Origin of the sequence: Vibrio sp. 1-2 (7-a) (genome assembly GCF_013048515.1) — a bacterium.
In the GTDB taxonomy this organism is placed as follows: Bacteria; Pseudomonadota; Gammaproteobacteria; order Enterobacterales; family Vibrionaceae; genus Vibrio; species Vibrio diabolicus.
The window spans coordinates 1-57,671 of the sequence record NZ_VHSQ01000006.1; the positions used below are offsets into that span (position 1 = coordinate 1).

Here is a 57,671-nt window from a genome sequence, read left to right on the forward strand (position 1 = left end):
TCTGAACAAGGCGTAGCCATTCTTGCTGAGATCTATGCTGAGACATTTTCGAGTACCTTTAACGATAAAAGTTAAAGGTTACGACGTTTATTAAAAGGATTGAATGAGTCGATTTAAAGACGCTTACTGTGGATTGAGTAACTTACTACATACCTAACGCATATTTCAGTACTTGAGCCTTGATCGGTCCTGAGTTTTCAGCAAACTTCAATGCAGCATTACGTACAAACTTCAATGGCCCAAGATCGTTGCTAAAACCTTTATAGAAAAAGTCCATGCCAGTCTGCATGAGTAAGTTGTCAGGTCGACGTGCACGTTCGTATTTCGCGAGTAAGGCATCTTCTAGCTGTTCTTGGTGTTCTGTTACCGAAAGGAGAACGTCTACATCTTTGAAGCCTAAGTTTACCCCTTGCCCTGCAAGCGGGTTAATCGTATGGGCAGAGTCACCCACTAACACGCAATTTTTGCTTGAGTAGCTTTGCGCATGACGACGAGTGAGTGGGAATGAGCCAAACTGTAAAACTTCAATATCGCCCAATTCAGCAGGGAAATGACGTAAGATTTCTTCCCTTAGTTGAGGTTTACCCATCGCACACAGTTGTTTAATGCGTTTTGGCGAGTCATACCAAACCAACGAACCTTGGCCTACTTCTTGACCGTCTTCATTAGTCAAAGAGCACAAAGGTAAAAATGAACGCGGGCCTGAAGGAGTAAATTGTTGCCAAGTGATATCTTGCTGTGGCAATTCTGTTTTCACGTTAATCAACATGCAGTGTTGTCGGTAATCCCACGCAGTCACACCAATTCCAGCCAATTGACGAACTTTAGAGTTTGCACCATCAGCACCAATTACCCAGTTAACTTCAAACTGCGCCCCACTTTCTAGTGTCACAAGGTTTACATCTGCAAACTCAATATCTTTTAATCGCTCGGGACACATCACGGTTAGATTGTCATACTGAGAGAAGACTTGCCAAAGACCTAATTGGATTAGGCGGTTTTCAACGATATAACCTAGCTGCTCCAATGACAGTTCATCAGAGTGAAAACGAGTACGGCACTCCGGGTGCTCCCAAGTTTCTAAACGCCGATAAGGGCAAACTCGCATACTTTTAATTTCTGACCATGCGCCGAGTGAATCAAGTAACTCCACCGACTGGTGCGAAATCGCAGATACGCGAATATCCATCGCCTGAGCGGCATCAAAAGCTTTGGGTTTTGCACCTTCAACCAAGACAACGCTTCTGCCCTGCTTGGCAAATCCAACAGCGACGGCTGCCCCAACCATACCGCCACCGATCACGGCGATGTCATACTTGTTCATTTTTTACTCTTCATCGTGCTGATTAATTGGCGTTTTTTATTGTACTTTCCATGGCTATTTTTACAAAATTGTTTAACAAAAAACCTTGTTCTGCATAGGGCGAAAAACTAGATTTCATCAGGCTTTGCAGAGAATTAGCCAGATCACTAGTCAGGTGCTTTTTAAAGCAGTACAATACGCCGCTTACCGCCGTGATGGCGGCTATAATTTGAGCAATAGCTCTCCAATTTAAGTACAACTGAACGAGCGAAAGTGAGATGAGTAAGAAACTGCTAATTAAAACCTGGGGCTGCCAGATGAACGAATACGATTCATCAAAAATGGCCGACCTGCTTAATGCTGCAAACGGCTACGAGCTGACGGAAGAGCCAGAGGAAGCAGACGTACTTCTACTTAACACCTGTTCGATCCGTGAAAAAGCGCAAGAGAAAGTTTTCCACCAGCTTGGTCGCTGGAAAACACTAAAAGATAAAAAACCTGGCGTAGTTATCGGTGTAGGTGGTTGTGTAGCAACGCAAGAAGGTGACCATATTCGTGAACGTGCACCATACGTCGACGTTATTTTTGGCCCACAAACTCTGCACCGCCTACCTGAGATGATCAAACAATCTCAGTCGGATGACGCACCAGTTATGGACATTTCGTTCCCAGAGATCGAAAAGTTCGACCGCCTACCAGAGCCTCGTGCGGAAGGCGCGACAGCATTCGTTTCTATTATGGAAGGCTGCTCGAAGTACTGTACTTACTGTGTCGTACCGTACACTCGTGGTGAAGAAGTAAGCCGTCCAATGGATGATGTGCTGTTCGAAATCGCACAGCTTGCTGAACAAGGCGTACGTGAAGTAAACCTACTGGGTCAAAACGTAAACGCGTACCGCGGTCCAACACACGACGGTGAAATCTGTTCATTTGCAGAACTGCTTCGTTTGGTTGCGTCTATCGATGGTATCGACCGTATTCGTTTCACAACGAGCCACCCGCTAGAATTCACTGACGACATCATTGCGGTTTACGAAGATACGCCTGAGCTTGTGAGCTTCCTGCACTTACCTGTGCAAAGTGGTAGTGACCGTATCCTAACTATGATGAAACGCCCTCACACCGCTATCGAGTACAAGTCGATCATCCGTAAACTGCGTAAAGCTCGTCCTGATATTCAAATCAGTTCAGACTTTATTGTTGGTTTCCCTGGTGAGACAGACAAAGACTTCCAAGACACAATGAAGCTGATCAAAGACGTAGACTTTGACATGAGCTTCAGCTTCATCTTCTCTCCACGTCCAGGTACGCCAGCAGCGGATTATCCTTGTGATGTATCAGAACAAGTGAAGAAAGAGCGCCTTTACGAACTACAGCAAACTATCAATGCTCAAGCGATGCGTTACTCTCGCTTAATGCTTGGCACAGAACAACGTGTTCTAGTTGAAGGTCCTTCGAAGAAAAACCTAATGGAACTGCGCGCTCGTACAGAAAACAACCGTGTAGTAAACTTTGAAGGTAGTGCAGACCTAATTGGTCAGTTCGTTGATGTGAAGATCGTAGACGTATTTGCGAACTCACTGCGTGGTGAGCTAGTACGTACTGAAAAAGACATGGATCTTCGTAGTGTGATTTCCCCAACGCAGATGATGGCGAAAACACGTCGCGAAGATGAGCTGGGTGTAGCTACTTTTACGCCGTAAGCTCGTATAAATAGCCATGGAGAGCCTGGTCGTTATCAGGCTCTCACTAAGTGGCAAAAAATGAGAGGCAACATTGAGTAATAAAATCGTAACTCTAGAAATTAACCTAGAACCTTCCGACAACCGCCGACTTGCTAGCCTGTGCGGTCCATTCGATGACAACATCAAGCATTTAGAACGTCGTCTAGGCGTTGAAATTAACCACCGTAGTGACCATTTTACAATTGTCGGTAAACCTCATACCGCATCAGCTGCGCTGGATATCCTGAAAACTCTGTATGTTGATACCGCGCCTGTACGAGGTGAGATCCCAGACATTGAGCCTGAACAGATCCATTTAGCGATTAAAGAGTCTGGTGTTCTTGAGCAGAATACTGAGTCTAATATCGAGCATGGTAAAGAAGTCTTCGTCAAAACCAAGAAAGGTGTGATCAAACCACGTACGCCAAACCAAGCGCAGTACTTGGTTAATATGGTCACACATGATATTTCTTTTGGTATTGGCCCAGCTGGTACAGGTAAAACTTATCTTGCTGTTGCAGCAGCAGTTGACGCACTAGAGCGCCAAGAGATCCGTCGTATTCTATTGACGCGCCCTGCGGTTGAAGCCGGTGAGAAACTGGGCTTCCTACCTGGTGATTTAAGCCAGAAAGTCGACCCATACCTACGTCCGCTATACGATGCCCTATTTGAAATGTTGGGCTTTGAGCGCGTAGAGAAGCTGATTGAACGTAACGTGATTGAGGTAGCCCCTCTTGCTTACATGCGTGGTCGTACTCTAAACGACGCTTTCATCATTCTTGATGAGAGTCAGAACACCACGGTTGAGCAGATGAAGATGTTCCTAACGCGTATTGGTTTTAACTCTCGCGCAGTTATCACTGGTGACGTCACGCAAATCGACTTACCTCGTGGTGCAAAATCAGGTCTTCGTCATGCTATTGAAGTACTAAGCGAAGTCGACGACATCAGCTTCAACTTCTTCTTAGCAGACGACGTTGTACGTCACCCAGTGGTTGCTCGTATCGTTAACGCGTATGAGAAGTGGGAAGCACAAGACCAGAAAGAGCGTAAAGAGTTCGAGAAGCGTCGTCGTGAAGAACGCGATGCGAAGTTACTAGAAGCAGCAAAAGCCGAACTGAATGCACAAGTTGCTTCCACTAAGGAATAATCATGGCGATTGAACTTGATCTGCAACTGGCAGTCGAAAATGAAGAAGGTCTGCCTTCGCAGCAAGATTTCCAATTGTGGCTAGATAAGACAATTCCTCTCTTCCAGCCACAAGCCGAAGTCACCATTCGTATTGTTGATGAACAAGAAAGTCATACGCTCAACCATGAGTATCGTGGCAAAGATAAACCGACCAATGTGTTGTCTTTTCCATTTGAAGCCCCTCCAGGTATGGAAATAGATTTACTTGGCGACTTAATTATTTGCCGCCAAGTCGTTGAAAAAGAGGCAATTGAACAGAACAAGCCTCTGTTAGCACATTGGGCGCATATGGTTGTACATGGCAGCTTGCATCTGCTAGGTTATGATCATATTGAGGATGATGAAGCCGAAGAGATGGAGTCCCTCGAAACCGAAATCATGCAAGGTATGGGCTATGAAGACCCTTACATTGCTGAAAAAGAGTAGCCATTGGCTATTCAGCAGGGAAAGGCGAACCACCAAAATGATTCTCGTGTTCGCCTCTCTATGTGTGCTATCACACTTCTGATAGCGTTACTTAATTGAGAAACAATGAACGAAGATAATTCTCCCTCTTCTAACGAAGATAAGAAAGAAAAGGCAGAAGGTCCGAGTAGAAAGTCCTTCTTTGAACGTCTAGGTCAATTATTTCAGGGCGAACCAAAAGATCGCCAAGAGCTTGTGGATGTTATCCGTGACTCTGAAGTCAATGACCTGATTGACCATGACACCCGCGATATGCTTGAAGGTGTTATGGAAATCTCCGAAATGCGCGTGCGTGACATTATGATCCCGCGTTCGCAAATGGTTACGGTTGAGCGTACTCACGACCTTGATACCTTGGTTGCCTTGATTACCGATGCTCAACACTCTCGCTACCCTGTGATTAGCGAAGATAAAGACCATGTGGAAGGCATTCTTCTTGCGAAGGACTTACTTAAATACTTAGGCTCAGGCAGTAATCCATTTGATATCGAAGAAGTTATTCGACCAGCCGTTGTGGTACCGGAAAGTAAACGCGTTGATCGACTGCTGAAAGAGTTCCGTGAAGAACGTTATCATATGGCCATTGTTGTCGATGAATTCGGTGGTGTTTCTGGTCTTGTGACCATTGAAGATATCCTTGAAGAAATCGTCGGGGATATCGAAGATGAATTCGATGAAAGCGAAGAGACAGACATTCGTAAGCTTAGCAAGCATACGTTTGCTGTCAGAGCGCTGACAACCATCGAAGAGTTTAATGAGACATTTGGAACTAACTTCAGCGATGAGGAAGTAGATACCGTTGGTGGTATGGTCATGACTGCCTTTGGTCACTTACCTTCTCGTGGTGAACTGGTTGAAATTGAAGGCTACAACTTCAAAGTCACCGCTGCCGATAACCGTCGTGTCATTCAACTCCAAGTGACGATCCCAGACGAAGAAACCCTGGTTGAAGCCACTCAAGAGTAACGCGATACCCATTGGGAATCTCAGAAAATTACAATGATGAATGAACTCTTTCATCGCCTTAAGCGGCCCTTAGTGGCCGCTTTTGTTGGCGCCTCTACTACACTCGCTTTCGCTCCTTACCAGCTGTGGCCTATTGCCATTCTTAGCCCAGCAATTCTACTGATTCTTCTTGCTAACCAAACTCCGAAACGCGCACTATGGATTGGTTATGCTTGGGGGTTAGGTCAATTTGCAACTGGCGTTAGCTGGGTTTACGTCAGTATCTCCGGTTTTGGCGGTATGCCGCTCATTGCCAATTTATTTTTAATGGGCTTGCTTGTTGCCTACTTGGCTGTTTATTCAGGCTTATTTGCTTGGCTCAACAACAAGCTGTTTCCTCAATTTACGCTCACAAAAGCACTTCTCGCTGCACCTGCTTTATGGCTGATCAGTGATTGGTTACGTGGTTGGGTGATGACCGGCTTCCCTTGGTTATGGCTAGGCTATAGCCAGATAGATGCTCCACTCGCAAGCTTTGCACCAATTGGCGGCGTAGAACTGCTTACTCTATTTATCCTTATCAGCGCAGGGGCGTTAGCCTATGCATGGATTCATAAGCAGTGGCTGATGGTGATTATCCCTGCGGTACTACTCAGTACTGGCTTTGGGATTCGCAACTACGATTGGGTAACACCCCGACCAGAAGACACGACTAAGCTCGCACTGATTCAAGGTAACGTAGACCAAAACCTAAAGTGGCTACCAAGTCAACGCTGGCCAACCATCATGAAATATGCTGACTTAACTCGTGAAAACTGGGACGCTGATATTATCGTCTGGCCAGAAGCTGCAATTCCTGCTTTTGAAATTGAAGTGCCTTCATTTTTGAGCAATATCGACAGCGCAGCAAAAATGAATAACAGCGCAATCATTACCGGTGTCGTCAACCAAGCTGAAGATCGACAGTTCTACAACAGTATTCTGTCCCTTGGCATCACACCATACGGTGACTACAGTTTCGACTTGAGCGAACGCTACCATAAGCATCACCTATTACCGTTTGGTGAGTTTGTGCCATTTGAGGATATTCTGCGCCCATTAGCGCCATTCTTTAACTTGCCGATGTCGTCGTTTAGCAGTGGGGCTTTTGTGCAGCCCAACATCGTTGCGAATGGCATGCACATGGCACCAGCGCTTTGCTATGAGATCATCTTTAATGAACAAGTGCGTCAAAATGTGACTGACGAAACAGACTTCATTCTAACGTTATCGAACGACGCATGGTTTGGTCACTCTATCGGCCCTCTTCAGCATATGGAGATCGCCCGTATGCGCGCCTTAGAATTAGGTAAACCGCTCATCCGCTCGACTAACAACGGATTAACAGCGGTAACCGATCACAAGGGTAAAATCGTTGAGCAAGTACCGCAGTTTGAAACTGCAGTACTGCGCGCAGAGCTCACCCCAACCGATGGGAAAACGCCATATCGAATCGTTGGTACTTGGCCATTGTATATTTGGGTTGGGTTAAGTTTAGCGCTGGCTTTCGGTTTAAGAAGAAAACAGAGTTATACCAATCACAGTAAATAAGTGTTCAGAAATAGCGTAGGAAAAATGCTTGAGAACAAGGCAAAAATTTTCGATAAGTAGTTATTCTACAATCAAAATTTTTAACGCAGTTATCGAGTATTTTAACAAGCTAGAATTACCAGTTATTTACTACGATTGGTATTAAGAGCAGCTTGAAAGTAGAAAAGACAAAAAAGAGGCGACTAAGCCTCTTTTTTATTCATTGCATTATACAGTCGTTACTCGCCATTTATGGCTTTAATGACTGACGAGTAAAGCCTTTGTGACCACACTTAATACACGGAATGATTACTGTTGGGTGGTTATACGTTGTCTTGTGACCACACTCATCACAGACTAAAGTGCCTAAGCCTATCACCTCTCCTGCTTCATATAGCCCTTGATGCTCTAAGTCATCGAACAACTCAACCCACTCAACTTTAGTTCGGTCTGTAATCTCTAACAGCCCTTGCCATATCGAGTCCGCAATCGTTAAGTAAAACGGGCCGCTTTTACTGTCCTCGTAACTCTCTGAAAACTCTTTTAAGTCTGCTTTAAGGTACGCTTTGATTAAAGCCAATTCATCTTTGGTCAAGTCATTAGCAGCATCCACCACTTTGCCCGACGTCTCTATCGCTTTGTTAACTTCTTCCGGACTGTGCTTCAAGGTTTCAATCACATCCTCGAGCATTTCCTCATAACCTGTTTTACGTTTAGGCATAACTGACCTCCATCTTTCTCCTACCTGCGTCACTTAAGGGCGCATGGGTACAGATTGGCTATTGTTGTGATCCCTAGCTTTAGGTATTCTATGACGATCTATTTAAGTCTGTTCTAACCGAACTCACAAATTCCAAGATAACGGATACCATCGATGCAAGAACAATACAACCCACAAGATATTGAACAAAAAGTTCAAAAGCACTGGGATGACAACAAAACCTTTGTTGTAAGTGAAGACCCAAATAAAGAAAAATTCTACTGTCTGTCCATGTTCCCATACCCAAGTGGTCGACTGCACATGGGTCACGTGCGCAACTACACTATCGGTGATGTAGTATCTCGTTTCCAACGCCTACAAGGCAAAAACGTGATGCAACCAATCGGTTGGGACGCATTCGGTCTACCTGCAGAAAACGCAGCAGTAAAAAACAAAACTGCGCCAGCACCTTGGACTTACGAAAACATCGAATACATGAAGAACCAACTTAAGCTTCTAGGCTTTGGTTACGATTGGAACCGTGAATTCGCAACATGTACACCGGAGTACTACCGCTGGGAACAAGAGTTCTTCACTAAACTTTACGAGAAAGGTTTAGTTTACAAAAAGACTTCTTCTGTTAACTGGTGTCCTAACGACCAAACTGTTCTTGCAAACGAGCAGGTTGAAGACGGTTGTTGCTGGCGTTGTGATACGCCTGTAGAGCAAAAAGAAATCCCTCAATGGTTCATCAAAATCACTGAGTACGCTCAAGAGCTACTAGACGACTTAGACAAGCTTGAAGGTTGGCCTGAAATGGTGAAAACCATGCAGCGCAACTGGATTGGTCGTTCTGAAGGTGTTGAACTGAAGTTTGAAGTTAAGGGTCAACAAGACCTAGAAGTTTACACAACACGTCCAGATACGCTAATGGGTGTGACTTACGTGGGTATCGCAGCCGGCCACCCTCTTGCAGCTCTTGCAGCAGAGAACAATCCAGAGCTTGCAGCGTTTATCGACGAATGTAAGAACAACAAGGTTGCAGAAGCTGAGCTAGCGACAATGGAGAAGAAAGGTATGGCAACTGGCCTTACTGCGATTCATCCATTGAACGGCCGCGAAGTACCAGTATACGTAGCAAACTTCGTACTGATGGACTACGGTACAGGCGCGGTAATGGCTGTACCTGCGCACGACCAACGTGACTACGAGTTCGCAACGAAGTACGGTCTAGACATCGTGCCAGTTATCAAGCCTGCTGATGGCAGCGAGCTAGACATCTCTGAAGCGGCATACACAGAGAAAGGTGTACTGTTCGATTCAGGTGAATTCGATGGCCTAGAATTCCAAGCGGCGTTCGATGCAATTGCAGCGAAGCTAGAAGCAGAGGGCAAAGGCACTAAGACTGTAAACTTCCGTCTACGCGACTGGGGTGTATCTCGTCAACGTTACTGGGGCGCACCAATCCCAATGGTAACGACTGAAGACGGTGAAGTTCACCCAGTACCTGCTGACCAACTACCAGTGATTCTTCCAGAAGACGTGGTAATGGACGGCGTAACCAGCCCAATCAAAGCAGATAAAGAATGGGCGAAGACCACATTCAACGGCGAACCTGCTCTACGTGAGACAGATACGTTCGATACGTTCATGGAATCTTCTTGGTACTACGCGCGTTACTGTTCACCGCAAGCAGACGACATCCTAGATCCAGAAAAAGCAAACTACTGGCTACCAGTAGACCAGTACATCGGCGGTATCGAGCACGCTTGTATGCACCTACTGTACTCACGCTTCTTCCACAAGTTGCTACGTGACGCGGGCTACGTAACGTCTGACGAACCGTTCAAGCAACTACTGTGTCAAGGCATGGTACTAGCTGATGCGTTCTACTTCGAGAACGAGAAAGGCGGCAAAGAGTGGGTAGCTCCAACAGACGTAGCCGTTGAACGTGATGGTAAAGGCCGCATTACTTCTGCTAAAGACACTGAAGGTCGCAATGTAACGCACTCAGGCATGATCAAGATGTCTAAGTCTAAGAACAACGGTATCGACCCTCAAGAAATGGTAGATAAGTACGGCGCTGACACAGTACGTCTATTCATGATGTTCGCGTCTCCAGCGGACATGACACTTGAATGGCAAGAGTCTGGCGTAGAAGGTGCGAACCGCTTCCTAAAACGTGTTTGGAAACTAGTGAAAGAGCACACAGCGAAAGGCGCAGCAGAAGCAGTAGATACAGCCGCGCTTTCTGGTGATCAAAAAGCACTTCGCCGTGACGTTCACAAAACCATCGCGAAAGTGACGGACGATATCGCTCGTCGTCAAACATTCAACACCGCGATCGCAGCGATCATGGAGCTGATGAACAAACTAGCGAAAGCGCCTCAAGAATCTGCGCAAGATCGTGCAATCCTTGACGAAGCACTGAAAGCTATTGTTGTCATGCTTTACCCTATCACTCCGCATATCTCATACGAGCTATGGGCAGCACTAGGTGAAACAGACATTGATAACGCGGCATGGCCGACGTTTGACGAAAAAGCGCTAGTTGAAGACGAAAAAACTATCGTTGTTCAAGTTAACGGTAAGCTACGTGCGAAGCTAACAGTCCCAGCGGATATCTCTAAAGACGATATCGAACAGCTTGGTCTAAACGACGAAAACGTGGTTAAGTTCACTGATGGCCTGACTATTCGTAAAGTCATTTACGTTCCAGGTAAACTGCTGAACATCGTTGCAAACTAATCACAGCTTGCAATTTGTCTCTGTTTAGCGAACTTATTTGTTAACCAAGAGTCATTAAACAGGGTAGTTCGCTACCCTGTTTATTTACCTCAAACCATTCACATGAGTGGTTTAAGGTAAATAACCCCTTCAATTTAGGATGAATACAATCAATGCGCTTTTTCTCTTTGATTAAACTACCAGTGGTATTGGTATTAGCGGGGCTTCTTTCTGCCTGTGGTTTTCACCTTCGCGGCGAGTATTCCGTACCGGAAGAGCTGCACACTATGTCTTTCTCCAGCTACGATGAATACAGTGAATTAACTCGCTATGTTCGCTCTCAACTCGAACTGAACAAAGTTGAACTTGTTCAACCATCATCGACTGTACCCAACCTTCATTTGACGGAAGCGACTATCGATGAGCGTACACTGTCTCTGTATCAAAATAGCCGTGCAGCAGAAAAAGAGCTGACATACGTAGTAAAATACCGTGTGACGATTCCTGGCTATGGCTCTAAAAACTTTACGACAACAGTAAACCGCAACTACCTAGACAACCCGTTGACGGCACTTGCAAAATCTGTTGAACGTGACGTAATTGAAGACGAGATGCGCTTGCAAGCTGCAAAACAGATGATGCGCCAGTTGGGCCGTATTCGTGCCGAATATGAAGCAGGACAAATCTCTGAGCCAGCGAACACAAACTCTTAATCACTATGCGAATTTATGCCGATAAATTAACGGATCATTTAACTAAACACGTTAAACAAGTTTACCTAATCTTTGGGAATGAGCCGTTACTGATTCAAGAGAGCCGCCAAGCAATCCAAAAGGCAGCGTTTCAACAAGGTTTTGAGGAAAAACACCGTTTTGCGGTAGACGCAAGCATCGACTGGAATCAAGTTTACGATTGCTTCCAAGCGATGAGCCTGTTCTCAAACCGTCAATTGATCGAGCTTGAAATTCCAGAGAGTGGCGTGACAACCGCCGTCAGCAAAGAGCTGCAAACACTGTGTGATATGCTGCATGATGACATCATGCTCGTCATTGTTGGTAGCAAACTGACCAAAGCCCAAGAAAATGCGAAATGGTTCAAAGCATTAAGCTCAAAAGGCGACTGGGTAAGCTGTTTGTCGCCAGATCTACAACGCTTACCTATGTTCATTCAGGCACGTTGCCGCGCGTTGGGCCTAAAACCCGATCAGCAATCACTGCAAATGTTGGCTCAATGGCATGAAGGTAACCTGTTTGCATTGTCACAAAGCTTAGAGAAATTGGCCCTACTCTACCCGGATGGTGAGCTGACCATCATACGTTTAGAGGAAGCCTTAAGTCGCCATAATCACTTTACTACGTTTAACTGGATCGACGCCTTACTGGCAGGTAAAGCAAACCGTGCACAACGTATTCTTCGCCAACTTGAGGCGGAAGGGGTCGAGACCGTGATCTTGATTCGAAGTGTACAAAAAGAGTTGAGCCAACTTTTAAATATGCATCAAGACTTAACTCAAATGGGAATGAACCAGGTATTTGAGAAATATCGAGTTTGGCAAAACAAGCGTCCACTCTATAACGCAGCACTGACCCGCTTATCGGCGAGTCGTATTTGTGCATTGCTCTCCTTGTTGGCTCAAGCAGAGATAAAAGCCAAAACTCAATATGACGAGTCTGTATGGCCAACTATTCATCAGTTGAGCTTAGAAACCTGCTCTCCTGATATTAAGCTGGCAATTTAAAAATCAAAGCGTGATATAGTGCGCGACCTGTTTTGCAAGCAATAATGTAAAACACTGTAGAGATAAGAGACAAACCGAGGAAAACCGAGTGCTTCGCGAAGAACTGAAAGACTTTTTAGCTGATAAAGCCGACGACATGAAAGCGGAAGACATTATCGTCCTAAATGTGGAAGATAAATCAAGCGTGACAGATTACATGATCATCTGTACTGGCACATCCAAACGCCACGTTTCATCCATCGCTGACCACGTTGCAACAGAAGTGAAAAAAGCCGGTCTTGAGCCACTAGGAATGGAAGGTGAAAACGAAGGTGAATGGGTAGTCCTAGATATGGGCGACGCCATGCTTCACGTGATGCAAGAAGAGCACCGCGAACTCTACCAGCTAGAAAAACTCTGGGGTTAATCTTTTGAAAATTCAACTAATTGCTGTTGGCACAAAAATGCCAAAATGGGTTGAGGAAGGCTTTCAAGAATATCGTCGCCGTTTCCCACATGATATGCCATTGGAGTTGATTGAAATCTCTGCTGGCAAACGTGGAAAAAATGCCGATATCGCTCGTATCCTGCAAAAAGAAGGTGAAGCGATGCTCGCTGCGGTACCAAAAGGCAACCGTATCGTCACGTTAGATATCCCAGGTAAAAAATGGGACACTCCTCAACTTGCTGAGCAGTTAGAAGCTTGGAAATTAGATGGCCGTGATGTATCAATCTTAATCGGCGGTCCTGAAGGACTCGCTCCCGCATGCAAAGCTGCAGCAGACCAAAGCTGGTCATTGTCTGCCTTAACGCTACCCCACCCTTTAGTGCGTATCGTAATGGCTGAAAGCTTGTACCGAGCGTGGAGCATCACCGCGAACCATCCTTACCACCGCGAATAATCGTTGTTTAACTTTAGAGCCAAGCGTTAATGATTCGTAAGCGCCGCAGTCAAATCCGAGATTATCAAGCCGAAGCGCGTCTGTTTGCCAGCCGCGCTATTGTCGCTTTTATCGGCATTGTTCTCTTGATGGGAGCTCTGGTCGCCAACATGTACAACATTCAGGTGAACCAGTTTCAAGATTATCAAACCCGCTCGAACGATAACCGTATCAAAGTGGTTCCTATCGCGCCTAACCGAGGTCTGATTTATGATCGAAATGGTGTTTTACTGGCAGAGAACCGTCCCGTCTTTAACTTAGAACTGACTCCAGAAAAAATTAAAGACATTGATGCAACCATCCAAGAACTACAAACCATTCTGGAAATTACCCCAGATCAGATTGAACGTTTCCACCAAGAGCGTAAACGGACTCGTCGATTTAAGTCGGTCCCACTGCTTACCCAACTGAACGAAAAACAAGTAGCTGTATTCTCCGTCAATCAGTACCGCTTTCCGGGTGTAGAAATAAGTGCGACCTTAAAGCGCTACTACCCTTTCAGCGAAGTCTTAACCCACGTGATTGGTTACGTTTCTCGAATCAATGATCGCGACATGCAGCGCCTGATCCGAGAAGAAAAAGACGCAAACTATCAAGCCACTCGCGACATTGGTAAGCTGGGTATCGAAAAATACTACGAAGACCTCTTACACGGTACGGCCGGATATCAAGAAGTCGAAGTAAACAGCCGCGGCCGCGTGATTCGTACGTTAAAGTACGTTCCACCTGTACCCGGAAAAGACATCGTTTTAAACCTTGATATCAACTTGCAGCTGTACGTACACCAATTATTGGATGGCCGCCGAGGCAGTGCTGTAGTGATCGATCCTAGAGACAACGGCGTACTGGCTATGGTTTCAAGTCCTAGCTACGATCCTAACTCGTTCGTGCACGGAATCTCAGGTAAAGACTATCGCGCCCTTTTGAACGATAAAAACCGTCCCTTGGTCAACCGAACCACACTTGGCATTTATCCACCCGCGTCTACCATCAAACCATTTATGGCGGTAGCCGCGCTACAAGAAGGTGTCGTCACACCGAACACTACGCGAAATGATCCAGGTTATTGGCGCATACCAAACTCCAACACTCGCCCATTCCGTGACTGGTTGCGTTGGGGACACGGACGCGTCGATATCATTAAGTCGATCGAAGAGTCTGTTGATACCTTCTACTATCAAATCGCTTATGACATGGGTATTGACCGTATTTCGAATTGGATGATGATGTTCGGTTTTGGTGATTACACTGGCATCGATATCTACGAAGAAAGTAAGGCGAATATGCCGACTCGTGACTGGAAAATGTCTCGCCATAAAACCCCGTGGTACAAAGGCGATACGATCCCTGTGGGTATCGGCCAAGGTTATTGGACAGCAACACCAATGCAAATCGCCAAAGCGACCTCCGTATTAGTAAATGAGGGAGAAGTGATCGCACCTCACTTGCTCAAAGCGACGATAGAGAACGGCAACGACTTCGAAGAACAACAAACAACAGAATACGTGACTTACCCGCCAATCAAGAATGTACCGAAAAAGTACTGGGATATGGCGAAAGAAGGCATGCGTCGTGTAAACCATGGCACGCGCGGAACAGCTCGCCGCTCATTCTACAAAATGAGTTATCAAACAGCGGGTAAATCAGGTACTGCGCAAGTCTTCGGTCTGGGTGAAAACGAAGAGTACAACGCCGATGAGATCGCCGAGCACTTACGTGACCATGCGTTATTTACTGGCTTTGCACCATTTGATGATCCTAAAGTGGTCGTCACTGTAGTACTAGAAAACGCCGGCGGTGGTTCTAGCAACGGTGCCCCAGTAGTAAGGAAAATTTTTGACCGAGTCGTTCTAGGCCCAGAAGAAATTGAGCCTGAAAACAATGCGAAGAAAGAGGTAAAACAGTAATGAAGATGGATCCCTCTACAGGTAAAAATCGCGCCCTGTTTGAACGCTTCCATATCGACTTACCACTCCTACTTGGCATATTGGCCCTGATGGGGTTTGGCCTCGTGATCATGTACAGCGCTAGTGGCCAAAGTTTACTGATGATGGATCGCCAAGCTATGCGGATGGTGCTTTCACTCGTTGTGATGATCGTTCTTGCGCAGCTTTCTCCACGAACCTACGAGAGCCTGGCACCTTTGATGTTCGTCGGCGGCGTCATACTGCTCTTTGGCGTGCTGTTTTTCGGTGAAGCATCTAAAGGCGCACAGCGTTGGCTTAACCTCGGTTTTGTGCGCTTTCAACCTTCCGAGTTATTGAAGCTCGCGGTGCCATTAATGGTGGCACGCTATGTAGGTCGACAACCCCTTCCGCCAACGCTAAAAACACTCATCGTTGCACTGATTATGGTCTGCTTGCCAACCATCCTCATTGCAAAACAGCCTGACTTAGGGACCTCTATTCTAATCGCCGCTTCCGGTATTTTTGTTATCTTCCTCGCGGGCATTAGTTGGAAAATCATCGCTGGTGCCGCCATCGCACTCGGTGGTTTCATTCCGATTTTGTGGTTCTTCTTGATGCGCGAATACCAAAAAGTTCGCGTACGTACTCTGTTTAACCCAGAGTCAGATCCGCTTGGTGCGGGCTACCACATTATTCAGAGTAAAATCGCGATTGGCTCTGGTGGTATTTCAGGCAAAGGTTGGTTGCAAGGCACTCAATCACAACTGGAATTTCTTCCTGAACGACACACTGACTTTATCTTTGCAGTAATTGCTGAAGAATGGGGTATGATTGGCTTCCTTTGCCTTTTAGCCATCTATCTATTTATTATTGGACGAGGTTTATACCTCGCCAGCCAAGCGCAAACTGCATTTGGACGAATGATGGCAGGCAGTATTGTACTCAGCTTCTTCGTGTATATTTTTGTAAATATTGGCATGGTAAGTGGCATCCTACCTGTAGTAGGTGTACCGTTGCCACTCATTAGTTATGGCGGCACATCAATGGTAACCTTGATGGCTGGCTTTGGTATTCTGATGTCAATTCATACGCACCGAAAAGCATTCTCTAAGGCGACCTAGACATGCAAAAACGCGCTTTATATTCCTTGGTTTTCTCTGCTCTTATTTTGGCAGGCTGTTCATCAACTAGCCAAAAAGAACAAGAAGGCCGTTACGAACTCGAATCCGATGTTGCACCGGATACACCGCTTTCAGTCGAACACATCGAGGATGCGCACCCTAAATATGAACCGTACAGCCTAGGTGGGAACAAAGATTACCACTTGCGTGGCAAAGACTACAAAATAGTTCGCGATGCCAAAGGCTTTAAAGAAAAAGGCCGCGCATCTTGGTATGGGAAGAAGTTCCAAGGTCATTTGACTTCTAATGGCGAAATCTATGACATGTACTCAATGACAGCGGCTCATAAAACGCTACCGTTACCGAGTTACGTAAAAGTCACCAACACTGACAACGGCAAAACTACCGTAGTACGAGTTAATGACCGAGGTCCGTTTCACGATGGCCGTATTATCGATTTAAGCTATGCCGCAGCACATAAGTTAGATGTGATAAAAACAGGTACAGCTAACGTGGAAATTGAAGTAATCAGTATCAATCAGCCCACGGATAAAAAATCTTTAGAAGCGCACCCTAAGTACGTTATTCAGGTGGCATCATCAAAAAATGAAGAACTCGCACGAACTTTAGGGACAGAGCTTGGTCAAAAACTGGATACAGAAACTTTCCTAGAAAATGCGAAAGAGTCTTATCGCTTGTTGTTAGGGCCATTTACTGACTATTCCCTGACGCAAGCCACTCTAGATAAAGTAAAGTTGCTCGGCTATTCGTCTGCATTTATTAAAAAACACAACACTGCCAAATGACCTAGTGTCATGAATTTCTCCTCGATCCCCTCTTACATAGCTGGGGATTCTGATAAGATGTCCGCAGTTAACCCAAAAATTTGAATTACCATGAATAAAAATAAGTTTGTGAAATCTATTCTCGTTTCTTCGGTTGCCCTTTCTGCAACTTTCGCTCAATCTGCTCTTGCATCACCTATCGTTGTTCCAGATGCCCCTCAAATCGCGGCGAAGGGCTACGTACTGATGGATTACCATTCAGGTAAAGTACTGGCAGAGAAAGAGATGAACACAAAGTTGTCTCCAGCCAGTCTGACTAAGATGATGACAAGCTACGTAATCGGCCAAGAACTAGCGCGTGGTAATATCTCAGAAGATGATGATGTCACCATCAGTAAAAATGCATGGGCGAAAAACTTCCCTGAATCATCAAAAATGTTCATTGAAGTGGGCACAACTGTAAAAGTACGTGACCTAAACCGCGGTATCATCGTCCAGTCTGGTAACGATGCCTGTGTAGCAATGGCTGAACACATTGCAGGCTCAGAAGATGCGTTTGTTGACCTAATGAACGCTTGGGCCAACACACTAGGTATGACGAACTCACACTTTGCCAACGTTCATGGCTTAGATAACGCCGAGCTGTACTCGACACCATACGACATGGCATTGCTAGGTAAAGCCCTGATCCGTGACGTACCAAATGAGTACCGCGTGTACTCAGAGAAGAAATTCACTTACAACGGCATCACCCAATACAACCGTAACGGTCTACTTTGGGATAAGAGCATGAACGTTGACGGCATCAAAACGGGTCACACAAGCAATGCAGGTTACAGCCTAGTAAGTTCAGCGACTGAAGGCCAAATGCGTTTGGTTGCGGTCGTAATGGGCACGAAAGATGCCAATGCTCGTAAGTCAGAAAGCAAAAAGCTACTAAGCTACGGCTTCCGTTTCTTCGAAACAGTAGCACCGCACAAAGCAGGTGAAACGTTCGTTGAAGAAAAAGTGTGGATGGGCAACAAAGACACTGTAGCGTTGGGCCTTGACCAAGACACTTACGTAACACTACCACGTGGTGAAGCGAAAAACCTAAAAGCCAGCTTCGTCCTTGAAAAAGAGCTAGAAGCCCCAATTAATAAAGGTGATGTAGTTGGTAAGCTATACTATCAGATCGATGGTGAAGATATTGCCGAATACCCACTAATGGCACTAGAAACCGTAGAGCAAGGTAGTCTATTTAGCCGCATGTGGGATTACATCGTATTGTTATTCAAGAGCTTCTTCTAAGAAGAACGTTAGAGTAGCAAACTTATTCGCAAAGCCGCCTGAAAGGGCGGCTTTTTAAGTTTGAGATCCTCGTCTTGAGTTCCCCCTAATTTGACTGTACTATTTCGCACCGCAACGAATATCTACTGGAGTTATCGATATGCTAACCATCAACTCTGATGCAAAATTAAAAGACCTGCTTGAGTTCCCTTGTTCATTTACTTACAAGGTAATGGGTCATGCAAAGCCTGAACTTCCAGAGCTTGTTCTTGAAGTTATTCAGCGCCATGCTCCAGGTGACTACAGCCCGACCGTTAAACCAAGTGCTAAGGGCAACTACCACTCGGTATCAATCAACATCACTGCGACGTCTATCGAGCAAGTTGAGACGCTATACAAAGAGTTAGGTGAAATTGACATCGTGCGCATGGTTCTATAATTTTTTGATAGATTAAATTTTTTTTGAAAGCAGCTTCGGCTGCTTTCTTTTTATTTATCAATCAGATAACAAAACTTTACATCGCTTTCAGTTAAAAATCTGTTACTCAGCGGTAGAGCATCAGGGTTATCCGGTTTATAATCCAAAAACTTTATATATTAGCAACAGGAATTCCCATGCAACACCAACTTGTTGTAAAACGACTTGGCCGCCAAGACTATGAGCCTGTATGGAAGGCGATGCATGAGTTCACCGACCAACGCACAGAAGAAACCCCTGATGAAGTCTGGTTGGTAGAACATAATCCAGTATTTACGCAAGGTCAGGCAGGTAAAGCTGAGCACCTTATTAACACTGGTGACATTCCTGTTGTACAAAGTGATCGCGGAGGCCAGGTTACGTATCATGGCCCTGGTCAGTTGGTCGCCTATTTCTTGATCAACTTACGCCGCAAAAAATTAGGTGTACGAGATCTCGTTACCACTATCGAGAACCTCGTGATCAACACGCTAAAAGCATACAATATCGATTCGGCCGCGCGACCTGACGCACCAGGCGTTTACGTTGACGGTAAAAAAATATGCTCTCTCGGTTTACGCATTCGTAAAGGATGCTCGTTTCATGGCTTAGCCTTGAACGTAAATATGGATTTAACACCGTTTCTGCGTATTAACCCTTGTGGTTATGAAGGTATGGAAATGGTTCAGGTCAGCCAATTCGGCGGCCCAGACAATGTAGAAGCCGTAGAAAAACAATTAATAGAAGAACTCGTTACTTTGCTCGACTATGAGCAAGTAGAATTCAGCACAGAAGCACCTTCTCAAGGTAATAAAGCATGAGCAAACCAATCCAGATGGAAAAAGGCGTTAAATATCGTGACGCCGATAAAATGGCATTGATTCCCGTAAAGAACATGCCTACAGAGCAGAAAGAAGTGCTACGTAAGCCTGATTGGATGAAGATCAAGCTACCAGCCGACAGCCAACGAATTCAAGACATCAAGGCGGCGATGCGCAAGAATAAACTTCACTCCGTATGTGAAGAAGCATCTTGCCCTAACCTAGCGGAATGTTTTAACCACGGTACAGCTACCTTCATGATCCTAGGTGCCATTTGTACTCGTCGTTGTCCTTTCTGTGACGTTGCTCATGGCCGCCCATTACCACCGGAAGCAGAAGAGCCTCAAAAACTGGCGAAAACCATCGCCGATATGAAGCTGAAATACGTAGTAATCACTTCTGTAGACCGTGACGATCTGCGTGATGGTGGTGCACAGCACTTTGCCGACTGTAACCGCGAGATCCGTGCGTTGAACCCGCATATTAAGATTGAAACTCTGGTTCCTGACTTCCGTGGTCGTATGGACGTAGCGCTTGATCTAATGAAAGATAACCCGCCAGATGTCTTCAACCACAACCTAGAAACAGCGCCACGTCTTTACCGTAAAGCTCGCCCAGGTGCAAACTACAAGTGGTCGCTGGAGCTTCTTAAGAAGTTCAAAGAGCAGCATCCAAATGTACCGACCAAATCTGGTTTGATGATGGGTCTTGGTGAAACCAAAGAAGAAATCATCGAAGTACTGAAAGATCTACGCGCACACGGCGTAACGATGCTGACTCTAGGTCAGTACTTAGCGCCAAGCCGTCACCACTTGCCAGTAGAGCGTTACGTTCCGCCATCAGAGTTTGACGAGCTAAAAGAAGTTGCACTAGAGCTTGGCTTCACGCACGCAGCGTGTGGTCCATTTGTTCGCTCTTCTTACCATGCCGATATGCAGGCTCAAGGCATCGAGATTAAATAAGCACTCGCTTATTTTGAAGAGAAAAGGTTGGCTCAGTGCCAACCTTTTTTGTATCAATCAAATGGTGATAAAAAGCCATTCTACCTCCGTCATTCTGAACAGCGAGGAACGAGCGTGATTGAGAATCAGTTTCCAACGTACTGATGATTTTTTGGGAAACGCTGAGTAAAAGAGTGTGCCTCAACAAGATTCCTGATCTCGCCTAGGCTCGTCGGAATGACGCGGTTTGGATATATTGAAAGGGACAAGTGTTGGTAGCCATCTCCTTATCACACACTCTTCGCTATATCTCATTCCAAACGCCAGACAAACAAAAAGGCCCTCAATTGAGGACCTTTAGTATATCAATGTTCAAAATAGACGAGTCGAGTTCTAGGAGAACACACGGAGTTTGCGCGAGCAAATGAGTATGTTCGACACCGAAATCGACTCATTCTATGAAGAACAGTTAGGCGTAAACCGGTAGACGCTTACAAATTTCGAGCACTTTCTGTTTAGTCGCTTCGATAACTTCTTCGTTACCGATGTTATCTAGAACGTCACACATCCAGTTTGCTAGCTCTTTTGCATCTTCTTCAGTGAAGCCACGGCGAGTGATCGCTGGCGTACCTACACGGATACCAGACGTTACGAATGGGCTGCGTGGGTCATTTGGTACCGAGTTTTTGTTCACTGTGATGTTTGCTGCACCTAGTGCCGCGTCCGCGTCTTTACCAGTGATGTCTTTGTCGATCAAGTCTACAAGGAACAAGTGGTTTTCTGTGCCGTTAGATACGATTTTGTAGCCACGCTCTTGGAATTGATCAACCATTGCTTTTGCGTTTTTCACTACGCGAGCTTGGTAAGCTTTGAACTCTGGCTCCATCGCTTCTTTGAACGCTACGGCTTTACCAGCGATAACGTGCATTAGAGGGCCACCTTGACCACCAGGGAACACTGCTGAGTTCAATTTCTTGTACATATCTTCGCCAGCATTTGACAAGATAAGACCACCGCGAGGACCTGCTAGTGTTTTGTGCGTCGTTGTTGTTACCACGTGAGCGTGTGGAACAGGTGTTGGGTATTCGCCTGCTGCGATAAGACCCGCTACGTGCGCCATATCAACGAAAAGGTAAGCATCTACTTTGTCCGCGATTTCACGCATGCGCTTCCAATCAACGATTTGCGAGTAAGCAGAGAAACCACCGATGATCATCTTAGGCTTGTGCTCAAGCGCTAGCTGTTCCATCTCATCGTAGTTAATTTGACCCGCTTCATCGATACCGTAAGGGATAACGTTGTAGTGCTTACCAGAGAAGTTAACTGGAGAACCGTGAGTCAGGTGACCACCGTGCGCTAGGCTCATGCCTAGAACTGTATCGCCTGGGTTAAGAAGCGCCATGTAAACCGCGCTGTTTGCTTGAGAACCTGAGTGAGGCTGTACGTTCGCGTATTCACAACCGAACAGTTTGCATGCACGGTCGATAGCAAGTTGTTCCGCTTTATCTACGTACTCACAACCGCCGTAGTAACGCTTGCCTGGGTAGCCTTCAGCGTATTTGTTCGTTAGCTGAGAACCTTGCGCTTCCATTACACGTGGGCTTGTGTAGTTTTCAGAAGCGATAAGTTCAATGTGTTCTTCCTGGCGAAGAGTTTCTTCCTGGATAGCTGCGAACAGTTCCGCATCGTAATCTGCGATGTTCATATCACGCTTAAGCATCTGTATCTCCTGACTCAGATTAGTACTGAAAGTTGCAAAAAAACTGTTGAATGACCCTACGCAAACGTTTTCGTCACCCTAATGGCGCGCATTCTACATAATTTGATCTGGGTCATAAAGAGAAATTTACAATTTTTCTCATGCAGTTTTTTCATGATGGCAAGCAATCTGTATCACGCCCGCATTGCAATTGCATAACGACGATCTATTGCCTGTCAATTTTGTGCTTTACACCCTGTAAAACAGCAATTACATAGGTTTACCGTAAATTTTACCCTCTAGCTACCGAAAAGATCATCTTTTTATTACTATGCACGCCTTATTTATCACTAATGACTGCAACATTGATGGAAAAACACTCATTAAAAGAAGACTGGATAGCGATTCTCACGGGTACTTTTTTGGTAGCTCAAGGCGTTTTCTTTCTCCAATCCGCAAACCTCCTAACAGGGGGGACGACAGGATTGGCTCTGCTTATTAGCCAATTTACACCTTTTACGTTTGGTGTGCTGTACTTTTTAGCAAACAGTCCCTTTTACTTGCTAGCATGGAAACGCTTCGGCCGTCATTTCGCCATTAATAGTGCCATTTCTGGCGCTTTGGTTTCTATCTTTGCCGATCATCTTTATTTGCTAATCTCGCTCGAATCGGTAAATGAAGTTTATTGTGCCGTCGCAGGTGGGCTTTTAATGGGACTCGGTATGCTGATCTTGTTCCGACATCGCTCCAGCTTAGGTGGCTTTAACGTGCTGTGTTTATTTATTCAGGACAAATTTGGCATTTCAGTTGGCAAAAGCCAAATGGCAATCGATGCGTGCATCCTGTTTGCGTCATTCTTCTTTGTCACTCCAGAAGTAATTGGTCTTTCGATTTTGGGCGCGTTTGCACTGAATGTCGTGTTAGCGATGAACCATAAGCCTCATCGCTATTCCGTGACCTACGGTTCATAAACTTTTGATGATAATTGGAGCGCAATTTATAAGATTTCGCGCTCCAATCGCTATATAATATTTCGCCATTTCCAAATAACGCGGTGCGGTATGCGCGATTTTTTGCAACAAGCCAAACAAACTCACAGTTGTATTGCGATTGGCGAGTTGGTCTATAATCCGAAGACACAAACTCTTCATCAAGACACTGTCGCGATTGATCTCGAACCTCGTACCATTGAGTTATTAGAGCTGCTGCTAACAAGCGTGGGACATCCGCTCTCTGCCGATACCATTATCGAAACCATTTGGCAGAGCAAATTCATCTCTAAGAATGTACTCACTAACCGCATTAGCACCTTACGTGCGCTGCTACAACAGCATCTCCCCGAGTACGATGCGACTAAGCTCTTGGTCACCTACCCTCGCAAAGGTTACTTTCTAAACCCTGCGAATATCCGTTTAGTGCCACCAGCGAAAAACCATCGACGTGCTATTACAGCTCAAGTTGAGAACCGTAAGAACATCAAGCTGATTTTGGCTTATAGCTTATGTGCCGTACTTGTGGTTTGTAGCGTGACGCTCGCAAGCTTGTTATGGCAACGCCAAGAGATTTCAACGCAGCAAACGCGTCATCAGTTACTTATCCCCAAAGTCGAGTTGCTGCTCAACCGTGTCGATGCGATTGGCTCCCAAGCAAGAAAATATCGCATACTGGTCAAAGCCATCTTGCTGCAACAACAGGTCGAATATCCATACACCGACATCGCCAACCAAGACGCTCCCAGTTACTTTCTTGATCCTATCGGTCATACGCCGTATTTCCCTGGCGCGCGAAACATGCAGACCAGTGATTACGAACTCAACATAGAGTTAAAAGACGGCGCAGAGCAAGGCACCTTGAAAGCTCAGATGAACCTTATTTATCCTGCGACAGGGAAACTGGCGTTTCGCAACGAATACACACTGCGCTTATCCGACCTACAATCGGATATCTTCCAAATTCACTCAGATGTCGCGCAATACTTCAACTTGCCTGCACCTTCGGCAAGCACATGGCAGCTGTCAGACGTTCACCAAAAAATGCTGTTTGAGAATGTCTTTTCTAACCAACCTCTCCAACAAGCTGATGAGTTTGCAGCGATCACAACCGCAAGGCATCTCGCTTTGTACGAGCAAGAACCTCAAAAGCTGGAAGCGTATTTGACGCAAGTGCAGTCGTCGTTCGATGTTTTGCCAGATGAGCTAAGCCTCTGGTTGGGCGTATTGCATTTCAAACTAGGTAACCTAGACCGAGCAAAAGTTCTGCTAACCACTCCAGATGGCGACTCACGTATTCAAAACGCGCTGATTTATACGTTTGTGTCTCACATCGCTTATAAACAAAACAAACTCGAACAGTTCCGTCTCAACTACATGGAATCACTGGTGGCACTGCTGCGCGTTTTACCTTCCGAGACATTGTTTGAACGTCTTTCTCAATCTGAATCGAAAGAAACTTGCCTTCAACCATGGAAAACGTTGCATGTCAGTTTGACCGTTCAAGAAATTATCAGCCGATGGAAAGCGCTCATCAACGAGTATTGCACCAACGTAGCTAACGAAATAAGCCCAAATAAAACAAAGACCTAAATATAAAATTAAGCTTTCGTTAAGCCCTATTAGCTTTTGTTTTTTGCCCTTTTTAGCTCATTAAACTTAGCATGCTCGCATTCAAGCAACGGCCCAACATGAAGCGGCCTAATCAATCAGGAATGTAAACCATGCTAAACAAAATGACGCTTATCGCAGCAGCAACTCTGGCTCTTTACGGCTGTGGCGGTGGTTCATCTTCTGGCAGTGCTAATCCAAACAAAGTGCCTCAAGAAAGTTTCGACATCGCGATTCAAAACTCAATCTTCGCTCCCACGCCAAGCACACAACTAAACTACGCGTTTAGCCTGGATGGCCAACCTGAAGGCGAGATGAAACTGAGTTTCCAAGCGATGGATAACGAGCAATTGTTGGCAGCATTGGCACAAATCCCAAACAGCGAAGCAATGGTCCAGTTGGTTAATGACTTGGTGAACTACGGCGCCAAACAGTTCTACTATTCTGACGAACAGTACAACGACGATGAAGAGAGCAATACGCTTTATTTTGCAGGCTCTGATGGCGCACTTCATGAAGTCACCGACGCTTATTCCATTAACCAGCAGTTTGTTGCCATGCTGATGCACAGCAGCCCTATTTTCCGTCTCAACGGTGACGACGTAAAAGAGAAAAGCCCGAACATTGATATCGGTGAAGAGACCATATCTCTGCAAACCACTCTAACAGGCTACGCAGTTCACAACCTACTAGACAGTTTTGAAGAGCATGAGTGGGTGCAAAACCTGCCAATGACAGCATCTTGCCAAATGGTTTGGCAGCAGCAAATCCGAGAGACTGGCGTACGTAAAACGTTCTCAATTTCAAGCAAGAAAATTGAAGCGGCGTACCTGACGGAAGAGAATACTTACAACCTAAACTGCGATGGTATGGACTCAATGGAGTTCGCCACTTCGGCAGAACGTTGGTTTAACCCGAGCTTAGGTCTGATTGAGCAAATCGAACTGCTAAAAGTACAACAAGTACAAATCAATGAAGAGAAAGTGCTGCTAACAGCAATTGAAGCAAAATAAGCCTGTACTCCACAAGTATCTCGCATCTCAATAAAAAAGGCTTTGGGGAGCACACCAAAGCCTTTATCTCGAACATCAATCTTAGGGGGTGACACCCGAGTTTATTCTTCTATCAATAAAATACGAGTTTCGTAAGGTCGTAATACTTGATGGTTTGACGCGACTGCACTCGCTGAGTTTTGATAGTTAGATAGCAAGTTTTTCGCTTTACTCATATCAAAACGTTCTGGCAGAACGCATTCCACCTCTTCAGCGTAGTAGTTATTGATACACAGCAGTGTTTGTTTGTCGTTCTGGCGAGCGTAAGCAAAAATGCGTTGATGCTCTGGCAATAAATCTTCATAACAGCCATCAGTGATCACCGAAACCTGTTTACGTAGCTCAATCAAACGTTTGTAGAAATAGAACACCGAGTTTAAATCAGCAACCGCAGCTTCTGCGTTGATTTCAGAGTAGTTCTGCGCCACTTCAAGCCACGGTGTGCCTTCGGTAAAACCGGCGTGCTTTTGGCTGTTCCATTGCATTGGCGTACGTGAGTTATCACGCGACTTCTGCGCCAAAATCGCCATCATCTCCTCGTGTGATACACCATCGCGGTTAACCATGATGTCGTACATGTTGGTGCTTTCTACGTCGCGGTACTGGCTGATCTCAGTGTAACCTGGGTTGGTCATGCCAATCTCTTCCCCTTGGTAAACATAAGGTGTGCCTTGCATCATGTGTACAGACGCCGCCAGCATCTTGGCAGATTCGACGCGGTATTGTTTATCATCGCCTAAGCGGCTTACCACACGAGGTTGATCGTGGTTACACCAGAACAGCGCGCCCCACCCTTTGCCATTTAAGCCCGTTTGCCAATGGTTGAAGATCTGCTTTAACTGAATGAAATCAAATGGCGCTTTGGTCCATTTTTCACCATTCGGATAATCGACTTTCAGATGATGAAAGTTGAACACCATGGATAGCTCTTTGCCGTCTAGCGAAGAGTATTGCTGGCAGTGCTCTAGCGTGGTGGAAGACATTTCACCCACCGTCACGCTGCCGTACTTTTGGAACACGGCTTCGCTGATTTCTTGCAGATATTCGTGCACGCGAGGACCATCAGTATAGAAACGACGGCCATCGCCAATATCATCGCTTGGGAAATCTTGTTGTTTAGAAATCAGGTTGATGACATCAAGACGGAAACCATCCACGCCTTTGTCTGCCCAGAAGCTGATGACTTCTTTGACTTCTTCGCGCACCACTGGGTTTTCCCAGTTCAAATCCGCCTGCTCTTTAGCAAAAAGGTGCAAGTAGTACTGGCCTGTTTTTTCATCCAGCGCCCAAGCGTTGCCACCAAACTTTGATTGCCAGTTGTTTGGTTCAGCACCATCTACCGGATCTTTCCAGATGTAGTAATCACGGTATGGGCTGTTTTTATCACCCAGTGCGGATTGGAACCACTTGTGTTCTGTCGACGTGTGGTTCACTACTATGTCCATGATGATACGAATGCCCAACTGATGCGCTTCTGCTAGCAAAGTTTCAAAATCTTGCATCGTGCCGAACTCAGGGTTGATCGAGTAGTAATCGGAGATGTCATAACCGTTGTCGATCATTGGCGATTGGTAAACCGGCGTCAGCCAAATCGCATCCACACCAAGGTGCTTAAGATAATCCAGCTTAGAAATGATCCCTTTGATGTCGCCCGTGCCTTTACTGCCACTGTCACAAAAGCTTTTTGGGTAAATTTGATAGATGGTTGCGGTTTTCCACCAGCTCTCATCATGCTTGGTCATAGCCATTTCTAACACTCACTTACCAGTAATCGGAAACTTAAAATTTGAAAAGAAAAATAGGAGGAGGCAGCCAAGTCACTGCCTCAAATTGAATTACGCGTTTGCCGGCTCAAGCTCACCTTTGGCTTGTGCACGCTTATAAAGAATTAACGTTAATGCAGCAGGTACCAGCATTGCGACTAACATCGCCAGAGCAAAAATGCCCCAGAACTGCGGTTGGATAGATAAGATGCCCGGCAAACCGCCCACACCGATACCGTTCGCCATGACGCCCGCACTACCACAAATAGCAGCAGCACACGCACTACCGATCATCGCGCTCAGCATTGGGAACTTGTATTTCAAGTTGATGCCGTACATCGCCGGTTCAGTCACGCCAAGGTAAGCAGAGATAGCCGCAGGCACTGAGATATCACGCTCGCCGTGTTTTTTACTGATGATAATGATGCCAACCACTGCCGATGCTTGAGCAATGTTTGAAAGTGCAATCAGAGGCCAAATTGGCGTACCGCCTAGCTCTTGCATCAGTTGAAGGTCTACCGCGTTGGTGGTGTGGTGAATACCAGTAATGACCAATGGCGCGTATAGGAAGCCGAAGATGGTTGAGCCAATCATCGCGAAGTCACCCGTCATGGCCGCTTTTGCTGCGAATGCCACGCCATCACCCAACATGCGACCAAATGGACCAATGATCGAGTGCGCAAGAATCACAGACACAATGATAGAAACAAACGGTACTACTACTAGGTAAAGGTAAGACGGAATGATGCGTTTTAAGCGTGTTTCGATAAACGCCAGTGCGATACCTGCTAACATCGCGGGAATCACCTGCGCTTGGTAACCGACTTTCTCAATCGCAAACAACCCAAAGTCCCACACTTCAGGTACTTGCTTACCAATCAAGTACGCGTTCATTAACTGCGGCGAAACCAACGTCACACCGAGCGTGATGCCCAGAATCGGTGTACCACCGAGCTTTTTCACGGTCGACCAACACACACCAACGGGTAGGAAGAAGAAAATCGCTTCACCAATTAACCATAGGAATGAGTGAACAGTCGCCCAAAACTGACTGATTTCCGTTAGGGTTTGACCATCAAACATTTTGATGTCGCCAATCACATTACGGAAGCCAAGGATCAGACCACCAGTGATGATCGCAGGTAGCAACGGTACAAAGATTTCTGCAAGGTGGGAAATACCACGCTCAACAATATTCATGTTTTGGCGAGCAGCATTCTTGGATTCGTCTTTGCTGGCTTCACTTTTACCGCTTAGCTCGATCAGTACTTTGTAAACCTCATCAACTTCAGTGCCGATGACGACTTGGAATTGACCTGCGTTGGTAAAACAGCCTTTCACCATACGCAAGGCTTCTAACTGTTTCGTGTCCGCTTTGTCGGTATCATTTAGAACAAAACGCAAGCGAGTTAAACAGTGGCTTACACTGGCAATATTGTCCGGTCCCCCGACCAGCTCAATAAGACGCTCCACGTCTTTACGCGCAATCTTACTCATAACTTTGTCCACCCTGTATTGGATACATTCGATTCATCATTTTATTTTTATAAATGGGAACATTCCCATTTCTTAATTTTAATATTGCCACCCAAAGACAAAAAACAAAATGGGAACAGTCCCATTAATTGAGAATGATCACAGTATAATTTTAGAGCAAACCGTTGTAGTGTGGATTAGCGGCAAATAGGTTGTTGAGTGAAGTGAACGACTTCTTCATCGCCATTTAATTGATTAATCAGCATCTTAGCGGACTTTTCACCCGCAAGGGTATAACCTGGGTCAACACTAAATACTTTAGGGAAAAGAAAAGAAAGCAACTCGTTACCACCCACGCCTGTTACTACCACATCTTCACGGCCTAACTCTTGAAGACGCTTAATTACGCCCAATGCAATGGTATCGCTGGCACACACAATGGCTTGCGTGTCTGCTTTTAGAACGTGATCCACCAACTGATAAGCACTTTCATGGCTAAGCTTACCGGTTTGGAAACAAGGTGTGAGTTGTTTACGTTGACACCAAGCTTTATAAGCATTTAAACGCGCCAAGCCTGTGGTTTTGTCTTCAGGATCAACACCAATATAAGCAATGCGAGAGAGAGATTGCTGCTCAAGATGAGACAAAGCCATGTCTATCACACCTTGGTTGTCGTAGTTGATCGAAGAAACCATTTGCGTGTCCATCGCGATCACGACGATACGATTCCCCCACTCGGCTAAGGCTTGCTCATCACATCCAGTAAAGCCAAACACGATCACCCCATCGACATTGCGACGTTTAAGCACATCCAAATGCTCATTAGTTTTATCGCGATCGAATTGGCTCTCCATGATCACCACGTCGTACCCTGCTGAGTACAAAGCGTTGAGCATGGTCCCAACAGCGCGGTTTTCTGATGGTGAATCTAAACGAGAGATGATCACGCCGATCACCTTTTGACTGCCACCGCGCATCGACTGCGCAGACTTTGATGGGACGTAGCCTGATTCACGAATGATTTGCTCTACTTTCTCTCGCGTTTGAGGTTTCACTTTTGGATCGTTGGTAAGCACACGGCTTACTGTTGATTTGCCAACGCCTGCCAATTTCGCGATATCAAGAATGGTGAGTTTTTTGCTCATAAGTGATCAAACTAGAATGGATGAATGCTTAGGTGACTGAACTTTAACAGTAATAAGAGAAAAGGGAAGCAAACGCTTCCCTTAAATATGCGAATTGTGCAGATTATTTCTTTAAATATGCAGGCACGTCAGCAACACTATCAAGCACAACCGTTGCTAATGCTTCACCTTGCTCAGTAACAGGCTTACCTGTGCGCACCAAAATCTTGGTGCCAACGCCCGCGGCTTCTGCTGCCATCATGTCTTCGGCTTTATCACCAATCATCACAGATTTTTCCATGTCGATTTTCAAGAAGTCGCGAGCAGAGATAAACATACCAGGCTTAGGCTTGCGGCAATCACAATCCTGCTTGTAATCCCCAATGCCATGTTCAGGGTGATGTGGACAGTAGTAGATACCATCAAACTCAACACCATGATCAACAAAGTTCCAGTCCATCCATTGAGTCAGAGACAAGAAACGGTCTTCACTGAATTTACCACGTGCGATGCCCGATTGATTCGTCACTAGCACTAAGAGGTAACCTTGATCTTTCAGCGCTTTCGTCGCTTCAAACACACCATCAATGTACTCAAAATCATGTTCGTCATGAACGTAGCCGTGGTCAACGTTTATCACGCCATCACGATCGATAAAAACAGCAGGTTTTGCCAAAACATATTTCTCTATTAACTCGGTTTAATCAGATTATTACATACCTTATAAACTTCAACACTATCTAATTCATTCTAGGCCTCGACAAAACAGTTGATTTGTTGGGCAAGAATCGGTAATTCTGAGGGGGTTCTCCACTTATCTTCTCCTCGTAACTTACTCCTCATTCTCTTCAAAATAGAACATCTATACATTTAGACGTCTAGACGTAAAAATATCTATTGACTTCATTCTGGTTAACCCATAGCATCAACTGAGAAGTGAGATAAAGCTCAACATTAAGTTCTGTCAAAGGCCGTTTTTGACAGCGAAGTTCCCCGTATCTTTGGGCAGGTTGAAACATGATAGAAATAAAAAACGTTAATAAAGTGTTCTACCAAGGCAGTAAGGAAATCCTTGCCCTGAAAGACATTAACCTACACATCGCCAAGGGCACCATCTTCGGTGTTATCGGTTCATCTGGTGCTGGTAAAAGTACGCTGATCCGCTGCGTAAACATGTTAGAAGCACCAACATCTGGCTCCATCATCGTTGATGGCATTGATTTAACAAAACTCAGCAAAAAGCAGTTGGTCGAAACGCGCCGTAACATCGGCATGATCTTCCAGCATTTTAATCTGCTCTCGTCTCGTACTGTGTTTGATAACGTGGCGCTACCACTGGAACTGGCAGGCAAAGACAAATCGCAAATCACAACAAAAGTCACTGAGTTACTAAAACTTGTTGGCTTAGCCGACAAACACGAAAGCTATCCGTCCAACCTAAGTGGCGGTCAAAAACAACGTGTGGCTATTGCTCGCGCATTGGCATCCGATCCAAGCGTACTACTGTGTGACGAAGCCACTAGCGCACTGGATCCTGCAACAACTCAATCTATCCTTGAGCTATTGAAAGAGATCAACCGCAAACTCAACATCACGATTCTACTGATCACCCACGAAATGGAAGTGGTAAAAAGTATCTGTCACGAAGTGGCGATCATCGGTGGTGGTGAATTGGTGGAGAAAGGCACCGTTGGCGATATTTTCGCGCACCCTAAAACGGAGCTGGCGCACCAATTCATTCGCTCAACGCTGGATCTATCCATTCCTGAAGATTACCAAGCACGTCTGCAAGCAGAGCGTGTTGAAGGCAGCTACCCATTAGTTCGCTTAGAGTTTACCGGCGCAACCGTCGATGCACCGCTAATGTCGCAAATTTCTCGTAAATACAATATTGATGTGAGTATTTTGAGCTCCGATCTTGATTACGCTGGCGGCGTGAAATTCGGCATGATGGTCGCAGAGCTATTTGGTAACGAAGAAGATGACAACGCAGCACTGGAATACCTGCGTAAGCACAACGTAAAAGTAGAGGTACTTGGTTATGTCCTTTAATACAATCTCTGAATGGCTGAGTTTAAACAGCAAACTACTTTTAGGTGCAACGTGGGAAACGCTTTACATGGTTGTGGTTGCCGGATTAGTCGGCTTTGCCGTGGGTATTCCATTAGGCGTAATCCTCCATATTACTAAGAAAGGCGGCCTACTTGAAAACACCAAACTAAATAGCAGCTTAGGCGCTGTCGTTAACATTGGTCGTTCTGTGCCATTCCTCGTCCTGATGGTTGCGATTATTCCAGTGACAAAAATGCTAGTTGGAACCTTTATCGGTACAACCGCAGCAATCGTCCCACTGACTATTGGTGCCATTCCGTTTGTTGCACGTCTTATTGAAGGTGCTTTGTTAGAGGTACCAACAGGCTTGGTGGAAGCAGCGCAGTCAATGGGGGCGACACCAACACAGATCATCACAAAAGTTCTACTACCTGAAGCAATGCCGACTATTGTTAACTCAGTAACGATCACCTTAGTCACTCTCGTTAGCTACTCGGCCATGGCGGGAACGGTAGGCGGCGGCGGCCTCGGCGACGTAGCCATCCGTTACGGTTTCCACCGCTACGATGTAACTATCATGGCTGTGACTGTCGTGATGCTGATTGTTCTAGTACAGATTATTCAGTCTATCGGTGACGCAGTGGTGCGCCGTGTAGACCACAGATAAGCATTGAAAATACAAATTATAAGGAGATAAAGATGAAATTTAGCCTTAAAGGTCTTTTGACTGTAGCAACGGCCGCTTCTGCTCTTGTTCTAGCGGGTTGTGGCGACAAAGAAGTAGACGTAAATAAAGTAAAAGTTGGCGTTATTGCTGGTGCTGAAGCACAAGTTGCCGAAGTGGCAGCTAAAGTAGCAAAAGAAAAGTACAACCTAGACGTTGAATTAGTAACATTTACCGATTACGTAACCCCAAACGCCGCTCTGGATGATGGTTCAGTAGACGCGAATGCGTTCCAACATAAACCATACCTAGACCAACAAGTGAAAGACCGCGGCTACAAACTGGCTATCGCGGGTAACTCATTCGTTTACCCTATTGCTGGTTACTCTAAGCAAGTGAAGTCAATCGATGAAATCCAAGATGGCGCACGCATCGCAGTTCCAAACGATCCAACAAACCTAGGTCGCTCACTACTGCTTCTTGAGCAACAAGGTTTGATTACGCTACGTGATGGCGTTGGTCTACTCGCTACAGTACGTGACATCGTAGGCAACCCTAAAAATATCGAAATCATTGAGTTAGAAGCGCCACAACTTCCACGTTCATTGGATGACGTAACGCTATCTATCATCAACACCACTTACGCAAGCTCTATCGACCTATCGCCAGAGCGTGACGGCGTGTTCGTTGAAGATAAAGACTCACCATACGTAAACCTAATTGTTGCTCGCGAAGAAAATGTTAATGCGCAAAACGTACAAAACTTCGTAAAAGCTTACCAAACGGAAGAAGTTTACGAAGCGGCAAAAGAGCTGTTCAAAGGCGGTGTTGTGAAAGGTTGGTAATCCCACTTTTCAAAACATTACCGAAAACAACGTTCTAAACACAAAAGGGCTGATGTGAAAACATCAGCCCTTTCTATTTGTCTATCTACCCATTTAAGTAACTTCGCTACTTAAGGTGGTCCCAAGAGATATTCGACACGATTCGGCAGTCATCACACTTAAAGTAAAATATGTCATGTAATGGCTCATCGAGTAGCCACTCTCCACCGCATTTTGGGCACTTGCGCGCTTTCTCGCTCTCCAGCGACTGACCGCCCACGCGATACTGGTAATAGTAAGTTGGAACCTTGGTGATGTATTCGATACGACCTCGCAAATCCCAACCGCGGCGGAACAACACACTGTCCACATCGCAAATCTCGTGCAGCGCCGCATGCTCTGCACGGCACCCGCCCGCCATTTGGATTTCATCGCACGCTTGCCATTCTGTCTGCCATTTGATGACGGCTTTATGGTCACCATTTAGCGTCGGCTCATTGCGATACAAAGGAATCGGCAACAACGTTTCCCCACTGCGCAATGGCGAACACGTATGAACATAAGTCGTGTACAACACTTGCCAGCTAGGGATCTCTTCTTCGGCCGCTTGTTCTGAATTTAAATCACGGCCAAGCATACGCATTTTCGGTGCAAGCAAAGACGCGTCTGACAAACGGTTCATGCACACTTTGACAAAATCTGAGTGATAACGTGGATGCAAACTGTCTTGCTCTGGGCAAACGACACGAACATAAAACTCGCCATCTCCCATCACTATCGGGAATTCTCGGCCTAGTACTTGGCCGTTATAACGCAACGCATCCATCAAGCCATTAATGGCTTTGTCTACCGCGCTGACGGTGGTGTTATCAAAACACTCAAACTGCAACTCAACAACGTACATATTTAGACAGCGGCCTCTAACTTGCTCAAGAACTCAGCCAATGAATCCGCCAGCACATCGCGTTTAGACGTACCTAAACGCTCTAAAATCACATTACCAGTGAGGTTACAAATCGAGATCACATCCATTTCCTCATCTGTCGCCGCAATAAATACCGTTGGTTTAAGTTTCAGACGACGTTGCGTCACCAAATGACCAAGAATATTTTCTTGTAGGCGCACAAAATCATCATCGCTCCACACTTGCAGCAGCGTCAACGAATTACCTTGCCAAGTTGCCTCCATATCGGCGCTGTATTGAGAACCATAAAAGGCTTTTACACCATCTTGCAGTGACAACTCAATAGCATTTTCCACATTAGTGAAATCGGCCATTTCATCACGTGCGACCGCTCTCCAAAGCACCTTTCCATCACGCTTCTCTTCGACACAAGGAGAAACAAGATCTGCAAGCTCTTCACTGCTTGGCAACTCATTATATTTAGCTTGCCAAGCTTGTTGGTAGCGCAGGCTGAACTCTTGTAGCGCCTGAGTAACGTTTTGGGTCATGAAGGTCTCCTCATTCCTTATTTATCAGATAGCCGTGTTTGCCAGATGGCAATTGACCAGCGGATTCAGTAAAATTCTCGCCATTCTAATCGAAAACGACCACAAAGTATGAGCAAATATTCTGACGCTAAAGAGCTTGCTGGCCTAACACTAGGTAAAAAGACCGAGTATGCGAACCAATACGACCCAAGCTTGCTGCAACCAGTTCCTCGTAGCCTAAACCGAGATGACCTTCAGTTAGGCGACAGCCTTCCTTTTATGGGCCACGACATTTGGACGCTGTACGAGCTATCTTGGTTAAATAGTAAAGGCTTACCACAAGTGGCCGTTGGCGAAGTATACATTCCAGCCACCAGTGCAAACTTGATTGAGTCGAAGTCTTTCAAACTGTACTTAAACAGCTACAACCAAACCCGTTTTTCAAGCTGGGAAGAAGTTGAAGAGCGTTTAACGCAAGACCTATCTGAATGTGCCGGTGAAAAGGTGTTAGTCGAGGTGAACCCGGTTACTCACTACACCAATCAACCTATTGTGACAATGGAAGGCGAATGCATTGATGACCAAGACATTGACATCACCAGTTACGATTTTGATGCCGATTTGCTTGAAGGCGCAGCAGGTGAAGAGCAAGTGGAAGAAATCCTACATAGCCACCTATTGAAGTCAAACTGTTTAATCACTAACCAGCCTGACTGGGGCAGTGTAGAAATTCGCTACCAAGGTGCGAAAATAGATCGCGAGAAATTACTGCGTTACTTGGTATCTTTCCGCGAGCACAACGAATTTCACGAACAGTGTGTTGAGCGTATTTTTACTGATCTAATGAAATACTGCCAACCAAGTAAACTGACCGTATTCGCCCGCTACACGCGCCGTGGTGGCTTGGACATCAATCCGTACCGCTCAACGGAACAAGACAAGCCAGATCACAACCACCGCATGGCTCGTCAGTAATAGCGTTAGTGACAGAAATAAGTTCGGTAATCTAAAGGGTTACCGGACGTTTTTATTGTCCAAGCATGTTACTATATCAAATGGCTTCAACCTGCATTTAAGAGGCTTGTTGAGGTCTTTTACCGTTATCCGCCATATCTAAAAACAGTTCGAGGGAACGAAAGGATGTTTTGGGACAGTTCGCGTCTATTCAAGTTGATTGGCTTTCTTTGCTTGCTGTTTGTACAGCCGCTTCATGCGACCATTTTATCGTCCGCGTTACTCAACGAAGCACAACAATTGGCGGAAATAGAGCCATCACAAGCAAAACAAGCGGCAACCAACTACTTGTCACAACGTGAGCTAACGGAACGCAAAGAGAGTGACAGCCCTTCTGCTATGTCTCGTGACGAGACCGATCGTAGCGTTCGCACACCAAGCAGCACCATCGAAGCACACAAGATTATCGCTCAGGCAGACTACGCCATGGGTAACGTTCGTTCGGCTATCGAACACCTAAACAAAGCCGAGCGCTTAGCGCAAGAATATCAATTGCCGTACATGGACTTAGATCTCCAGTTGATGCGCAACCAAATGATTTGGATGTACGACAATAACTATTCAAAAGCGGAAGACACGCTCAACCAAATTGAGCAGCAACTCGATGAAGCTGATGCGGTATTGCAACGTACCGACAGCGTTCGCTATCGATTAGTGATGCAAAGAGCGCTCCTCGCTTCACATAGTGGCGATCTGATTAAAGCGGAAAGTTTGTATTCTCAAGCCAAAACTATGCTTGAAGACAGCCGATCTGACTTAGCCTTGATCGACTATTACACAGCCGTCGGCGAGTTTTATCTGAATAGCAAGAAATACAATTTGGCTTTGTCGGAACTGCTTTACGGTTATTGGCAATCTATTGAGAGTGACAGTGGCGCAAGGTTAGCAAAAGTTAATCGCCTGTTGGCGAGGCTCTTCCAAGAGCGCCGAGTTTACGACAAAGCGATCGAATACTTATCTCAAGCCGCAGACTTCTATGACTCCTACCCTAGCTCTCCCATCCTAGCGGATGTCCTTGAGCAAATGGGTGACATTTATTTTTACCAAGGCAAGTTTAACCTTGCCTTGGTGCACTACTTCAACGTGCTGGACCATGAAAGCACCAGTAAGAACATTAATCGGATCATTAAGATTCGCTTAAGCTTAGCGGCTACCTATCTGCAACTCTACAACTACGCGCTAGCTGAACAATACCTAGACCGTTCTAAAGAGCTTTTAGAATACACTGACATTCCTAAGCTTGAAGCAAAGGCAGCGTTGCTTCAGTCAGGCCTGGCTTATCATCAAAACGACAGTAAAAACGTCATTACCAATGCAAAGCTGGCGTTAGCACTTGCTGAAAAGTCACCTGAAAATAACAACTTCATTAAGCAGCAGTCTTACCGCTTACTCGGGCTTGGTTACGAGCAGGCAGGCGAATACCAACTTTCTCTACAGGCTTATAAGAAATACACCAACCTTGTGCGTTTAGAGCAAAAACAGCTCAACCAAATCAGTGAGGATGCATTCCGCCAACAAAAAGAGTTTGCTGAACAAACCATCCACTATATCGGCCAATCGGAACGCCTTGAGCAAGTGGAAAGGGAACACCGCAAATTCCAGAAAATCTCATTCGCATTGTTTATTACTGTGTTGGTGATGTTTTTGTTCATTATGCGCCGCGGCGTGATCATGCAGCGCCAAGCAAGTGAAATCGAAAAACTGCGTAATGATCTCTTCACTCACTCTCGTTCCCGTTTGCGTAACTTGCGTATGCTGAACGTTAAGCTGTCTCGCTCATTGAAAAAGTCGAGCGAAACTTTCGAGCAATGGCAAATGGGCGAATTGATTCACGAGCCACTTAACGATCGCCTGCGCTTTGTCATGATCGACTTGCCATTCCTACGAAGCATGTACGTCCACAACGGTTATAAAGCGGGCTTGGAGCTGGAGCGCGCATTTGGTGACTTCCTAGCGGAAAAGATAGAAAAACCGTCGCGTCTTTACCACTTCTCAGATGCAAACCTACTCTACATAGAACCGAACGCTGACCGTGATGCTTCTGCCGAAGTCATGTTCGAGAAATTCCAGACTTGGGTGGATGAGTTCGCTCAGCAGCACAACGTCAACCGTATTATTCGCATGGGTATCAGCGATTATCCGTTCTTACCACGAGCCTACACTGCAATTAACGACGAGGAATTACTCGATCTGTTGCTGCTTGCGACTCACATTGCGCGAGAAGTCAGCTTGAAGGATAAGCAAAGCCACTGGGTTTTCTTGAAAGCCATCGATAACGCACCCGCCGCGAGCTTTGCAACGGGTAACATAAGAACCGCCTGTCAGCATGCCATTAGCCAAGGCCTGATTAAGATCCATTCGTCCTACAAGAATGAGGACGACATCAAGAAAATATTAAAAAATGGATAATTAAACGCCTGTTAGACATAATAACTAATGACGCTATAACGTTTTTTGTTATTATCGGATAATTGTCAGTAGTACATGGACTTAACCGTAGTCACTTCATGGGAATCTTGGAATCCGATATTCAGTCGCAGCTTCATCAGCTGAGTTGTCAACTTGACCAACTCAGACTGACACATCGTGATACTTCACTCAAATTCAAACGTGAACAACAAGTTCTTAAACGCGTTGTGGCATCATTGTCTTCAGCTTGCCAGGGCTCGAATACCCAGGTATCCAATTACCTGTTTGAAATCCAACAAGAGCTGCAACATCAAAAAGATATCAGTACTCTTATCCCACGTTTAGCGGTATTAGAGAGAATGCTCAAACAGCAGTCGAAGACGATGGACAAACAGAACGGCTACCTAGACGAACAAATCAAACACAGTGGTGAAACACTCCAACGTGTCACAGGTTTACCTGCGCAGTTAAAACGTGAACTACGGAACTTAATGAGTTTCTCAGAAGCTCATGCCAGCAATAAAGCCGATCAAGCCACTAAGCTACTGAGCATTTACGAACGCGCTCTGAAAATCATCACTTCCAACTCGCGTTTGCATCTCAGCGAGTTTGAGAATAATCCTGATAAGTCTCAACTTGAGTGCTTAGCCAGCGATCTACAACATACCATCACCGAGCTGGATTTTGAGGGAGAAACGGGAGATCGATTGCTCGATATTCGGGCTAAGCTGCTTCTTGGCGTGAGTGCAGAGTCTCTCATTGAGCTTACGCTCTCAACGCTGAAATTGGTTGTCGAAGCAACAAAGTTCGAGCGCGAAGCATCTAGCCAATTCCTTGATCAGCTGAACACTTCTCTCGCAAGTAACCTAAAAACCGTTCATCAGAACGTCGACCAACATCATACCTACTTTGAGCACCGCCAAGAGCTCAACACAGAAATGAACAGTCTGGTTGAATTGAGTCAACTATCGCTCGACCAAGCTCAAGATCTAGCGGATGTAAAAAAAGAAATCGCCCCGTTACTTGCGAAAATGGCGTCGCTGACAGAGCGACTTAAAATGACGGAAGAACGAGAACAAGCGCTGCAAGAGCGTTTGAATTACAGTAAGAACCAGCTCGAAGCCGTGTTTGAAACCACCCAAGACCATCGTCGACGCTTAGATGACCAAGCTCAGCGCATGTTGCTCGACCCTCTGACTAAAGTCTATAACCGCACCGCATTTAATGATCGACTAGAGCTAGAGTATCGCCGTTGGATTCGCTCTCAACAGAACCTGCGTGTAGTGTTGTTTGACGTTGATAACTTCAAAGCGGTGAATGACAGCTATGGCTATACGGCTGGTGATAAAGCGTTGAAGATCATCGCTCGCACCATTAATAAACGCGTATCAGAAACTGAAACGGTAGCTCGCTTTGGTGGCGAAGAGTTTATTTTACTCGTTCCAGAACAATCTGAAGAATACACACTGGATCTCATTAAACATATCCAGCGTGATATTAGCCAATTACCATTTAAGTTCCGTGAGCAAAATATCATGATCACCCTAGCGGCTGTGTCGACCTCTTTTAAAGAGTCCGATACGCCAGAGTATGTACTCGATCGACTCGGCAAGATGCTTGCGGACGCTAAAAAACGTGGAACAAATCAGCTTAACTGGAGCTAGATTTAGTGCAAAAATCGAACAAACAAACCAGAATTGGCGCAATTTACGCTTTATAACCACCCATTTTCAACGAGTTATCACATTTCTTCCCTTTCAGTCTGCTAAGCTGTAAAAACCCAAGTCACTTCAAGATGATGCATTTACAGAACGCGAATGTACCATCTTGAGGTTGCTTGGGAGTCAATAACCATAAAACCAAATCGGCCAACTGCCTTTCATCAAACCATACGTATAACCCAAAAAGGTGAGTTGGTACTTTCCCTCAAAATAATGCAACACAAGGAGGCGTTATGATTACCCATATAAGCCCCACTGGTAGCATGGACTTGCTATCTCAATTAGAAGTAGAGCGCTTAAAAAACACGGCCTCGAGTGAACTTTATCAACTGTACCGCAACTGCACGTTAGCGGTGTTGAACTCCGGCAGTCATACCGATAACTCGAAAGAGCTGCTCGATAAACACCAGTCGTTTGATGTCAACGTAGTGCGCCGCGAGCGTGGTATTAAGCTTGAGCTGACTAACCCACCTGAACACGCCTTTGTCGATGGCGAGATAATTAAAGGTATCCAAGAGCATCTGTTCTCCGTGTTACGCGATATCGTTTATGTCAATATGCATTTAGCAGACGCACAACGACTCAACCTGACGAACCCAATTCACATCACTAACCTCGTGTTCGGTATTCTGCGTAATGCCAGAGCACTCACACCAGGTATCGAGCCAAACCTCGTCGTGTGTTGGGGTGGTCACTCTATCAATGGCGTGGAATATCAATACACACGTGAAGTCGGTAACGAGCTTGGCTTGCGTGAGCTTAATATCTGCACGGGTTGTGGCCCTGGTGCGATGGAAGGGCCAATGAAAGGTGCCGCTATCGGACATGCGAAGCAGCGTTATACTCAGCAACGTTATCTTGGTTTAACCGAACCTTCGATTATTGCAGCCGAGCCACCAAACCCAATCGTGAATGAGCTGGTTATCATGCCAGACATCGAAAAGCGTTTGGAAGCCTTTGTACGTATGGCGCATGGCATTGTAATTTTCCCTGGTGGTCCGGGTACTGCAGAAGAGTTGCTGTATATTCTTGGCATTATGATGCATCCAGACAACGCCGATCAGCCAATGCCTATCGTGTTAACTGGACCAAAAGAGAGTGAAGAGTACTTCCGCTCTATCGACGAGTTTGTTCGCGATACACTTGGCGAAGAAGGTCAAAAGCATTACGAGATCGTCATTGACGATCCGGCAGAAGTGGCACGCATCATGAAGCGCTCCATGGACTCTGTACGCCTTCACCGAAAAGAAAAAGGCGATGCTTATAGCTTTAACTGGTCATTAAAAATCGAGCCTAACTTCCAGTTACCATTCGATCCAACTCATGAGTCGATGGAGCAATTGGATTTAAGCTTAGATCAAGAACCTCAAGTCTTAGCGGCCAACCTGCGTCAAGCTTTCTCCGGTATCGTGGCTGGTAACGTCAAAGCCGAAGGCATTCGAGAAATCGAACGTCGAGGCCCTTTCACCATTCACGGTGATCCTGTGCTAATGAAAAAGCTCGATAAGTTACTACAAGACTTTGTCGAACAACACCGAATGAAATTGCCTGGCGGTTCAGACTACGAACCGTGTTATCGCATCGCTCACCCAGAAATTGGTGGTCGATAGTCAGGCTAGCATTCGTTACACTAGGGGCATTACGCCCCTTTTTTATTGCTAAGTCATTATGTCTATTCATCTTGTTATTATTGATGCCCTAAACCTGATCCGCCGTGTGCACTCTGCACAACCGGATCCAACCGACATAGCAAGAACCATCACCACGACACAAAGAACCCTCACTCGCATTCTGTCAGAAGCCAACCCGACACACATCATCGCGGTTTTCGATCACCATGAACAAGACAGAGGATGGCGAGCTGAGATTCTCCCAGACTATAAGCAAAATCGAAAACCAATGCCGGAACCACTGATGCTAGGTCTAGATGCGATTCAGCAAGCATGGTGGGAACAAGGTATTGATTCATTGCTTTCTGAAGGCGATGAAGCGGACGACTTGGTTGCGACTCTCGCGACTAAAGTGGCCAGTCATGGTGAAAAAGTCACCATCGTTTCTACGGATAAAGGCTACTGTCAGCTGCTTTCTCCTACCCTACAGATCCGTGATTACTTCCAACATCGTTGGTTAGATGAACCGTTTATCGAAAAAGAGTTCGGCGTAAAACCGAGCCAACTGGCCGATTATTGGGGGTTAACGGGGATCAGCTCTAGCCAAGTGCCGGGGGTTCCGGGCATTGGACCAAAAGCGGCGAAAGAGATTCTTACTCAGTTTGAGAATATTGAAGCAGCCTACGCCAGTGAAGACCTCGCACCGAAATACCGTAAAAAATTAGACGAGCACATTGAGTCTGCACGCCTATGTAAACGCGTCGCGGCTTTAAAGTGCGACATTGAACTCGGCTTTAACTTACAGGACATTCGCTTTACAGGACCAAATAAAGCGGAATAGTGTCTGATGATGGTTTCAAACCATAAAGCTCTCAGACAATAAAAAAGCGCCATTTGAAGGCGCTTTTTTCTATTCTCGGGACTATCCCCAAATGACTCGGAGATAGAATTAGTACGGAGAAATGTTCGATAGACACTGGATATGAATCGTGATCTCTTCACGATCATGATACAAATGCTTAGCTTGTAGTCTGAACTTTACCTTATTATCAATCAGGAACTGCTTCAGGTTTTCAAGGTCTTGCAGCACCTCGTCATAGCGGCCTTTCATTGGCAGCTTAAGGTTAAAGATTGCCTCTTTCGCCCAACCTTTTAACAGCCACTGGCCCATAAGGTGAGCAACACGAGCTGGCTTTTCTACCATGTCACAAACAATCCATGTTACGTTCTTACGGTCTGGTTCGAATTTAAAACCATCCACCATATGATGCTTGATCTGGCCAGTTTCCATCAAGCTGTCTGCCATCATGCCGTTATCGACACAGTGAACGAACATCGAGCGCTTCACCAGTTGGTACGTCCAACCGCCTGGACATGCCCCTAAATCGACCCCCCACATTCCTGGAGCCAAACGCTCATCCCACTCTTCACGTGGAATAAAGACGTGAAATGCTTCTTCCAGTTTAAGCGTTGAACGACTTGGGGCGTCTGCTGGGAACTTAAGGCGAGGAATACCCATGAAGAACTGAGAGTTATTGTCAGTGTAAGAATAACCGACATAACAGTGGCCAGGCTCCACAAAACAAATGTGCAGCACTGGCTTCTTCGCGTTGTCTTTGTTCAACATTAAACCTTTACCGCGCAACGCTTGACGCATTGGGACAGTAAATTTACGGCAGAATTTCAGTAGCTCTTTCGCTTCATTCGTATCCGGAGTTTCAATTCTCAAATCCCCACAGCGAGGAAACGCTTCAATGTCTGCTAGCTCATTCAAAATTGGGCTAATGCGGTCATCACTTGGCAGCGATTGAAACTCAGCCGCTACCGCAAACATTTGGCGAGCGAAGATTAACGACTTAAAGTCCAAACCTCTAGCAAGTTTGTCCGCATCTCCATCTTGGTAACATTCGAAGACAACATAACCTGAGTTTCTCTTCACACGAGGGAAGCCATACACTTCCAACTGTGTCGCTTTGTCCTGAATTTCACCAGCACACTCTTTCTCAAAGCCAGAACGGCAATAGAGCATTAGTTGTTTCACTTGGAGACCTCTTTGATATTGAACGCAGCAAAAAAGAACAGACACCAACCAATCATGAACAGTAATCCTCCCATTGGAGTAATGGGCCCAAACCACTTAATGCCTGTCAGCGCCAGCGCGTAAAGACTGCCGCTAAAACAAAAGATGCCGATGATAAAGCAAATCGCTGCAATGAAAAAATATTTTTGTGCTTTTTGTCCCAAATTCAATAGCAATAAAACCGCACAAAACACAATCGCCAGCGTGTGAATAAATTGGTACAACACTCCGGTCTCAAATACGCCAAGCAAATACGGAGCCAGCTGAGGTTTTAACCCATGTGCAGCAAAGGCACCTAGAGCGACAGAAACCAGCCCAGACAGACCAGAAAATGAGAGTAACCACTTACTTTTCACGGTACACCTCTTTGATAAACGCCGCTAACTGCTCTACCGCGAGCTCGATGTTACCCGCCTCGGTATGGCCTGAGCTCTTGCGCGGTTTAAAGCTGTGGTCACCATCGGGTAAAAAACTCACCTTGACTTGTGATGAAAGGACAAAGTCATCGAACTCCTCACGCTTACCAAAGGTGTCTCGCTCCCCTTGCAGAATCAGCGTAGGTTTCTCGATATTCGCTAAGTGATCGCCTTTGAACTTTTCTGGCTTTCCCGGTGGGTGAAAGGGAAACCCTAAACAGGCAATGCCCGCCACCAGCTCATTTTCAGCCAGTAAACTCGACATGCGGCCACCCATTGACTTACCACCAATGACAATAGGTTGAGAGGTAAAGTGAGCAATCACTTCTTCATAGGCTTCCAGCAGTTTTGGCGCACGATCTGGTGGACGCTTTTTCCCATCTTCCGCTCGCTTAATCATATACGGGAAGTTAAATCGCACCACGCGAATTCCTTGCTCAACTAATCCTTTGGCAACGGCGGCCATGAAATCATGTTCCATCCCCGCTCCAGCGCCATGGGCAAAGATAAATAGAGGACCGCTTTCAGGTCCCTCAACTATCCATTGGCTCATCTAGTACTTCCTCTTGCTCTTTTCTCGCGGTCGCTAACATCCAGTCTCTAAACGTTGCGATTCGGCCCATATCTGCCTGCTGTTCATGACACACCACGTAGAATGCATTCTTGGAGATCAACACCTCGTCGAATGGCGCGATGAGTCGTCCAGCTTCCATTTCTGGCTTGGCGAGTACGTTGTTACCAAGCGCGACCCCCTGACCATGCGCAGCAGCCTGTAGCACCATCGTCGAGTGACTGAAAATAGGACCGTGGTTTACATTGATACCTTCGATGTTGTAATGACGCGCAAACTGCTTCCAGTCTTTACGCGAAGTATCATGTAACAAAGTGTGTAATTTGAGGTCACTTAGAGATTCTAATGGTTTGTTGCCTAAAAGTAACGAAGGTGAACAAAGTGGGATCAGAAACTCTTGGTACAATTTATCCGCTCGTAAACCCGGCCAATTCCCACGGCCATAGTAGATAGCCACATCTACATCATCAGTCAGTGAACCTTCATCCATATCCACAGCTTTAATACGTACATCGATATCTGGCTCTTGAGCATTAAAATCGGCCAAACGAGGCACCAACCATTGGATAGCAAAACTCGGCGGTAGACTGATCGTCAATGCCCCTTTTTCACTACGTTCCAATACCTTATCTGTCGCCTCGGCAATCGAGGTGAAAATATCTTTGATGTCGAGAAAGTAACTTTGTCCTTCTTCTGTCAACAATAGCGAACGATTACGGCGACGAAAGAGCTTCAACGATAAGAACTCTTCGAGTGCTTTAATCTGGTGACTGACCGCGGCTTGAGTAACAAACAACTCTTCTGCCGCTCGCGTAAAACTGAGATGACGAGCAGCCGCTTCGAAGACTCGAAGCGAATTTAATGGAGGCAATCTGCGAGACATATGGGACCTCAAATAGGATTAGTTTTTTTAATCTGAAACATTATAAAATGTCCGTTGTCGAACAGCCAGATAAATTCTATATTTCACCCCGCAACACGAGCCTGAACGGCTTGATTTCTTTGGAAATCAATTGGCTTCGTTGTTGCGATGTTGTGTTTGCAAACTCGTATTTCGAGTTAGGTAGATTTCTACCATAATGTTTTGTCCACACTCCCTGTGACAAAACATATACTTCCTGTATTTATTTTTGACCTGTCTGTCAAATTTGTTACACCGCCTAAATTAGGCGGTGTTTTTTTATCTATCGAAAATCTCATCCGTATATCTGGCAGCAACATCACTTTATTACTCTTCTTTCGGATTAATTATCGTTATATCAACACAAAGTGTATGGCTTTGCGATAAGCCTCAATATTATGCTAAGTAATGATTAGCTGTAACGCGATCAAAAACAAAAAAGGCGCAAATTGATGTCTCAATTTGCGCCTTTTAACTTCTTTTTATCAGTCAACTATGGGCGGTAAACTTTTACGTTATTGAAGCCTTGCTCTTGCAAGTAAAGTGCTTGCAGACGGCTCATCACACCACGGTCACAGTACAATAGATATGTCTTAGATTGGTCTAAATCACCAAACTGTGTACCCAACTTGTAGAATGGGATATGTTTCACATCCACACCTTCGATTTCGAGCGGGTTATCGTCTTCCTCTTCAGGACTACGAATATCTAGCACAACCGCGTGCTCTTCTACCGCTTCAACCTGCTCGACTTCTGGTGCTGCTTGCTCAGACTCTTTCGCGATATCACGAATGTCCATCATGCGTGCATCACGAACTACTTGCTCAAGAATGCTAAAGTCAAACTTCTCTTCTTCCGCTTCTAGCTTCGCTTTAATCGCTTTTACTGTCGGCTTCTTAGAAATAACACCACAATACTCTGGCATAGTCTTCGCAAAGTCTTCCGTGCCGATTTCGCGTGCTAGGTTAATGATGTCTTCTTTATCCCAGTTGATAAGTGGGCGCAGAATCAACGTGTCCGTTACGTTATCGATATGGCGGAGGTTAGTTAGCGTTTGGCTCGATACCTGACCGAGCGCTTCGCCTGTTACCAATGCTTCGATCTTCATCTTCTGAGCAATCATGCCTGCTGCACGCATGAACATACGCTTCAAGATAACACCCATTTGGCCGTCATCGACTTTCTCTAGGATTTCCGCAACCACAGGTTCGAAATCAACTGAAATGAAACGTACTTTTGCAGAAGAACCGTATTTGTTCCATAGGTAGTGAGAAACCTGCTTAACGCCGATTTCGTGTGCTGGACCACCTAAGTTAAAGAAGCAGTAATGTACTTTTGAGCCACGCTTGATATGCAGATAGCTAGAAACACCAGAGTCAAAACCACCAGAGATCAAGCTCAACACGTCTTCTTGCGTGCCCAGTGGGAAGCCGCCTAGACCTTTATGACGAGCCAGCACTTGGTTTAGCTTATCGTTCGAGACTTCCACCTTGATCGTCACGTCTGGGTTTTGCAGCTTAACTCTTGCGCTCTCAATCGCTTGGTTTAAACCACCGCCGACATAACGCTCTAGTTCGATAGAGGTAAAGTCGTGCTTACCGCGACGCTTCGCACGTACAACAAAGGTTTTATTTTCGAGTGCAGAGCGATTTAGCTCCAGTACTTGTTCGAAGATATCGTGCAAGTCTTTAAATTCGGTCTGCTTCACTTCCAGTACGTGGTGAATGCCTGGTGTATGAGTCAAAACCTCAAGAACTTCAGCGTGGAATTCGTTACTCTCAGAGGTCACTTCAATGTGATCACGACGGTTGAATACCGCGACAGATTCCGTGCGGCTCTTAATGATGTTACGAATGTTGCACTCTAAAATCTTTGTGAAGCGCTTACGCACAGATTCACTTTTTACAAAAATTTCTGGATGGGGCTTTACAATAAATTTCATAGTCTAATTCGCAGGTTAGTTTCGCAATCAACAAAGAGTGACACTCAACTTCAATGCTTCATACGCAGTAAAACCGCGTTTCAGTCACAAAAAGTAGTGTGAGCTCACTTTTAAGGCGCAAGATTATACACCCAAGCGGATTGGAAAAACAAAAAAAGCGAGCAATCTGCTCGCTTTCTTATCTCTCTACTGACTTAAAACTAAAGCCTAGTTATTGAATTACAGGCACTTCTTCACTGTATAGTGGCTCGCCTTGCATGATGCTGATTTCAACCCGTCGGTTAAGCGCGCGATTTTCATCAGAATCATTCGGCAACAATGGTTCAGTATCTGCCATGCCTCGCACTCTCAAACGTTGATGAGAGAAGCCTCTCACCTTCTCCATCTCTTGTGCGACCGATACGGCGCGCTGAGAGGAGAGATCCCAGTTAGAACGATAAAGCTCTGAGTCCAACGGTCGGTTGTCCGTATGACCAGAAACTCGCACAATGCCTGGCACGTCTTTTACTAACTCTGCAATTTGTCGAACTAAAGGACGGAATTTAGGCTGCAAAAAGGCCGAACCTTCAGGGAATGCACCTTTTTCACGCATACGTATAACAATCTGTTGGCCAAGATTTTCAACTTCAATCGCACCTTGTTCAATCTCTCGCTCTAAGGCTTTCTTGATGCTTTCCATCAAGGTTTCCATCTCTTGCGACATCTCTTCAGATTGCTGCTGTTGCATGTCCGCTTCTGCAGATTGATTGTTTTGCGTTGACGTTTCTGGCGATTGACCACCGGTTAACTTTCCTTCATCACGCTTTGTGCCACCAGCTCGGTCAGACTCCCCTTCATGAAATTCGAGCGTCTGCTGAGTGATGTCCATGGTTTGCTGCATGATGACATCAATCGGCGTTGGTTCCGGTCGGCCCGGTCGAAACTCTTGAGCAATGATGCTAGTACCTTTGGGAATGTCTTTCACTTCAAGTTGATTTTGTACACCGAAGGCAAATTTCATTGATCCCGCAATCTGTTTGAACTTCAGCACGTCCATCTCAGAAAACGAGAGCAGAAGAACAAAGAAACACATCAGTAGCGACATTAAGTCCGCGAATGTCCCCATCCATAACGGGAGACCAGGTGGCGGACAATCGCATTTGTTATCTTCATCATCCATCACTACTCTCCCAAGTTACTCGTCAATCTCAAGGGCACGTTTACCTTCGTTGAGGTAGTTCTTCAAGTAGCTATCAATCACTCGCGGGTTTTGACCATCTTGAATCGCTAATACGCCATCCATGATCAAACGGCGGTTTAGCGTTTCTTGATCACGGCGCAGAGAAAGCTTATCCGCAATAGGGAAAAACACCATGTTGGACAGGATCGCGCCATACAATGTGGTTAAGAGTGCAACCGCCATTGCTGGTCCAATCGCTTTTGGATCATCCATATTTGAGAGCATCGCGACTAAGCCAACCAAGGTACCAATCATCCCCATTGCAGGGGCAACGTCACCAAAGGCGCGAAATACGCCAGTGCCTTGAGTATGTCGTTCATCCGTAAGCGCGATGTCTTTTTTTAAGGCAGCTCTTACCACGTCGGCATCATGGCCATCAACAAGCAAATCAATACCTTTTTGCATAAAAGTGTTATTAATTTCCATCTCTTCAAGAGCAAGAAAACCACCTTTACGTGCCGCATCGGCCATTTCCACAATTTTTGCGATCAAGTCTTCCGGTTCATCCGCTTTAAACATGAAGGCTTTGCCTGCGATCTTTGTTGCACCAAAGAACTGTCCCATTGTGAACTTCATCAGTACTACAAATATTGAGCCACCAACGACAATAAGGATCGACGTGACATCGACAAACATGCCGATGCTGCCACCAAGCACCATCGCCATAATGACGAATGCAAAACCACCAATCAAACCTAATAGGGTTGCTAAATCCACAAAGCACTCCTCACGCTATACTCAAATACTGCCATTGGGCGGATTATTACCTGTATCGACAACTCGCGCAGAATTTTTAGAAAAATCTTAGCTAATGGATCACAAATTAGACTTAACAACCTTAACCAAAATATGGGGTTTCAGCGCTTAGGCTCGTTTAACGCTAATTTTGTGACAATTATATAAGGTTAAATTTGACCAAGTTACTAGGCTAAGGTAACTTTCGTGCATCTTCTCCAAGGCTTGATTAAGGCAGAAAAAAGATGGCGGTCAAGAAACCAGAAAACATGACCTTCGAAGCAACCATTGAAGAGCTTGATAGCTTGGTTGATCAATTAGAAAATGGCGATCTTGCCCTAGATGATGCTCTACGTAAGTTTGAACGAGGCATTGCCTTAGCTCGTGCTGGCCAAACTAAACTTAGCGACGCCGAACAGCGCGTAAGTATTCTTCTCAGCGAAGATGATGAAGCACCACTGAGTGACTTCAAACCAGATTCAGAATAACCATCAGTAGTGAGCAATGTGATGCAACAGACATTGACGTCTTTTCAACAAAGAAACAATCAGCAATTGAACTTGTGGCTCGATCAGCTTCCATATCAAGAGCAGCCATTGATTCAAGCAATGAAATACGGCCTTTTGCTAGGTGGAAAACGCGTTCGCCCTTTTCTTGTTTACATCACAGGTCAAATGCTCGGCTGTAAACCTGAAGACTTAGACACTCCTGCCGCTGCTATCGAATGTATACATGCCTACTCACTCATTCATGATGATCTGCCAGCCATGGACGATGATGAACTGCGTCGAGGTCAACCAACTTGTCATATTAAGTTTGATGAAGCAACCGCAATACTGACAGGTGATGCACTACAAACTCTCGCCTTCACCATTATTGCCGATGGTCAATTAAACCCGGCAGCCGAGACTCAACGCATCAATATGATCAAAGCGTTGGCGCATTCTTCTGGCGCCAACGGCATGTGTGTTGGACAAGCTTTAGATTTAGGCGCAGAAAATCGCCAAGTTTCTCTTGAAGAAATGGAAGAGATACACCGTAAAAAAACCGGAGCTCTGATTGATTGTGCGGTAAAATTAGGTGCATTAGCTGCTGGTGAGAAAGGTATCGAGGTTCTACCTCACTTGGAGCGCTACTCAAAAGCAATTGGTTTGGCGTTTCAGGTTCAAGACGATATTCTTGATATCATCAGTGACACAGAAACACTGGGTAAGCCTCAAGGTTCCGACCAAGGTCTGAATAAGAGCACTTATCCTTCCCTGCTGGGTTTAGAGGGAGCCATAGAGAAAGCTCACACTCTGTTACAGGAAGCACTTCAAGCATTGGAAGCTATCCCATACAATACTCAGTTACTCGAAGAGTTCGCCCGATATGTCATCGAGCGCAAAAATTAACACTATAAGCGCGCATTTATATGACTCTTGATATTTCAAAGTACCCAACACTGGCGTTAGCAAATACACCGGAAGAATTACGTCTCCTTCCGAAAGAAACATTACCAAATCTGTGTGATGAACTGCGAACGTATCTGCTAAATTCAGTGAGCCAATCTAGCGGACACTTAGCGTCTGGCTTAGGCACCGTGGAGCTAACTGTCGCTCTGCATTATGTATACAACACCCCTATCGACAAATTGATCTGGGATGTTGGTCATCAGGCTTACCCGCATAAAATCCTCACCGGACGTCGCGATAAAATGCCAACAATTCGCCAAAAGGATGGTCTACACCCTTTCCCTTGGCGTGAAGAAAGTGAATATGACACTTTATCTGTCGGTCACTCTTCGACATCGATTAGTGCAGGTCTTGGCATGGCCATCAGCGCACAAAAAGAAGGTAAAGGTCGTAAAATCGTCAGTGTGATTGGTGATGGCGCAATTACAGCTGGCATGGCATTCGAAGCCATGAACCACGCTGGCGACGTTCATCCTGATATGTTGGTTATTCTGAACGACAACGAAATGTCGATTTCAGAAAACGTCGGCGCCCTGAATAACCACCTTGCGAAAGTACTTTCTGGCAGCTTGTACACTTCTATCCGTGAAGGCGGTAAAAAAGTGTTGTCTGGTGTTCCACCTATTAAAGAGTTGGTTCGCCGTACGGAAGAACACCTCAAAGGCATGGTAGTGCCTGGTACTCTGTTCGAAGAGTTCGGCTTTAATTACATTGGCCCGATTGATGGGCACGACGTCAATGAACTCGTCAAAACGCTAAAAAACATGCGTGAGCTCAAAGGTCCTCAGTTCCTACACATCATGACCAAGAAAGGCAAAGGTTATGAGCCTGCCGAGAAAGATCCTATCGGCTACCATGGTGTTCCTAAATTCGATCCAACGCATAACTGTCTACCGAAAAGCAGTGGCGGTAAGCCAACTTACTCAAAGATCTTTGGTGACTTTTTATGTGACATGGCGGCCCAAGATCCTAAGCTAATGGCAATTACGCCAGCAATGCGCGAAGGCTCTGGTATGGTACGTTTCTCAAAAGAATATCCAGACCAATACTTTGACGTGGCGATTGCTGAGCAACACGCTGTGACACTTGCAACAGGTATGGCAATTGCTGGCGATCATCCAATCGTAGCTATCTATTCGACTTTCTTGCAACGTGGTTATGACCAACTGATCCACGATATCGCGATCATGGATTTACCAGTAATGTTCGCTATCGACCGTGCAGGTCTCGTTGGTGCAGACGGCCAAACTCACCAAGGCGCATTCGATCTAAGCTTTATGCGCTGTATTCCGAACATGGTGATCATGGCGCCAAGTGACGAAAACGAATGTCGACAAATGCTTTACACTGGCCATAAACATACTGGCCCTAGTGCGGTTCGATACCCTCGCGGTAGCGGGATGGGCGTAGAAATCGAAACTGAGTTTACGGCTTTAGAAATCGGTAAAGGACGCATGGTTCGCCAAGGTGAAAAAGTTGCTATTCTGAACTTTGGTACTTTCTTGGGTAACGCGCTAGAAGCGGCAGAATACCTTAACGCCACTGTTGCTGATATGCGCTTTGTGAAGCCGCTCGATGAAGCATTAATTCGTCAATTAGCCGCAGATCATGATGTGCTCGTGACGTTAGAAGAAAATGTTATCGCAGGTGGTGCAGGTGCTGGTGTCGTTGAGTTCATGATGAAAGATAAAATCATTAAACCTGTGTTGAACCTAGGTTTACCAGATGAGTTTATTCATCAGGGAACACAAGATGAACTGCATGAAGAGCTTGGTCTCGATGCAAAAGGGATTGAACAATCCATCTTGGATTATTTAGCAAAATAGAATTTAAAAAGGGATGCTCATGGCATCCCTTTTTTATGTCCAACGTTTAATTCATCCAGCCTGCGTATTTTGCGACTAGAAACAGGGCAACACCGGCCATAATTCCCGCCACGATATCATCAACCATAATACCCAGCCCACCGTGAACTCGCTTATCTAGCCACCCAATTGGCCACGGTTTTACCATGTCGAAAAAACGGAACAGGATGAAGCCAGTGAGCAACCACTTCCACTCGGTCAACGGAATATTTAACGCAGGGACGATACCCATCGTAATCCAAAAACCCGCAAATTCATCCCATACGATTGAACCATGATCATGTACTTTCATGTCTGCAGACGTCACTTGGCAGATTTGAATGCCGATCACACACGAAATCAGAACAACAATGACATACGCCGTAAATGGCAATTGCGCCAACAACAAAAAGAAGGGCACGGCCGCCAGTGTCCCCATTGTTCCTGGAATAAACGGGGATAATCCACTGCCAAAACCCGTCGCCAATAGATGCCACGGGTTCTTTAATGAAATCAGAGAAAGAGGGTTGGTCATATCCTTAAACCTATACTGCTAGTTTGGTTTCAATCGTCATGCCTGTGAGTGGCTCAATAGTAACAGGCTCTTGGCTAGAGCTTAGCTCAGATCATTTAAAGTGGTCGAAGCCACTTAAGTCCCAATCAAGTGGTTGATTGTTATCATGCAGCTCGAAGGTTCCATTTGGTCGGATTTGACCAATACATGTGACCTTACAGCCAGTATGAGATAAAGCGCTTTGTAACGAGCCTCGATTTTGCTCCGGCACGGTAAAACACAACTCGTATTCTTCGCCACTTGCTAAAGCATACTGCTGCGCGCTGATCTTATCATCTAAAAACTGGACTAATTCTGAAGAGATCGGTAGCTGAGAGACATCAATACTCACCCCAACCTGAGATCGCTGTAAAATGTGCTTAATATCAGAGATTAAACCATCTGAAATATCTATCGCCGACGAGGCTAAGCCAACAAGAGCTTGTCCAGCAAGCACACGCGGAGAACTAAGGTAATGAGCTCGCTCTAGTGCTTCCGCGCCGACTCTGCTGCGCAGAGAGTCATCTAGAATCACATCCAAGCCAGCTTTTGCATCGCCAAGGTTTCCCGTTACGTACACCCAATCCCCAGGCTTTGCGCCGGATCGCGTGAGCGCTTTGTCTTCAGGTACAAAACCTTGCACCGTTAGTGTCAGACACAATGGCCCTTTGGTGGTGTCACCGCCTATTAACTGGATACCATAGTAATCAGCCAGTTCGAAAAATGCATCACAGAAAGGAGCCAGCCATTCTTCATCTGGCTCGGGCATCGTTAATGCAAAGCTCACCCACGCAGGCGTTGCGCCCATCGCAGCCAAATCACTGATGTTAGAAGCCAATGCTTTGTGTGCGACCCATGCTGGGTTCGCGTCGGCTAAGAAATGCGTTCCAGCTACCAATGTATCCGTGCTAATCGCAATCTGAACATTAACTGGCGCTTTGACCAAAGCACAATCATCACCAGCTGCTAGATGGACATCTTTGCGTTGGCTCTGACGACCGACGAAGTACTTGTCTATCAGATTAAATTCACCAGACATAATTCACTTACTTTTTGATGTAAAAGCTTTTGATACAAAAAAGGTCAGCATGTGCTGACCTTTTCATTGAAGAAATCGTTATTTCTTACGAATGTGAGGTGCTGCTTTATCAAGTACACCGTTCACAAACTTGTGGCTATCTTCTGCTGCGAAGACTTTTGCAAGTTCAATCGCTTCATTGATAACAACTTTGTAAGGAACATCTTCGCGACGAGTCATCTCGTACATAGCAAGGCGAAGAAGAGCAAGTTCCATCATATCTAAATCCTGCATAGGACGAGAGATGTATGGACGAATTTTGCTATCTAGCTCAGCGTGGCTAAGTACAACACCGCTTAGTAGTTCACGGAAGTAAGCTACGTCTGTTTCTGGAGCAGCAAGCGCTGGCTCAGATGCATGAAGTTCTTCTTCATCGTATTTGTCGCCAGACAAAAACTGTTCTTCAATCTTGGCAACATTCTCTTTAGTAATTTGCCATGAGTAGATCGCCTGTAGAGCGAATTGACGTGCGTTACGACGTGCGGCTGGTTTCACACTGGCCCCCATTAGGAATCAATTTCAGATAGTACATTAATCATTTCAAGTGCGCTTAGTGCAGCCTCTGCACCTTTATTACCAGCCTTGGTTCCTGCGCGTTCAATCGCTTGATCGATCGTATCAACAGTCAAAACACCAAATGCTACTGGAATGCTGAATTCCATAGACACTTGTGCTAGACCTTTGTTCATTTCACTACAAACATAGTCAAAGTGAGGCGTTCCACCGCGAATAACAGACCCTAGAGAAACAATAGCGTCGAATTTGCCAGTTTTAGCAACACGCTGAGCTACTAGAGGTAGTTCTACGGCACCTGGACAACGCACAACCGTGATGTTGTCTTCGCTTACTTGTCCGTGACGCTTTAGTGTATCGATCGCACCAGAAAGTAGGCTTTCGTTAATAAAACTGTTGAAACGAGAAATAACGATAGCAATTTTTGCATTTGGCGCTGGGAAGCCACCCTCGATCACTTTCATAAGCTTTCCTTTAACTCTATTTATAAGTGAAATATGTTCATCAAGTGAGAATCGCCGGATTCTAGCACAAATTTGTGAGCAATATCTAATGGAAATTGGAGGCAAATCACCGGTTCCTAGCCATTGACGAGTTGAGTGCGTAAAAGACTAGGAACTTATTGTTCGGTTGTTACTCGCAGACGTACTCAACCACGTTCAGACCAAAACCACCTAATGCGTGGTACTTTTTGTTGGTCGATGACAGAAGGCGCATATCATGTACACCGAGATCCGCAAGAATCTGTGAGCCCACACCGACACGGCGAGACGTGCCCTGTTTCTTAGCAAGCGTTGGTGCTTCACCTTTGTCTTGCGCTTCAAACATCTTCACACGATGAATAAGTAGATCGGTCGATTCTTCATGGCCAAGAACAACCAGCACACCGCCTTCTTCACCAATGCGTTTCATTGCCTTATCTAATGTCCAGCTGCGCTCTGCATTACGATCGCTACGTAGTAAGTCGGTAAAAACGTCTTGAAGATGTACGCGAACCAGTGGCGCTTTTTCTTTCAAATCGCCCTTGCACATTGCGTAGTGCACTTGGTTATCAATGGTGTCCTTGTACGTGACTAACGTGAACTCGCCAAACTCTGTCGGTAACTTGCACTCTGCCACACGTTCAATCGTTGTCTCAGTGTTATTGCGGTACTCAATTAGGTCGGCAATAGTGCCCAATTTAATACCGTGCTTCTCTGCAAAGATCTCTAGATCAGGGCGACGAGCCATGGTGCCGTCGTCATTTAAGATCTCAACAATCACCGATGCAGGCTCTAAACCAGCAAGGCGAGCCAAATCACAGCCAGCTTCAGTGTGACCAGCGCGAGTCAGTACGCCGCCATCTTGGGCCGCGAGCGGGAAGATATGACCAGGCTGCACCAAATCCGCAGCTTTGGCGTTTGGCGCGACTGCCGCTTGAACCGTACGTGCGCGATCCGCGGCTGAAATACCCGTCGTTACCCCTTCTGCCGCCTCAATCGAAACAGTAAAGTTGGTTGTGTATTGCGCATTATTGTCTTGCACCATTGGTGGCAGACCTAGGCTTTCGCAACGATCTTTGGTCATGGTTAAACAAATCAGGCCACGGCCATAGGTTGCCATAAAGTTGATGGCTTCCGGCGTAATATGCTCGGCAGCCATGATCAAGTCACCTTCATTCTCGCGGTCTTCATCATCCATTAGGATGACCATTTTGCCTGCGCGAATATCATCAATAATTTCTTGTGGCGTACTAATTGGCATAGTCTGTTATCCCGTTATTCTAAATTTGTTATTGCGACAGCAATGAAAAATCATGTTGCAGTGAATGCTAATTAGGTCAATAGTTTGAGCTTTGCACCAAGCAAGTCAATGAATCTCGCGGTGTTCTGTGAGTCTGCTCTTTATCGCATGCCTCACGCAACCACTCCGAAGACTTATGCAAAACCGTTTTGCTGTAAAAAGTCCATCGTGATACGAGACTCGGCCTTATCTTCTTGTTGCCCTTGCAGTAAACGCTCCATATAACGAGCAAGTACATCAACTTCTAAGTTTACTTTACGTCCCACTTGAAACTGGTCAATCGTAGTTTCTTCACTCGTATGAGGAACGATCGTCAGCTTAAAAGCATTTTTACGTAAGTCGTTGACAGTTAGGCTAATACCATCAACGGTAATCGAGCCTTTCTCTGCGACGTACTTGCTAATTTCCGCAGGCATTGCAACCCAAAACTCTATCGCGCGGCCAACTAAATTGCGTTCGACAATTTCACCAACTCCATCGACATGACCTGAAACGATATGTCCACCCAATCGCGTTGTTGGTAACATGGCTTTTTCTAGATTCACCTTATCGCCCACTTGG

The 57,671-nt window shown here is 45.7% G+C and carries 53 protein-coding genes (1 of these 53 running past the window's edge); 31 read left to right on the forward strand and 22 right to left on the reverse strand.

Going from position 1 to position 57,671, the window contains the following annotated elements:
• Window positions 1–145: 145 nt before the first annotated feature.
• On the reverse strand, window positions 146–1,324 hold the full coding sequence (locus FKN08_RS15835; protein ID WP_047010137.1) for a 2-octaprenyl-3-methyl-6-methoxy-1,4-benzoquinol hydroxylase: 1,179 nt from the start codon (window positions 1,322–1,324) through the stop codon (window positions 146–148).
• A gap of 257 nt (window positions 1,325–1,581) precedes the next feature.
• On the opposite strand from FKN08_RS15835, the gene miaB reads away from it, so the two are divergent.
• The 5 genes from miaB to lnt all read left to right on the forward strand — a co-directional run bounded on the left by miaB (window position 1,582) and on the right by lnt (window position 7,218).
• Entirely contained in the window at window positions 1,582–3,006 is a 1,425-nt protein-coding gene (miaB, locus tag FKN08_RS15840; RefSeq protein WP_005391310.1) for a tRNA (N6-isopentenyl adenosine(37)-C2)-methylthiotransferase MiaB, read from the forward strand.
• Window positions 3,007–3,079: 73 nt separating this feature from the next.
• Window positions 3,080–4,177, forward strand: coding sequence for a PhoH family protein (locus FKN08_RS15845; protein WP_005373033.1), 1,098 nt, complete (start codon window positions 3,080–3,082; stop codon window positions 4,175–4,177).
• A gap of 2 nt (window positions 4,178–4,179) precedes the next feature.
• Complete coding sequence (ybeY, locus tag FKN08_RS15850; RefSeq protein ID WP_005391311.1) at window positions 4,180–4,644, forward strand: rRNA maturation RNase YbeY; 465 nt, start codon at window positions 4,180–4,182, stop codon at window positions 4,642–4,644.
• Between the two features lie 105 nt (window positions 4,645–4,749).
• Entirely contained in the window at window positions 4,750–5,649 is a 900-nt protein-coding gene (gene corC / locus FKN08_RS15855) for a CNNM family magnesium/cobalt transport protein CorC (protein ID WP_005384118.1), read from the forward strand.
• Between the two features lie 33 nt (window positions 5,650–5,682).
• Window positions 5,683–7,218 (forward strand): apolipoprotein N-acyltransferase, encoded by a 1,536-nt coding sequence (gene lnt, locus FKN08_RS15860; RefSeq protein WP_170892510.1) that lies wholly within the window; start codon window positions 5,683–5,685, stop codon window positions 7,216–7,218.
• Between the two features lie 229 nt (window positions 7,219–7,447).
• Here lnt and FKN08_RS15865 read toward each other — a convergent pair whose 3' ends face one another.
• Window positions 7,448–7,918 carry a zinc ribbon-containing protein gene (locus FKN08_RS15865; protein ID WP_005373024.1) on the reverse strand — a complete coding sequence of 157 codons (471 nt, stop codon included), beginning with the start codon at window positions 7,916–7,918 and terminating at the stop codon, window positions 7,448–7,450.
• Between the two features lie 153 nt (window positions 7,919–8,071).
• On the opposite strand from FKN08_RS15865, the gene leuS reads away from it, so the two are divergent.
• The 12 genes from leuS (at window position 8,072) to lipA (ending at window position 20,604) form a co-directional block, all read left to right on the forward strand.
• Window positions 8,072–10,645 carry a leucine--tRNA ligase gene (gene leuS / locus FKN08_RS15870; RefSeq protein WP_170892511.1) on the forward strand — a complete coding sequence of 858 codons (2,574 nt, stop codon included), beginning with the start codon at window positions 8,072–8,074 and terminating at the stop codon, window positions 10,643–10,645.
• A 152-nt stretch (window positions 10,646–10,797) separates the two neighbouring features.
• Window positions 10,798–11,337 carry an LPS assembly lipoprotein LptE gene (lptE, locus tag FKN08_RS15875; RefSeq protein WP_005373019.1) on the forward strand — a complete coding sequence of 180 codons (540 nt, stop codon included), beginning with the start codon at window positions 10,798–10,800 and terminating at the stop codon, window positions 11,335–11,337.
• Window positions 11,338–11,342: 5 nt separating this feature from the next.
• Window positions 11,343–12,362: a DNA polymerase III subunit delta gene (holA, locus tag FKN08_RS15880; RefSeq protein ID WP_124008591.1), complete on the forward strand. Its 1,020-nt coding sequence runs from the start codon at window positions 11,343–11,345 to the stop codon at window positions 12,360–12,362.
• An 88-nt stretch (window positions 12,363–12,450) separates the two neighbouring features.
• Window positions 12,451–12,768: a ribosome silencing factor gene (gene rsfS / locus FKN08_RS15885; RefSeq protein WP_005373015.1), complete on the forward strand. Its 318-nt coding sequence runs from the start codon at window positions 12,451–12,453 to the stop codon at window positions 12,766–12,768.
• Window positions 12,769–12,772: 4 nt separating this feature from the next.
• Window positions 12,773–13,243, forward strand: coding sequence for a 23S rRNA (pseudouridine(1915)-N(3))-methyltransferase RlmH (rlmH, locus tag FKN08_RS15890; RefSeq protein WP_017821762.1), 471 nt, complete (start codon window positions 12,773–12,775; stop codon window positions 13,241–13,243).
• Between the two features lie 29 nt (window positions 13,244–13,272).
• A complete protein-coding gene (gene mrdA / locus FKN08_RS15895) occupies window positions 13,273–15,189 on the forward strand; it encodes a penicillin-binding protein 2 (protein WP_005391316.1) in 1,917 nt (638 codons plus the stop codon).
• Window positions 15,189–16,310, forward strand: coding sequence for a rod shape-determining protein RodA (gene rodA / locus FKN08_RS15900; RefSeq protein ID WP_005391317.1), 1,122 nt, complete (start codon window positions 15,189–15,191; stop codon window positions 16,308–16,310). The genes mrdA and rodA overlap by 1 nt, the downstream gene beginning before the upstream one ends.
• 2 nt (window positions 16,311–16,312) lie before the next feature.
• Window positions 16,313–17,116, forward strand: a complete 804-nt coding sequence (locus FKN08_RS15905; RefSeq protein WP_170892512.1) for a septal ring lytic transglycosylase RlpA family protein — start codon at window positions 16,313–16,315, stop codon at window positions 17,114–17,116.
• A 90-nt stretch (window positions 17,117–17,206) separates the two neighbouring features.
• Window positions 17,207–18,385 carry a serine hydrolase gene (locus FKN08_RS15910; protein WP_012842069.1) on the forward strand — a complete coding sequence of 393 codons (1,179 nt, stop codon included), beginning with the start codon at window positions 17,207–17,209 and terminating at the stop codon, window positions 18,383–18,385.
• Window positions 18,386–18,524: 139 nt separating this feature from the next.
• On the forward strand, window positions 18,525–18,803 hold the full coding sequence (ybeD, locus tag FKN08_RS15915; protein WP_005384135.1) for a DUF493 family protein YbeD: 279 nt from the start codon (window positions 18,525–18,527) through the stop codon (window positions 18,801–18,803).
• Between the two features lie 176 nt (window positions 18,804–18,979).
• Window positions 18,980–19,642: a lipoyl(octanoyl) transferase LipB gene (gene lipB, locus FKN08_RS15920; protein WP_005391320.1), complete on the forward strand. Its 663-nt coding sequence runs from the start codon at window positions 18,980–18,982 to the stop codon at window positions 19,640–19,642.
• Complete coding sequence (gene lipA, locus FKN08_RS15925) at window positions 19,639–20,604, forward strand: lipoyl synthase (RefSeq protein WP_005384139.1); 966 nt, start codon at window positions 19,639–19,641, stop codon at window positions 20,602–20,604. Before lipB ends, lipA begins: the two co-directional genes overlap by 4 nt.
• 448 nt (window positions 20,605–21,052) lie before the next feature.
• Here the strand turns inward: lipA and glyA are convergent, their stop codons facing one another.
• Window positions 21,053–22,303 carry a serine hydroxymethyltransferase gene (gene glyA / locus FKN08_RS15930; RefSeq protein WP_170892513.1) on the reverse strand — a complete coding sequence of 417 codons (1,251 nt, stop codon included), beginning with the start codon at window positions 22,301–22,303 and terminating at the stop codon, window positions 21,053–21,055.
• A 347-nt stretch (window positions 22,304–22,650) separates the two neighbouring features.
• Here glyA and FKN08_RS15935 point away from each other — a divergent pair, with 347 nt between their 5' ends.
• The 3 genes from FKN08_RS15935 (at window position 22,651) to FKN08_RS15945 (ending at window position 25,895) form a co-directional block, all read left to right on the forward strand.
• A complete protein-coding gene (locus FKN08_RS15935; protein ID WP_031780204.1) occupies window positions 22,651–23,253 on the forward strand; it encodes a YitT family protein in 603 nt (200 codons plus the stop codon).
• Window positions 23,254–23,343: 90 nt separating this feature from the next.
• Complete coding sequence (locus tag FKN08_RS15940; RefSeq protein ID WP_170892514.1) at window positions 23,344–24,864, forward strand: winged helix-turn-helix domain-containing protein; 1,521 nt, start codon at window positions 23,344–23,346, stop codon at window positions 24,862–24,864.
• Between the two features lie 131 nt (window positions 24,865–24,995).
• Window positions 24,996–25,895, forward strand: a complete 900-nt coding sequence (locus tag FKN08_RS15945; protein WP_170892515.1) for a hypothetical protein — start codon at window positions 24,996–24,998, stop codon at window positions 25,893–25,895.
• 101 nt (window positions 25,896–25,996) lie between these two features.
• Here the strand turns inward: FKN08_RS15945 and treC are convergent, their stop codons facing one another.
• From treC to gmhB, 4 genes are all read right to left on the reverse strand, one after another.
• Window positions 25,997–27,682, reverse strand: coding sequence for an alpha,alpha-phosphotrehalase (treC, locus tag FKN08_RS15950; RefSeq protein ID WP_170892516.1), 1,686 nt, complete (start codon window positions 27,680–27,682; stop codon window positions 25,997–25,999).
• An 87-nt stretch (window positions 27,683–27,769) separates the two neighbouring features.
• Complete coding sequence (gene treB, locus FKN08_RS15955) at window positions 27,770–29,194, reverse strand: PTS trehalose transporter subunit IIBC (RefSeq protein WP_170892517.1); 1,425 nt, start codon at window positions 29,192–29,194, stop codon at window positions 27,770–27,772.
• 176 nt (window positions 29,195–29,370) lie between these two features.
• On the reverse strand, window positions 29,371–30,318 hold the full coding sequence (treR, locus tag FKN08_RS15960; protein ID WP_170892518.1) for a trehalose operon repressor TreR: 948 nt from the start codon (window positions 30,316–30,318) through the stop codon (window positions 29,371–29,373).
• Between the two features lie 103 nt (window positions 30,319–30,421).
• On the reverse strand, window positions 30,422–30,973 hold the full coding sequence (gene gmhB, locus FKN08_RS15965; RefSeq protein WP_048626100.1) for a D-glycero-beta-D-manno-heptose 1,7-bisphosphate 7-phosphatase: 552 nt from the start codon (window positions 30,971–30,973) through the stop codon (window positions 30,422–30,424).
• Between the two features lie 341 nt (window positions 30,974–31,314).
• On the opposite strand from gmhB, the gene metN reads away from it, so the two are divergent.
• From metN to FKN08_RS15980, 3 genes are read left to right on the forward strand one after another with little or no spacing between them, the layout of a single operon-like run.
• Complete coding sequence (gene metN / locus FKN08_RS15970) at window positions 31,315–32,349, forward strand: methionine ABC transporter ATP-binding protein MetN (protein WP_047010146.1); 1,035 nt, start codon at window positions 31,315–31,317, stop codon at window positions 32,347–32,349.
• Window positions 32,339–33,016 carry a methionine ABC transporter permease gene (locus FKN08_RS15975; RefSeq protein WP_170892519.1) on the forward strand — a complete coding sequence of 226 codons (678 nt, stop codon included), beginning with the start codon at window positions 32,339–32,341 and terminating at the stop codon, window positions 33,014–33,016. Before metN ends, FKN08_RS15975 begins: the two co-directional genes overlap by 11 nt.
• A 32-nt stretch (window positions 33,017–33,048) precedes the next feature.
• Window positions 33,049–33,858, forward strand: coding sequence for a MetQ/NlpA family lipoprotein (locus FKN08_RS15980; RefSeq protein ID WP_005391357.1), 810 nt, complete (start codon window positions 33,049–33,051; stop codon window positions 33,856–33,858).
• A gap of 106 nt (window positions 33,859–33,964) precedes the next feature.
• Here FKN08_RS15980 and FKN08_RS15985 read toward each other — a convergent pair whose 3' ends face one another.
• Together FKN08_RS15985 and syd are read right to left on the reverse strand one after the other, a co-directional pair.
• Window positions 33,965–34,741 carry a Zn-ribbon-containing protein gene (locus FKN08_RS15985; RefSeq protein ID WP_170892520.1) on the reverse strand — a complete coding sequence of 259 codons (777 nt, stop codon included), beginning with the start codon at window positions 34,739–34,741 and terminating at the stop codon, window positions 33,965–33,967.
• Window positions 34,742–34,743: 2 nt separating this feature from the next.
• The gene (gene syd / locus FKN08_RS15990) at window positions 34,744–35,289 is read right to left on the reverse strand and encodes a SecY-interacting protein (RefSeq protein WP_170892521.1); all 546 of its coding nucleotides are present in this window, start codon (window positions 35,287–35,289) and stop codon (window positions 34,744–34,746) included.
• Window positions 35,290–35,397: 108 nt separating this feature from the next.
• On the opposite strand from syd, the gene queF reads away from it, so the two are divergent.
• From queF to xni, 5 genes are all read left to right on the forward strand, one after another.
• The gene (gene queF / locus FKN08_RS15995; protein WP_104971358.1) at window positions 35,398–36,243 is read left to right on the forward strand and encodes an NADPH-dependent 7-cyano-7-deazaguanine reductase QueF; all 846 of its coding nucleotides are present in this window, start codon (window positions 35,398–35,400) and stop codon (window positions 36,241–36,243) included.
• Window positions 36,244–36,408: 165 nt separating this feature from the next.
• Complete coding sequence (locus tag FKN08_RS16000; RefSeq protein ID WP_170892522.1) at window positions 36,409–38,691, forward strand: tetratricopeptide repeat protein; 2,283 nt, start codon at window positions 36,409–36,411, stop codon at window positions 38,689–38,691.
• Window positions 38,692–38,789: 98 nt separating this feature from the next.
• Window positions 38,790–40,355, forward strand: a complete 1,566-nt coding sequence (locus FKN08_RS16005; RefSeq protein ID WP_053808743.1) for a GGDEF domain-containing protein — start codon at window positions 38,790–38,792, stop codon at window positions 40,353–40,355.
• A 290-nt stretch (window positions 40,356–40,645) separates the two neighbouring features.
• Window positions 40,646–42,022, forward strand: coding sequence for a nucleotide 5'-monophosphate nucleosidase PpnN (gene ppnN, locus FKN08_RS16010; RefSeq protein WP_170892523.1), 1,377 nt, complete (start codon window positions 40,646–40,648; stop codon window positions 42,020–42,022).
• Window positions 42,023–42,080: 58 nt separating this feature from the next.
• Window positions 42,081–42,863, forward strand: coding sequence for a flap endonuclease Xni (gene xni / locus FKN08_RS16015; protein WP_114323816.1), 783 nt, complete (start codon window positions 42,081–42,083; stop codon window positions 42,861–42,863).
• A 108-nt stretch (window positions 42,864–42,971) separates the two neighbouring features.
• On the opposite strand, the gene rlmM is transcribed toward xni, so the two are convergent.
• The 7 genes from rlmM to pomA all read right to left on the reverse strand — a co-directional run bounded on the left by rlmM (window position 42,972) and on the right by pomA (window position 49,868).
• Entirely contained in the window at window positions 42,972–44,063 is a 1,092-nt protein-coding gene (gene rlmM / locus FKN08_RS16020; RefSeq protein WP_005391375.1) for a 23S rRNA (cytidine(2498)-2'-O)-methyltransferase RlmM, read from the reverse strand.
• The gene (locus FKN08_RS16025; RefSeq protein WP_170892524.1) at window positions 44,060–44,458 is read right to left on the reverse strand and encodes a DUF423 domain-containing protein; all 399 of its coding nucleotides are present in this window, start codon (window positions 44,456–44,458) and stop codon (window positions 44,060–44,062) included. Before FKN08_RS16025 ends, rlmM begins: the two co-directional genes overlap by 4 nt.
• Window positions 44,448–45,071 (reverse strand): alpha/beta fold hydrolase, encoded by a 624-nt coding sequence (locus tag FKN08_RS16030; RefSeq protein WP_065645098.1) that lies wholly within the window; start codon window positions 45,069–45,071, stop codon window positions 44,448–44,450. The genes FKN08_RS16025 and FKN08_RS16030 overlap by 11 nt, the downstream gene beginning before the upstream one ends.
• On the reverse strand, window positions 45,052–45,972 hold the full coding sequence (locus FKN08_RS16035) for a transcriptional regulator GcvA (RefSeq protein ID WP_005391378.1): 921 nt from the start codon (window positions 45,970–45,972) through the stop codon (window positions 45,052–45,054). The genes FKN08_RS16030 and FKN08_RS16035 overlap by 20 nt, the downstream gene beginning before the upstream one ends.
• Window positions 45,973–46,483: 511 nt before the next feature.
• Complete coding sequence (gene thiI / locus FKN08_RS16040) at window positions 46,484–47,932, reverse strand: tRNA uracil 4-sulfurtransferase ThiI (RefSeq protein ID WP_031780206.1); 1,449 nt, start codon at window positions 47,930–47,932, stop codon at window positions 46,484–46,486.
• 211 nt (window positions 47,933–48,143) lie between these two features.
• Window positions 48,144–49,091 carry a flagellar motor protein MotB gene (locus tag FKN08_RS16045; protein WP_006741833.1) on the reverse strand — a complete coding sequence of 316 codons (948 nt, stop codon included), beginning with the start codon at window positions 49,089–49,091 and terminating at the stop codon, window positions 48,144–48,146.
• Window positions 49,092–49,106: 15 nt separating this feature from the next.
• Window positions 49,107–49,868 (reverse strand): flagellar motor protein PomA, encoded by a 762-nt coding sequence (gene pomA / locus FKN08_RS16050; protein WP_005381564.1) that lies wholly within the window; start codon window positions 49,866–49,868, stop codon window positions 49,107–49,109.
• Between the two features lie 263 nt (window positions 49,869–50,131).
• Here pomA and xseB point away from each other — a divergent pair, with 263 nt between their 5' ends.
• Genes xseB through dxs form a run of 3 tightly spaced genes read left to right on the forward strand, consistent with a single transcriptional unit; the run spans window position 50,132 to window position 53,166 of the window.
• Window positions 50,132–50,374, forward strand: coding sequence for an exodeoxyribonuclease VII small subunit (gene xseB, locus FKN08_RS16055; RefSeq protein WP_005381566.1), 243 nt, complete (start codon window positions 50,132–50,134; stop codon window positions 50,372–50,374).
• 21 nt (window positions 50,375–50,395) lie between these two features.
• Window positions 50,396–51,280 carry a (2E,6E)-farnesyl diphosphate synthase gene (gene ispA / locus FKN08_RS16060; protein WP_005391389.1) on the forward strand — a complete coding sequence of 295 codons (885 nt, stop codon included), beginning with the start codon at window positions 50,396–50,398 and terminating at the stop codon, window positions 51,278–51,280.
• Between the two features lie 20 nt (window positions 51,281–51,300).
• A complete protein-coding gene (dxs, locus tag FKN08_RS16065; RefSeq protein WP_048626092.1) occupies window positions 51,301–53,166 on the forward strand; it encodes a 1-deoxy-D-xylulose-5-phosphate synthase in 1,866 nt (621 codons plus the stop codon).
• A gap of 46 nt (window positions 53,167–53,212) precedes the next feature.
• Here dxs and pgpA read toward each other — a convergent pair whose 3' ends face one another.
• The 6 genes from pgpA to FKN08_RS16095 all read right to left on the reverse strand — a co-directional run.
• Complete coding sequence (pgpA, locus tag FKN08_RS16070; protein ID WP_046874310.1) at window positions 53,213–53,719, reverse strand: phosphatidylglycerophosphatase A; 507 nt, start codon at window positions 53,717–53,719, stop codon at window positions 53,213–53,215.
• Between the two features lie 91 nt (window positions 53,720–53,810).
• Window positions 53,811–54,776 carry a thiamine-phosphate kinase gene (thiL, locus tag FKN08_RS16075; RefSeq protein WP_170892525.1) on the reverse strand — a complete coding sequence of 322 codons (966 nt, stop codon included), beginning with the start codon at window positions 54,774–54,776 and terminating at the stop codon, window positions 53,811–53,813.
• 78 nt (window positions 54,777–54,854) lie between these two features.
• Window positions 54,855–55,322 carry a transcription antitermination factor NusB gene (nusB, locus tag FKN08_RS16080; RefSeq protein ID WP_005381571.1) on the reverse strand — a complete coding sequence of 156 codons (468 nt, stop codon included), beginning with the start codon at window positions 55,320–55,322 and terminating at the stop codon, window positions 54,855–54,857.
• Window positions 55,322–55,792: a 6,7-dimethyl-8-ribityllumazine synthase gene (gene ribE, locus FKN08_RS16085; RefSeq protein ID WP_005381572.1), complete on the reverse strand. Its 471-nt coding sequence runs from the start codon at window positions 55,790–55,792 to the stop codon at window positions 55,322–55,324. The genes nusB and ribE overlap by 1 nt, the downstream gene beginning before the upstream one ends.
• Window positions 55,793–55,961: 169 nt before the next feature.
• Window positions 55,962–57,071, reverse strand: coding sequence for a bifunctional 3,4-dihydroxy-2-butanone-4-phosphate synthase/GTP cyclohydrolase II (gene ribBA, locus FKN08_RS16090; RefSeq protein ID WP_005381573.1), 1,110 nt, complete (start codon window positions 57,069–57,071; stop codon window positions 55,962–55,964).
• A 173-nt stretch (window positions 57,072–57,244) separates the two neighbouring features.
• Window positions 57,245–57,671, reverse strand: the 3' portion of a protein-coding gene (locus tag FKN08_RS16095) for a riboflavin synthase (protein ID WP_053811835.1). It continues 227 nt past the right edge of the window; only the last 427 of its 654 coding nucleotides appear in the window; the start codon falls outside the window, past its right edge; the stop codon is at window positions 57,245–57,247.

Excerpts from the sequence above, each read along its gene's own strand:
- FKN08_RS15835 (WP_047010137.1), bottom strand. The coding sequence starts at position 1,324 with ATGAACAAGTATGACATCGCCGTGATCGGTGGCGGTATGGTTGGGGCA.
- miaB (WP_005391310.1), top strand. The coding sequence starts at position 1,582 with ATGAGTAAGAAACTGCTAATTAAAACCTGGGGCTGCCAGATGAACGAA.
- ybeY (WP_005391311.1), top strand. The coding sequence starts at position 4,180 with ATGGCGATTGAACTTGATCTGCAACTGGCAGTCGAAAATGAAGAAGGT.
- corC (WP_005384118.1), top strand. The coding sequence starts at position 4,750 with ATGAACGAAGATAATTCTCCCTCTTCTAACGAAGATAAGAAAGAAAAG.
- lnt (WP_170892510.1), top strand. The coding sequence starts at position 5,683 with ATGATGAATGAACTCTTTCATCGCCTTAAGCGGCCCTTAGTGGCCGCT.
- FKN08_RS15865 (WP_005373024.1), bottom strand. The coding sequence starts at position 7,918 with ATGCCTAAACGTAAAACAGGTTATGAGGAAATGCTCGAGGATGTGATT.
- leuS (WP_170892511.1), top strand. The coding sequence starts at position 8,072 with ATGCAAGAACAATACAACCCACAAGATATTGAACAAAAAGTTCAAAAG.
- lptE (WP_005373019.1), top strand. The coding sequence starts at position 10,798 with ATGCGCTTTTTCTCTTTGATTAAACTACCAGTGGTATTGGTATTAGCG.
- holA (WP_124008591.1), top strand. The coding sequence starts at position 11,343 with ATGCGAATTTATGCCGATAAATTAACGGATCATTTAACTAAACACGTT.
- mrdA (WP_005391316.1), top strand. The coding sequence starts at position 13,273 with ATGATTCGTAAGCGCCGCAGTCAAATCCGAGATTATCAAGCCGAAGCG.
- rodA (WP_005391317.1), top strand. The coding sequence starts at position 15,189 with ATGAAGATGGATCCCTCTACAGGTAAAAATCGCGCCCTGTTTGAACGC.
- FKN08_RS15905 (WP_170892512.1), top strand. The coding sequence starts at position 16,313 with ATGCAAAAACGCGCTTTATATTCCTTGGTTTTCTCTGCTCTTATTTTG.
- FKN08_RS15910 (WP_012842069.1), top strand. The coding sequence starts at position 17,207 with ATGAATAAAAATAAGTTTGTGAAATCTATTCTCGTTTCTTCGGTTGCC.
- ybeD (WP_005384135.1), top strand. The coding sequence starts at position 18,525 with ATGCTAACCATCAACTCTGATGCAAAATTAAAAGACCTGCTTGAGTTC.
- lipB (WP_005391320.1), top strand. The coding sequence starts at position 18,980 with ATGCAACACCAACTTGTTGTAAAACGACTTGGCCGCCAAGACTATGAG.
- lipA (WP_005384139.1), top strand. The coding sequence starts at position 19,639 with ATGAGCAAACCAATCCAGATGGAAAAAGGCGTTAAATATCGTGACGCC.
- glyA (WP_170892513.1), bottom strand. The coding sequence starts at position 22,303 with ATGCTTAAGCGTGATATGAACATCGCAGATTACGATGCGGAACTGTTC.
- FKN08_RS15935 (WP_031780204.1), top strand. The coding sequence starts at position 22,651 with ATGGAAAAACACTCATTAAAAGAAGACTGGATAGCGATTCTCACGGGT.
- FKN08_RS15940 (WP_170892514.1), top strand. The coding sequence starts at position 23,344 with ATGCGCGATTTTTTGCAACAAGCCAAACAAACTCACAGTTGTATTGCG.
- FKN08_RS15945 (WP_170892515.1), top strand. The coding sequence starts at position 24,996 with ATGCTAAACAAAATGACGCTTATCGCAGCAGCAACTCTGGCTCTTTAC.
- treC (WP_170892516.1), bottom strand. The coding sequence starts at position 27,682 with ATGGCTATGACCAAGCATGATGAGAGCTGGTGGAAAACCGCAACCATC.
- treB (WP_170892517.1), bottom strand. The coding sequence starts at position 29,194 with ATGAGTAAGATTGCGCGTAAAGACGTGGAGCGTCTTATTGAGCTGGTC.
- treR (WP_170892518.1), bottom strand. The coding sequence starts at position 30,318 with ATGAGCAAAAAACTCACCATTCTTGATATCGCGAAATTGGCAGGCGTT.
- metN (WP_047010146.1), top strand. The coding sequence starts at position 31,315 with ATGATAGAAATAAAAAACGTTAATAAAGTGTTCTACCAAGGCAGTAAG.
- FKN08_RS15975 (WP_170892519.1), top strand. The coding sequence starts at position 32,339 with ATGTCCTTTAATACAATCTCTGAATGGCTGAGTTTAAACAGCAAACTA.
- FKN08_RS15980 (WP_005391357.1), top strand. The coding sequence starts at position 33,049 with ATGAAATTTAGCCTTAAAGGTCTTTTGACTGTAGCAACGGCCGCTTCT.
- FKN08_RS15985 (WP_170892520.1), bottom strand. The coding sequence starts at position 34,741 with ATGTACGTTGTTGAGTTGCAGTTTGAGTGTTTTGATAACACCACCGTC.
- syd (WP_170892521.1), bottom strand. The coding sequence starts at position 35,289 with ATGACCCAAAACGTTACTCAGGCGCTACAAGAGTTCAGCCTGCGCTAC.
- queF (WP_104971358.1), top strand. The coding sequence starts at position 35,398 with ATGAGCAAATATTCTGACGCTAAAGAGCTTGCTGGCCTAACACTAGGT.
- FKN08_RS16000 (WP_170892522.1), top strand. The coding sequence starts at position 36,409 with ATGTTTTGGGACAGTTCGCGTCTATTCAAGTTGATTGGCTTTCTTTGC.
- FKN08_RS16005 (WP_053808743.1), top strand. The coding sequence starts at position 38,790 with ATGGGAATCTTGGAATCCGATATTCAGTCGCAGCTTCATCAGCTGAGT.
- ppnN (WP_170892523.1), top strand. The coding sequence starts at position 40,646 with ATGATTACCCATATAAGCCCCACTGGTAGCATGGACTTGCTATCTCAA.
- xni (WP_114323816.1), top strand. The coding sequence starts at position 42,081 with ATGTCTATTCATCTTGTTATTATTGATGCCCTAAACCTGATCCGCCGT.
- FKN08_RS16030 (WP_065645098.1), bottom strand. The coding sequence starts at position 45,071 with ATGAGCCAATGGATAGTTGAGGGACCTGAAAGCGGTCCTCTATTTATC.
- FKN08_RS16035 (WP_005391378.1), bottom strand. The coding sequence starts at position 45,972 with ATGTCTCGCAGATTGCCTCCATTAAATTCGCTTCGAGTCTTCGAAGCG.
- thiI (WP_031780206.1), bottom strand. The coding sequence starts at position 47,932 with ATGAAATTTATTGTAAAGCCCCATCCAGAAATTTTTGTAAAAAGTGAA.
- FKN08_RS16045 (WP_006741833.1), bottom strand. The coding sequence starts at position 49,091 with ATGGATGATGAAGATAACAAATGCGATTGTCCGCCACCTGGTCTCCCG.
- xseB (WP_005381566.1), top strand. The coding sequence starts at position 50,132 with ATGGCGGTCAAGAAACCAGAAAACATGACCTTCGAAGCAACCATTGAA.
- ispA (WP_005391389.1), top strand. The coding sequence starts at position 50,396 with ATGCAACAGACATTGACGTCTTTTCAACAAAGAAACAATCAGCAATTG.
- dxs (WP_048626092.1), top strand. The coding sequence starts at position 51,301 with ATGACTCTTGATATTTCAAAGTACCCAACACTGGCGTTAGCAAATACA.
- pgpA (WP_046874310.1), bottom strand. The coding sequence starts at position 53,719 with ATGACCAACCCTCTTTCTCTGATTTCATTAAAGAACCCGTGGCATCTA.
- thiL (WP_170892525.1), bottom strand. The coding sequence starts at position 54,776 with ATGTCTGGTGAATTTAATCTGATAGACAAGTACTTCGTCGGTCGTCAG.
- nusB (WP_005381571.1), bottom strand. The coding sequence starts at position 55,322 with ATGGGGGCCAGTGTGAAACCAGCCGCACGTCGTAACGCACGTCAATTC.
- ribE (WP_005381572.1), bottom strand. The coding sequence starts at position 55,792 with ATGAAAGTGATCGAGGGTGGCTTCCCAGCGCCAAATGCAAAAATTGCT.
- ribBA (WP_005381573.1), bottom strand. The coding sequence starts at position 57,071 with ATGCCAATTAGTACGCCACAAGAAATTATTGATGATATTCGCGCAGGC.